Origin of the sequence: Octadecabacter temperatus (assembly GCF_001187845.1) — a bacterium.
GTDB classification, from domain to species: Bacteria; Pseudomonadota; Alphaproteobacteria; order Rhodobacterales; family Rhodobacteraceae; genus Octadecabacter; species Octadecabacter temperatus.
This window is the reverse complement of sequence record NZ_CP012160.1, coordinates 2792409-2846422: the sequence shown is the minus strand read 5'-3', so window position 1 is coordinate 2846422 and position 54014 is coordinate 2792409. Positions and strand designations below refer to the sequence as shown.

Genomic DNA, 54014 nt, shown 5'->3' with positions numbered 1-54014 from the left:
GGTATTGTCGACATCGGCGTGAAGGTCTCTGAACCTGGTGAGCGTCATAAAGAAAGCTTTGCCTCTGCTGGCCGCGCCGCCGTCGCAGGTGGCATCACAACAATCGTTACCCGTCCCGATACCAGCCCTGCGATTGATACGCCCGAAACACTGGAATTCGTAGAACGTCGCGCCAGCATCGATGCAGCGGTGAACGTCCTGCCAATGGCCGCCCTGACCAAAGGGCGCGATGGCAAGGAAATGACCGAGATCGGATTCTTGATGGACGCAGGTGCTGCGGCTTTCACCGATTGCGACCGTGTCGTCACGAATACCAAAGTTTTCAGCCGCGTGTTGACCTATGCCCATTCCCTCGGCGCGCTCGTTATCGGCCACGTCCAAGAACCGGGCCTGTCCGCCGGTGGCTCTGTTACCTCCGGAAAATTCGCCACACTGCGTGGATTGTCGGGCGTTTCGCCAATGGCAGAACGTATGGGGCTAGACCGCGATATTGCCCTGCTTGAGATGACGGGCGCCGCCTATCACGTTGATCAAATCACGACTGCCCGCGCACTTCCTGCATTGGAACGTGCCAAGGCGAACGGGCTGAACATCACCGCAGGTGTGGGCATCCACCACCTGACGCTGAACGAAATGGACGTCGCCGATTACCGCACGTTCTTCAAACTTAAACCGCCGTTGCGTTCCGAGGATGACCGTCTGGCTGTGGTCGAGGCCGTCGCTACTGGTTTAATCGACATCATCAGTTCGATGCACACGCCACAGGACGAAGAATCCAAACGCCTGCCGTTTGAAGAAGCCGCATCCGGTGCGGTTGCCCTCGAAACCTTGCTGCCCGCCGCATTGCGATTGGTTCATGCAGGTCACATCGATTTGCCGCACCTGTTCCGCGCCCTTGCGTTGAACCCCGCTAACCGTTTGGGGCTGGCATGTGGGCGTCTATCCGTCGGCGCACCTGCCGATCTGGTTCTGTTTGACCCCGACGTGAGCTGGAAGCTCGACCGTTCCAAGTTGCTCTCAAAATCAAAGAACACCCCTTTCGACGAGGCGATTTTGCAAGGCAAAGTAATCGCGACTTATGTTGGTGGTGTGAACAAAACAGAAAGCTTGGCCAATGCCTAATCTCGAAAGCGCAGGGTCAGTTTTGCTGCTGTGGGCCGCAATCGCCTACTTCATCGGTTCGATCCCGTTTGGATTGATCCTTGCGCGGGTCATGGGGTTGGGCAATTTGCGCGACATCGGGTCCGGCAACATCGGCGCGACCAATGTGTTGCGCACAGGGTCTAAGAAGGCCGCGATCCTGACGTTGCTGTTGGACGCAGGCAAAGGCGCTGTCGTTGTTTTGCTCGCCCGAAAATTCGCGGCATTTGACGCGGCACAAGTCGCGGCGTTCTTCGTGATGCTTGGACACTGTTTTCCGGTTTGGCTGAAATTTCGCGGTGGCAAAGGCGTCGCCACATTCCTCGGCCTGCTCTACGCGCTTGCTTGGCCTGTCGGCATTGCAGCCTGCCTTACATGGTTGGTGACAGCAGCTGCATTCCGATTTTCCTCACTCGCGGCACTGGTTGCAGCGGTTTCAACGATGGTTTGGGCAATCGTTCTCGGGACCCCGAGCATATTCATCTTATGCTCGTTCCTGACCGCGCTGATATTTTGGCGTCATGCCGGAAACATCCGCAGGCTCTTTGCAGGCGAAGAAAGCAAAATCGGCCAGAAGTCCGCTTAAGCTAAACAGACCCTTAGTACGAATAATCACTGTAAATTTTGCTTAGATCACCATTCCACGCGCCATTGTAGTCATCCAACAATTCATCCGCAGGTGTCTTTCCTGTCTCGATGGATTCCTTCAGCGCATTCAGGAAATGGGTCTCATCGGGCACCATTCCACCGGCACCGGGCATCGCGCGGTTTTTCAGGCCAACTTCAGCGATCTTCACGCATTCACGTGCGATGTCATGCATGGATTGGCCGTTCACCTTGGCCTGCAACCCGTGGATCGACGCCTCAACGCGCCATGCGTTGCGGGTTTCCTCATCCCAGTCTTTGCAAAGGTCCCAAGCGGCATCCAAAGCGGTCTGATCATAGGTCAAGCCGACCCAGAACGCCGGCAACGCACAAAGGCGACGCCACGGGCCGCCATCTGCGCCGCGCATTTCGATGAACTGCTTCAGGCGTGCTTCGGGGAAGGCGGTTGTCAGGTGGTCAGCCCAGTCCGATAACGTCGGTGTTTCACCGGGCAATGCGGGCAACTGTCCCTTCAGGAAATCGCGGAACGACTGGCCAAGCGCATCAACATATTTGCCGTCGCGGTAGACAAAATACATCGGCACATCGAGCATATATTCAACGTAGCGCTCAAATCCGAAACCTTCTTCGAATACGAACGGCAACATCCCTGTGCGTGCATCATCAAGATGACGCCAAATCCGTGCGCGCCAGCTTTTGTGATCGTTTACTTTACCATCAAAGAAAGGAGAATTCGCAAACAACGCCGTTGCAACAGGCTGCAACGCAAGGGCCACACGCATCTTTTGCACCATGTCCGGCTCAGAAGAAAAGTCGAGGTTCACTTGAACCGTGCAAGTCCGGCGCATCATCATTTTGCCCGACGTGCCTACCTTATCCATATAGGCGTCCATCAGCTTGTATCGGCCTTTGGGCATCAGTGGCATTTCATCGTGCGACCATTCCGGCGCGGCTCCTAGGCCGATAAACCCAACGCCAATTTCATCCGCAATGGATTTAACTTCTGCCAAGTGGCTGTTCACCTCGTCACAGGTCTGGTGGATCGTCTCAACAGGCGCACCTGACAGTTCCAATGCACCGCCCGGTTCCAGCGAAACATTCGCGCCGTCCTTTTCTAAACCAATCAAGAACCCGCCCTCGGTTACAGGGGCCCAGTTGTAACGGTCACGCAAGCCAGACAAGACAGCTTCAATTGAGCGTTCGCCATGAAACGGAAGCGGCTTATGGGTGTCTTTGCAATATCCGAACTTCTCATGCTCGGTTCCAATGCGCCAATCGGCCTTTGGGCGACACCCTTTGGCTAGAAATTCAGCGAGTTGTTCATGGCGTTCAATTGGACCGCCGCCGGACTGAGGAATGGACATGAAAGGCGCTCCGTTTACATGTTGGGAATTTAGACGTGGCTGTTCAGTCAGCCCGTGTCAATGCACGAGCTTGTAAGGTTTGTGATCTGGGGCCATCCAAATCGTCATTTGTGCGGTACGTGGGTTGTTCAATAGCGACAGCATGTATTCGGTTTTCATGCCGGGGAGGGCTGCGAATACATCAAACAGTGCCTCAACGCCGAGTGCATCTGTTGGTATGTCCAGATGCGTCTCATCACGATTAATAATTCGCCATGCAGGGGCAGGGGTGAGATCGAGTTGCACTATTTGATCTAGGTCCGCGACCCCGCCATCAAGTGGGCCAAGGTAGGTCACGCGGCGTTCATCCAGCGTCACCACACCCGCGCCGTCACTTTGTGGGCGAAACCGCACCTTTTGACCTGCCGCAATCGCAAGCCCGACACCCAACGCCGCGAGCCCCCAGCCGAGCCATTGCACGATTCCAAATGATGCAAAGCCCCACCACAAACCCAATCCGGCAAGACACAGTGCCGCAATGACCTCGCGCCAGCGCCAAAACCCATCGCGGACCTCAGGGCGGATCATATCCAGTCACCTAATGTCTGTTGCCAAAGGGTCAACGCCGCGACGGCAGCGGTATCTGCACGTAAAATACGTGGACCAAGGCTGATGGCATGGGCATGCGCCATGCCGCGCAAGCGGTCACGCTCTTTGTCAGAAAATCCACCTTCAGGGCCAATGAAAATCGCCCACGGTCCTGCGTCTTTTGGCAGATCCAAGGCTTGCCCGACCATCGCCTCATCGCAAAACAAGATTCGGCGGGTATCATCCCAACCATCCAAAAGCTTGGCGAACTTTTGTAGCTCCGCCACTTCAGGGACGTATGTTCCACCACATTGCTCCGCGGCCTCTAGGGCGTGGGCCTGCAGTTTGTCTTGGCGAATGCGATTGGCGGATTGCGTGTACTCGGTCTGCATCGGAATGATCTTTGCCGCCCCAAGTTCTGCAGCCTTTTCGACGATAAAGGATGTGCGGTCCTTTTTGATTGGCGCAAACACCAGCCAAACATCGGGGGGCATCTGCAAAGGTTTGGTTTGCTCAGCGCATTCCAACACACCGCCCTTTTTTGTGGCTGCGATGACCTGCGCACGCCACTCGCCATCTTGCCCGTTAAACAGCAACACCTCGGCGCCAACGTCCAAACGCATGACCCCGAAAAGGTAGTGCGCCTGTTCCCGCGACAGTGGGACCCTTTCGGAAGGGTTCAAAGGATGGTCTATGTGGAGTCGAATACGTGCCATAGGGGTGAACATATGACCGAGAAAGATCGGACGCCAGAGGTTGAAATTGCCGATGCTGTGACAGGCAACTGGGTGGACAGCTATGCGCCCGCTCGGGCGCGTCCGTTTTTACGGCTTTCTAGGGCAGATCGCCCCGTTGGTACGTGGCTATTATTGTTGCCCTGTTGGTGGGGATTGCTGTTGGCAATGCTGCACACAGGCCGCGCAAGCTGGTTTGATCTGTGGATCGCGATCGGCTGCGCAATAGGTGCATTTTTAATGCGCGGCGCGGGCTGTACGTGGAATGACATCACGGACCGCGATATTGATGGAAAAGTTGAACGGACCGCGAACCGGCCAATCCCGTCTGGTCAGGTGGGTGTGCGAAAGGCGCTTGTTTGGATGGCACTGCAATCTTTCATCTCGCTTTTGATTCTGCTGACCTTCAATACCAACGCCATCCTGTTGGGAATTGCCGCATTGCTTCCTGTTGCGATCTACCCGTTTGCCAAACGCTTTACGTGGTGGCCGCAGGTGTTTCTTGGTTTGGCCTTCAACTGGGGCGCGCTCTTGGCGTGGACGGCGCATACCGGCTCTCTTGGGTGGCCAGCCGTGGCGCTATACGCTGCAGGCATTGCTTGGACGTTGTTCTATGACACCATCTATGCGCACCAAGACGCCGAAGATGATGCACTGATTGGCGTTAAATCAACGGCGCGCCTGTTTGGGGACGCAACGCCGATCTGGTTGCGCTATTTCATGGTCGCAACCGTGTGTTTGCTCGGATTGGCCGTAATCCTCGCAGGAATTTCAAATGTCTTGGTGCTTGTTGTTGCCTTGGGTGGGCCGTGGGCGATGGGTTGGCACCTTGCTTGGCAACAACGCAGCTTTGATGCTGATGATGGCGACATGCTTCTCAAACTTTTTCGGTCGAACCGCGATGCAGGCCTCATTCCCTTGCCATTTTTCGCCGTTGCGCTGCTCCTTTGATTGAACCTTGGGTCACAACCGCCTAAGCACGGGTAAATAACCTCTAAAGGACGCCGAAATGCGCCTGTCTGCCCTTTTTGTTCGCCTCGGCGCGTTTATCCTCGCGGCCATCGTCTGTGGTTTCGCAGCACGTGTTGCTGTCGCCACCGTTGAAACGCGCTCCGTGCAGGCCGTTGATGCTGCACTGGATGAACATGGCCATGATTTCGCGTCCGTTCTGGGGGATGGCCTGCAGGTCATTCTTGAGGGCGAAGCACCGTCCGAGGCAATGCGTTTTCGTGCGATTTCAACTGCGGGAAGCATGGTCGACGCCAGCCGCGTTATCGACAACATGACGATCACCGACAGCGATGCCATTCAGGCGCCAGAGTTCTCGATGGAGATTTTGCGCAATGACAGCGGCATTTCCATCATTGGCCTGATCCCCGCATCGTCGGACCGCGAAGATCTGACGGAAACTCTGACTGATATGGCCGGTGAAAACAGCAGTTTCGCGGACCTTTTGGAAACTGCGGACTACGAAGTGCCGTTGGGCTGGGAACCTGCGGTTGATTTTAGTCTTCGTGCGCTGCGCCAATTGCCACGTTCCAAAATCTCGGTGCGCGCTGGGCGGGTTTCTGTCGAAGCGATTTCAGATTCACCGGAACAAAAGGCCCAACTGGAAACGAGCTTGCGCCGCTCGAGCCCTGAAGGCTTGATCGTCACGCTCGATATTTCGGCACCGCGCCCTGTGGTTTCGCCTTTCGTAACGCGCTTCATCATTGACGAAAATGGTGCACGATTTGACAGTTGCGTGGCTGATACGCCTGCCGCGGAACGCCAAATCGTTGCGACCGCGCAGACGGTTGGAATCGAAGGTCGGATTGGATGCACAGTTGCTTTGGGTGCGCCAACGACGCGTTGGGCGGATGCTGTCACGATGTCTATGTCTGCGCTCAGCGAACTTGGCGGAGGTACGATCACGATCTCGGATGTGGACGTGACGTTGGTCGGCAAAGCCGGCGCTGTTCAGGGGAACTTTGATCGGATCGCTGGCGAACTTGAAAATTCCTTGCCTGATGTTTTCGCACTAGAGGCGATTTTGCCTGCCGCGCCAACAGCGGGTGAAGATGGCCCGCCGCAATTCATTGCAACGCTCAGCCCAGAAGGGCTCGTGCAATTGCGCGGCCGTGTTTCGACCGAACTGCTGAACTCAACTGCGGAAAACTTCGCGAGCGCGAAGTTCGGCTCTGCTGAGATTTCCATGGCGACCCGTGTTGTGGATGGATTGCCTAGTAGCTGGTCCATTCGCGTTTTGGCTGGCATCGAAGCCCTCTCAAAGCTGTCCAACGGCTCCGTAACGGTTGAACCAGGAAATATCGTTGTGCGCGGCAACACAGGATTGCCGGATGCAGGTGGTGAAATTACCCGTTTGCTCATCGAAAAGCTGGGAGAGACTGAAGAGTTCGAAGTCGCTGTCACTTACGTTGAATCGCTCGACCCGATAGCCGCATTGCCGACAAAGGAAGAATGTTTGGCAAGCATTATGTCCGTAACCGAAGCCCGCAAAATCACGTTTGAACCTAGCTCAGCCACGATTGCTGGTGAAGGTGCTGGCATTCTTAATGACATCGCCGAAATCCTACAGCGTTGCGCGGACCTGCGCATCGAAATCGCCGGATACACAGACAGCCAAGGGTCTGAAGACGGCAATCAGCGCCTAAGCCAGCAGCGCGCTGATGCCGTTCTGGATGGCCTGCGCGTGCGCCGCGTTCCTGTCGCCAGCTTCCGCGCTGTCGGTTACGGCGAGGCTGACCCGATTGCAGACAACGAAACCGCTGAAGGCCGCGAGGCCAACCGCCGGATCGAATTTTCTTTGATCGTGCCTGAAAGCACCGAAGAACCGACTGCGCTTGATCAAATTGAAGAAGAAGCTGCGCAAGCGGCAGAAGAGACTACCCAAGAGGACCCCGCAGAATGAACAGAACCGAATTCATCGTCGCCACCGCGATTATCCTCTTTGTCGCTTTCTGTTTGGGGTGGTTCGCCAGCTGGTTGATCAACCGATTTACCCGTGTGTCCAAGTCCGAAGTCGGTGAATTGGACCGCATGGCGCAGTCGTTGCACGAAGCTGAAGAGACCCGCGATCAGGCCATCACTTACTTGCAGCAACGCGAGGCCGAGATCACCAATCAACTGTCCCAGACCGAGGCCGAACTTCGCGCCGCGATGGACGGCTTGCGCGACGCACGCCAAGAAGCCGAAGAAATGCGCACCTACATTGAGCGCCAGAACGCGGGTTAGGGCATTACTGGCTTGGTCTGACGGGCCCAGACAAGTCCAACAACGATCACGAGCAAAACAGCTAGGGTTGTGAGCGCGGATTTAACAATTGTCGCGACACTCGTAGCATTAATGAGCGTTGCGGAAACGTCAGGTCCGACCCATAGCATAACGGCGATCCCGAGGTTCTCGATATAATCGAACAGCGCGCTACCAACCGAAACGGCGATCGCCGCACGGGCAAGTATCGAGTGCGAAAACCTTTGTGCAAACCAACAAATTGTTGCGACCAAGGTCAGCGCGAGTGTGGCCGGATACAGTGTATCCAGTGCAAGCTGACGTGTGAGGTAATAGTGCCGCCCCTCGACACCTAACGCATCAAGTAGGGTGACGGCATCTGCTGGGCCATACCCAATTGGGCGCATATCGAATGGAACGTGCCCAGATACCGCATGAACATGGGCAAGGGTCACATTGATCATTACCAAATAGATTGATGCAGCTATCGCACCAGAACCGATTGCGATTGTACCGAATGTCTTTGACTGAATTCCGTTCATCATTTTGTATACTCCTTGAACATGGGCCGAATATGCCCCCTGCCAAAAACCGCAGCATTATCATTTGATAAGGTACGCCAAAATGGATTTACGGACCTTCCTGTCTCAATCACCCGACCTTTCGGATTGTGCCAGCGCTGTCGCGTTTGCATCCGATTGGACGCGAAAGAGCATGACTAAAGGGGCGAGCCTAACGCGACAGGGGCAGAGCGAGACTGAAGAATTCATCCTGTTGGAAGGCTGTTTGGTAAGCAGTATTTGCGACCAAGATGGCAAAGAGGTTTGCGTCGGCTTTTACGTTGGCCCGTGTGTCGTGACGCCAAACATCGCCAGAACGCGCGACGGGATTTCCCTCGTGTCTATCGTCGCAACGACTGATGTTTCGATCGCAAGAATAAAAAGCGATCTGCTGACAGAGCGGATGATATCATCTGAAGCCGTTAGGAATTGGGCCAATGATATTTTACGCAGTTCATTAAGCCAGAAAGCAGATCGTGAATGGTGCCTTGCCGCCCTTGGTGGGGCTGAGCGATTAAATTGGTTTCGCGAAACATTCCCAGACTATGAAGACATCTTTACGCATTCGATGATTGCATCGTTTTTGGGGATCACGCCCGTCACGATGAGTAGGCTGCGCAAACGGGAGACCTAGGTGGGGCGTATTATTGCCCGTCCATCAACGCTGTCAAAATAGCCTTCGCACTATCGCTCGCCCAATCCGCATCCCCGATCAGACGCGCAACTTCTTGGCCCTGTGGGTCCATGATCAACGTCACGGGCAGCCCAACAACGCCCATATCCCGCGCCAATGCGCTGGACCCATCGGTGTGTAGTGGCAGGTTGTCGACACCGATCTCGTCTAGAAACCGCTGCATAGCTGGGCGTTGGTTTAGCCCTGTGGCGACCGTCACCACCTGAAAGTCGTCGCCGCCAAACTCACTCTGTAGTTCCGATAGATGCGGCATTTCCTTGCGACATGGGGCGCACCATGTCGCCCAGAAGTTCAGCAAAACATACTGCCCCTCATAAGCCGCCAGCGTCAGGTCGGACCCGTCTTCACTGGTGAACACCACATCCGACCCACGATCAGCGCCGAACTGCAGTTTCATCATGTCGCCCGTGCGCAGATCCTCAAGTGCAGTGAAATCTTGTTGGACAACGGCAGGGCTTTCCCCTCGGTCGGATGCAAAGTATAGCCCTCCACCAATACCGATGACGGCGGCTACTGCGAATATCAGTGGTTTTTTCATTGGGCTAACCTCTGCTTAGGGACGTTTTTTATGTCGGATAAATCATCTTCGAATGCAATGTGGGGCGGTCGCTTTGCCGCAGGACCAGACGCAATCATGGAAGCAATTAATGCGTCTATCGGATTTGATCGTCGTTTGGCGAAGCAAGACATTGATGGCTCCCGTGCGCATGCGGCGATGTTGGCCGCTCAAGGTATTATTACCGATAGCGATGCAAACGCCATTCGGGAAGGCCTCCTCACGGTCTTGTCAGAGATTGAAAGCGATACGTTCCCTTGGCGTGTTGAGCTTGAAGACATCCACATGAACGTTGAGGCGCGCCTGAAAGAGATCGTAGGCGAGCCCGCGGGCCGTTTGCACACAGGTCGGTCGCGCAATGACCAAGTAGCCGTCGATTTCCGCCTTTGGGTGCGTGACCAGTGCGATGCCGCTGACGGTGCGTTGAAAGCACTGATCGAGGCCCTGATCGGCCAAGCCGAAGAAGGTGCCGATTGGGTTATGCCGGGGTTCACCCACCTTCAGGTCGCGCAGCCGGTGACTTGGGGCCACCACATGATGGCCTACGTTGAAATGTTCGCCCGTGACCGCGCCCGTTTCGCAGATGCCCGTGCGCGGATGAATGAATCGCCCTTGGGCGCGGCTGCATTGGCGGGAACGTCCTTCCCGCTGGATCGTCAGATGACAGCAGAAGCACTGGGCTTTGATCGTCCCACGGCCAATTCGCTCGATGCGGTTGCCGCGCGTGATTTCGCCCTCGAATATCTTGGCGCTGCGTCCATTTGCGCGATGCACCTGAGCCGTCTGGCCGAGGAATTGGTGATTTGGTCGTCTGCTCAGTTCCGCTTTGTGGCGATGTCTGATCGTTGGTCTACGGGTTCATCCATCATGCCGCAGAAGCGTAATCCTGATGCGGCAGAATTGCTGCGTGCAAAAATCGGTCGGATTTTCGGGGCGAACGTTGCTTTGATGACGATCATGAAGGGTCTCCCGCTGACCTATTCCAAGGACATGCAGGAAGACAAAGAACAGACGTTTGATGCGGCTGACAGCCTGATGCTTGGCCTTGCGGCGATGACAGGCATGGTGGCTGATATGAAGGGCCGCCCCGATGATCTGCGCGTTGCAGCAGCGATGGGCTTTTCCACGGCAACCGACCTTGCCGATTGGCTCGTGCGCGAACTGGGTCTGCCGTTTCGAGATGCACATCACATCACCGGTGCCTTGGTTTCAATGGCCGAAGAAAACGGCTGCGATTTGCCTGAACTAAGCCTTGATCAAATGCAGTCTGTTCATGCAGGCATAACTACGGCTATCTTTGACGTGTTGGGCGTGGATAATTCCGTTGCCAGCCGTACATCCTACGGCGGCACCGCGCCAGTTAATGTACGCGCGCAAATTGCGCGCTGGAAAAAGGACCTCTCATGATGCGCCCTATTTTTGCACTTCTTACACTGGCTTTTGTTGCGGCTTGTGGCGCAAATGATCCGCCGTTTCGCCCATCGGGCAACGTGGGCGTATCCGTTGGGCCCAATGGTGTGTCTCCAAACGTTGGCGTTGGTGCAACAAACGGCATTTTCAACGTCGGGCTTAGCCTCTAGGCCGATCAGTTTGCTGATCAGGGTTGGGCTTGCCGTGTAATCTGCTAGGTCAGATGAAACGCGATTCCACCGGAGTGCAAAATGGACCATTTTCTATACCGTGACGGCCAATTGATGGCTGAAGACGTGAGCATTGCTGAAATTGCCGCGCAGGTCGGCACGCCGTTCTACGTCTACTCAACCGCAACTTTGCTGCGCCATTTCAAGCTGTTTGATGATGCATTGGATGGCATTGATCACCTCGTGTGTTTCGCGATGAAATCGCTGTCTAACCAAGCCGTGTTGAAATTGCTTGGCGATGCGGGCGCTGGCATGGACGTTGTGTCGGGTGGTGAATACCTGCGTGCGAAAGCGGCGGGCGTTTCCGGCGACAAGATTGTATTTTCCGGCATTGGCAAAACCCGTGAAGAAATGCGCATCGCGTTGGAAGGCGGCATTCGCCAGTTTAACGTTGAATCCGAGCCAGAGATGGAAGCGCTATCTGAGGTTGCCGTTTCACTTGGCAAGGTAGCGCCGATTACCGTCCGCGTGAACCCCGATGTGGACGCCAAAACCCACGCCAAGATTTCGACGGGCAAAAAAGAGGACAAATTCGGCATTCCAATCAGCCGCGCCCGTGAAGTTTATGCGATGGCCGCTGAGCTGCCGGGCCTGAAGGTTATCGGCATCGATGTGCATATCGGCAGCCAGCTGACCGAGCTGGAACCCTTCCGCCTTGCTTATCGTAAGGTCGCGGAATTGACCGAACAGTTGCGTAGCGACGGACACGAGATTACCCGCCTCGATCTTGGGGGTGGCCTTGGTATTCCTTACGCGCGTGACAACAACGCGCCACCGCTGCCAATTGAATACGGCGCGATGATCAAAGAAGAAGTCGGTCATCTTGGTTGCGAGATTGAGATCGAACCGGGGCGCCTTATCTCTGGCAACTCCGGCATCCTTGTCACCAAGGTGATCTATGTAAAGTCTGGCGAAGGGCGTAAATTCCTCATAGTTGACGCCGCGATGAACGATCTGATCCGCCCTGCGATGTACGAAGCCCACCACGATATTATTCCGGTGATTGAACCCGAAGCTGGCGCTGAACAAACGCCCTACGACATCGTCGGGCCGATCTGCGAAAGTGGTGATACCTTCGCCAAAGGCAGAATGATGCCGACTTTGCAGTCCGATGCACTGGTCGCGTTCCGATCTGCGGGTGCTTACGGCGCTGTAATGGCCAGTGAATATAACTCGCGCCCCCTTATTCCTGAGGTTTTGGTCAATGGGGATCAATTTGCGGTTATCCGCCGACGTCCGACCTTTGAAGAGATGATTAATCGCGATAGCATACCTGAGTGGCTGTAACCGTTTCGCAGCGCCCAAGCCGGTAGGAGAACCCCGCTGATACCAACAGGCCCAATGCTTGCGCATTTGAAAATGCCAGTTTTGTTGACCCGCGCCGGTTTAATCGCCGAGCGTGTGACGCAAGCCTTTTGGCCATTCTGGACGGTTCTGTTCTTCGCGCTCGCGCCGCTTGTTATGGGCTGGCAGGATTTTCTGCCGCTTGAAGCAGTTTGGGTTTACGCGGTTGTCGCGGTTCTTGCGCTATTGTGGACACTGTTTCGCGGATTTCGTCGCCTAAATTGGCCGAGCGAGGCCGAAGCCGTAGCCCGTGTTGATGCCCGCCTTCCTGGTCGCCCGATTGCCGCTCTGAATGATATTCAAACGATTGGCGCAGGCGATGCCGCGTCAGAGGCCGTTTGGGACGCCCACCTGAAACGAATGCAGGACAAAACGCGCGAGGCGAGGGCAGTCGAACCCGATTTGCGCGTTTCTGCGAAAGACCCTTACGGTCTGCGCTACATGGCGGTCCTATTCATGGTTGTCGCGCTGTTGTTCGGGTCGATCTGGCGTGTTGGCACCGTCACCAATGCGGCGCAGGGCGGTGAAGTTCTTGCGATTGGCCCCGTTTGGGAAGGCTGGATCGAACCGCCTGCCTATACCGGCAAGCCGACGCTGTATCTTGCCGATATCATCGCCAACCGCATTCAAGTCCCGCAAGGGTCGTTCATCACTTTGCGTCTTTATGGCGATGTAGGTGCGTTAAGCGTGTCTGAAACTGTTTCCGGACGTACCGAAGATCTCGGCGCGGCAACGGACCAACAACAGGGCTTTGAAGTCACCCAAGAAGGCGAAATTTCCATTGTTGGCGAGGGTGGCCAAACATGGAAAATCTTGTTGCTCGAAGACAATGCGCCCACGGTTGAATTCACTGGCCCGATTGAGGCGGACGCGCAGGGCGAGATGTCCCAGCCGTTTTCCGCGATGGACGACTATAGCGTTATTGCAGGGACCGCGACGATTGCGCTGGATTTAACCTCTGTGAACCGCCGCCACGGCCTGACGATTGATCCAGACACGCGTGACGCAGTTGTGATCGATTTGCCGATGCCGTTTTCTGGTGACCGCGCAGATTTCGAAGAACTTTTGATCGATGATTTCAGCCAGCACCCATGGGCGAACTTCCCCGTGACGATGACGCTGCAAGTCGAAGACGCGCTCGGGCAAATCGGCGCAAGCGATCCTGAAAACATGATTTTGCCGGGCAAACGGTTCTTCCAACCCACCGCACGCGCAATCATCGAGCAACGCCGCGATATTCTTTGGTCCAAAGCCAATGCACCGCGCGTGGCGCAGGTTTTGCGGGCTGTGTCCAACCGCCCTGATGAGCTGTTTCCCGATGAGACAACCTACCTTCGGCTCCGCTTTATCATAAGTCGGCTTGAGGAAACGGAATCGGACGGCCTGAGTGATGACGTGCAAACCGAAGTGGTCGAAGCACTCTGGGAACTGGCCGTGCAACTCGAAGAAGGCTCTCTTGCGGATGCACGTGCACGGCTTGAGCGCGCGCAAGAACGCCTTGAAGAGGCGATGCGCAACGGTGCCTCGGATGAGGAAATCGCTGAACTGATGCAAGAGCTGCGCGAAGCGACAAACGACTATATGCAGATGCTCGCTGACCAGATGGAACCGTCACCGAACGGCACAGACCAGCCCGATCAGAACCAAGATAACCAGACCATCAGCCAAGACGAAATTCAGGCCATGATGGACCGCATCCAAGAGTTGATGGAAGAAGGCCGTATGGCCGAGGCGATGGAGCTGATGGAAGAGCTCAATCAGCTGATGGAAAACCTCCAGATGACTGAGGGCGGCGAAGGTGGCGAAGGCGGCCCACAAACACCCGGTCAGCAATCTATGGAAGATTTGGCCGAAACCCTGCGCGACCAGCAAGACCTGACGGACGAGGCCTTCCGCGACTTGCAAGAACAGTTCAATGAGGGCCAACAGCAACAGGGTCAGCAAGGTCAACAAGACGGCCAGCAGGACGGTCAGCAACCGGGTGAACAACCGGGCCAAGAAGGCCAGCAACCAGGTCAGCAAGGCCAAGACGGTCAAGAGGGCACCGGACAACAGGGCCAGCAACAGGGCCAAGGCCAAGGGCAAGGCGACAACACCCAAGGCGGTTTAACGGATGACAGCGGGCAGGGCGGCGAAGGTGGCGGAAGCCCACAAAGCCTTGCGGAACGTCAGCAAGCGCTGCGTGACGGGTTGAACCAATTGCGCAATGGACTGCCGGGCCTGTCAGGTGATGCCGCAGAAAGTGCTGAACAATCCTTAGAAAGCGCCGAAGGTGCGATGGACGGCGCAGAAGACGCGCTGCGCGAGGGTGACTTGGCCGAAGCCATTGACCGCCAAGCCGAAGCAATGGACGCCCTGCGCGAAGGCATGCGCAATTTGGGCCAAGCTTTGGCCGAAAACCAGATGGACGAACTTGAGGAAGGCCAAGGCACGCAAACCGGCAATGCCGAAGGCCGCCCCGAACCGGAACGTCGTGACCCGCTTGGCCGTCAGATGGGGAATACTGGGCAATTCGGGTCAGAAGAATCCATGTTGCAAGACGACATCAACCGACGCGCAGAAGAGCTATTGGAAGAGTTGCGCAATCGCTCGGCTGACCAAGAACGCCCGCAGCTAGAACTCGACTATCTGCGCCGCCTGTTGGATCGCTTTTAGGGATTAGCCTTCTGGTGCTGGCTCGACGACGGGCTCAGCTGCTGGTTCCGGTGTTACCTCAGGCGCATCGCTTGCCCCATCGATAAAGCCCTGCATCTTTCCGTCTAGCCAAATGCGCAGCCCGTCTACCCACTCGACGTAGGACGTCAAAATGGGTTCGGCTTGCGGAACAGCGGCGCTGATTTGCGGCGCAAAGATGTAAACCGCCAGCGCGATCAGCGCGAGGATCACGATCAGCATGAAACCACGGCGGAAACCGCTGCGTGGGCGGGCTTCCTCATACTCATCACCCACAGCCTCGGGGCCGGCTTCTGGACGCAATGAGGAATTAATTTCTTCGATATCTGGCAAAAGCTCGCGGCGCGGGGCCTCGGCATCTTGTTGCATCATCGCGCCGACGGCTGCCGCTGCTTCTGGTTCACCACGTAGGCGCGCCAACCGATCACGCGCTTCGCGGCTGCGGCGGTCCTCATCAGGGTCTTGCGACAAATCAAGATCGGGCTGCGTTTCTATTGGGTCGGCTTCGGCCTGACGCGCTGCTTGCTCAAATTCCGCTTCTTCGCGCAGAATGTCGGCCACTTCCGGATCCATCTCACGTTGTTGGGGTGCGGGGTGTTCGGGCTCAGGCTCGGTTGTTGGTTCCGGCTCCGGCTCAGGTTCGCTTTCGGCCTCAGGTTCAGGCGCGGCTTCAACTTCAGGCTCTGGGGCAGGGGGCGGCGTTGGGTCTGCTGGCGCTTCTATAGGCGCCCCGCGCTCGGCGGCCTCAGAAGCACCTGGTTGTTCAAACCACGTGTGCCCGCAATTGGAACATTGGACATCACGTCCACTCGCCGGAATCACATCATCCGCGACTTCGTACTGCGCGCCGCAATTCGGGCAAATCATCCGCATTTTCGTCTTCCCCAGCGTCAAACGGGCATTCTGCCCGCGTTCTTTGCAGAATCTTACCGATCCTGAGGGGTAAGCGCAAAGGTTTTGCCGTATCTGTGTTTTTCGCGCAGATTGCATGTGGCGCTGGTTTGCGCCAAAACCAAACAAACAATAGGGCCAAGGGGTTAGAACCACCGTGATCGAGCTGGACAATGTGGCCTATAATTATGGCGGAGCAGAGCTATTCTCCGACTTGAATTTGCAGCTGGCAGCTGGGTCGTTCCATTTTTTGACCGGCCCGTCGGGTGCTGGAAAAACCACACTTCTTAAACTTTGTTATGGTGAATTGATCGCAACAAGCGGGCAGGTTCGCCTGTTTGGGCAAGATGCGCGCGCTCTAAGTCGCGATGATGTCGCCCATACACGCCGCCGTATCGGGGTCGTACATCAGGACTGTCAGTTCCTTGATCACCTGACCCTTGCTGAAAACATTGCGCTGCCGTTGTCGGTGGCGGGCCATAACACAACCTCCTCAGATCTAACGGATTTGCTTGGTTGGGTCGGTCTGTCCCAACAAGCCCAGCAATTGCCGCCGCAGCTTTCTGGTGGTGAACGTCAGCGTGCGGCCCTTGCCCGCGCTGTCATTATGTCGCCTGAAATTATTTTGGCGGACGAGCCGACCGGAAACGTCGATTGGGAAATGTCACAACGTCTTTTGTCGTTGTTGGTTGAGCTGAACAAAATGGGCAAGACAGTGCTTATCGCGACACATGACATCAGCCTGATCCGCGCGGCCAAAGCACAGGTTTCTGCGCGGGTCTTGCGCCTGAAAGATCGCCGTTTGCAGCTGGCGGGGGCGGACATCTAATGGAAACCCTGAATCGTCTTTTCGAACTCCTCGCTGGTGACCCGCAAGCAGACCGCGCCGTTCCGCCTACGGGGTTCACGGCACGGCTGACATTGCTGACCGCTGGTGCAATGGCGTTTTTGGCCGTGTTTGCCTTGGCGCTTTCCCTTGCGACGGGTCGTCTATCTGATCGCTGGGCAGCTGAGCTTGCAAAAACGTCGACGTTGCGTATTTCCGCGCCGCAAGACCAGATGGACGCGCAAACACGCGCGGCGTTGACGGTTCTGCAATCAACCCCGGGCATCGCCCAAGCGCGCCCTCTTACGGACGATGAACAACGTGAACTACTGGCGCCGTGGTTCGGACCAGACCTGCCAATTGAAACCCTGCCTGTTCCACAACTTATCGAAATCATTGAAGACAGCGATGGCTTCGATTCAACGGGCCTGCGTGCCCGCCTACAAGCCGAGGTCCCCGGTGCTGTGCTCGATGATCATACCCGTTGGCGTGAACCATTGGTCGAGGCCGCCTCTCGGTTGCGCCTGTTGGGTTTTGTGTCGATGCTTTTGATTGCGGGGGCGACGGCTGCGATGATTACACTGGCTGCGAACGCAGCCCTTGCGGCCAATTCCCAAGTCATCCGCGTCATGCGCCTTGTCGGGGCACAAGATATCTACATTGCCCGCGCCTTTGTACGCCGCTTTACCCTTCGCGCGTTGATCGGTGCCGCGGTGGGCACGTTTCTCGGCACGCTTGCGGTCATGTTGCTGCCCAGTGCTGATGCGGCTGGCGGTTTCCTAACGGGCCTTGGTTTTCAGGGCTGGCATTGGCTTTGGCCGCTGGTCATTCCCATTCTTGCGGCGCTCGTGGCCTTTGTCGCGACCCGCCAAGCTGCCCTGCGCACATTAAAGGAACAATCATGAGCTACGCCATCCAATGGGTCCGGTCCCTGATTTTCATCGTCATAATGTACTTCGCGCTGCTCCCTTGGGGCATTGTGTTTGCAATTCCGGCGATCATTTCGCGCAAATACGCGTACCTTTGCTGCCGGTCTTATTGTTGGTTCATCACATGGCTCGCAGGGTGGCTCATTGGTCTGAAATGCGAAGTGCGCGGCACGCCCCCACAGGATGAAGTCTTGATCGCGGCCAAGCACCAGTCGTTCCTTGATGTGTTGATGATCTATGGGGGCATCCCTGCTGGCCGCTTCATCATGAAGGACATCCTGAAATATGCCCCCGTTGTCGGGCAATTCGGCCTGCGTGTCGGGTGTATCCCAGTCAAACGCGGCAAGCGTGGCGCGGCGATCAAAAAGATGATCGCGGATGTTTCGGCAGGGCGTTTGTTCCCCGGTCAATTGATTATCTACAGCCAAGGCACCCGCATCGCGCCAGGCGTTAAAGCCCCATACAAAATTGGCACAGGGGTTCTGTATAAGGAACTCGGCCAAGATTGCGTTCCAGTTGCCGCCAACGTTGGGGTGTTCTGGCCCAAGCGTGGCATCTACCGCAAACCAGGTGTGGCTGTGGTCGAATTCCTACCGCGTATCCCAGCGGGCTTGGACACAGCTGAGTTCATGAAAATCCTCGAACAAACTGTTGAGGGTCGTTCTAACGAGTTAATGCGAGAGGCCGGTTTTACCGCGATCGAAGAATGAAAACAGTAGATACCATCGACGCACTTGAAACGCTTTATGACGCGGCCGTTCCGGCATCACTGACCAAAGTCGTCAAGCGCATAACCCCGCATTACGCCACATGGATCAACACGGCGCGGTTCTGTGTCCTGACGACTGTTGGCCCTGAAGGGTCTGACGGCAGCCCGCGTGGGGACGTTGGCCCCGTGGTACGTTTGGTGGACGACAAAACCCTCTGGCTTCCCGATTGGCGCGGCAACAACCGCATCGATAGCCTACGCAATATCGTGCGCGACGGGCGTGTCAGCCTGATGTTCATGGTGCCCGGTTCTGCCAATGTGATCCGCGTGAACGGCACAGCGGTTTTGTCTGATGATCCAGACGTCACGCACAGCTTTGAGCAAAACAAAAAGCACCCAAAATCTGTCATCGTCATAACCGTTGGTGAGGCGTATTTTCAATGCGCCAAAGCAATCATGCGATCAGAACTGTGGACAGGCGATCCCGTAACTGACCTGCCAACAGCGGGTCAATTGCTCAAAGAACAACAGGCCGAGTTCGACGCACAGGGTTATGACGACGGCTATGCCGAATACGCAAAAGGGCGGATGTGGTAATGAAACTCGCAGGATTTTTAGTGGGCGCAGGCGTTGCGGGGCTTGGGGTCTATGCATTTAACGTGCTGACCACCGTCACAGGTGATGATCTGCTTAGCACCTACCTGTCCGACCACTGCTTGCCTTACGTACAAACGGGCGAGACCCCTTTCACAGACATCGGCCGCACCCCTGGGGTTTATGACGAAGTGGAGGTGTCAGAAAATCTGGAAAATGCTGGTGCTGCCATTCTCGAAAACAACCGTTTTGTCGCGGAATGGGGCGAAGCCGAAAACCCTAATGACCCGACCAGCCAGCTGCGGGTCTGTATCGTCGAAGTCAGCTATACTGAAAACTCGGTTGAAGGTTTTGTTGTGGAACCGGATGGCTTCATCGCGCGCTACACAGACGTGATTGCAACCGCCGAACCCTTGGTCCCCGAGGTTGATGTTCTCACGGATGGTCCCCGAACGATTGGCTGGTACAGCGCGGACCGCGACCCATTCGAGGGGCTACGTGTGGTTATGGTAGCCCGACCCGCGCGCGTGTCATCGGTCATGGTCGTCGGCGACGCGAACTAGCTCAGCGGACAATCCGCAACGTCCACATCAACCACGATAAACGTTTGCGGCCCAAACTCTTGGCCCGCCATATCGACGTACAGTTTTGAGCCTTCAACAAAAATCGCGTCATCGGCCAGCTCAACGGTCGAATTCTCAAGGTCCTGACCCGCACCGTTGAACAACACGCAATCGGTCAGGAAATCCAAAACATAGCCATTGAATTCTGGTTCTGGGAAAATGCCACCAACCGTGTCCGGATAGGTCACGATGATCTTTTGGTCGCGGATGTCGATGATGGCTGGCACGATGTCCCAACCGTTCTGGCTTCCCTCAGGCCCCAGCCCATATTCGACGCTGTTGGTCACGACAGCAGGGTGGCGCTCACCGACATAGATCGGAACCTCGTTTTCGTCGTACGCCAACACACCAAACGTCACCGTGCGGTCCATCAATCCACCCGCCGACGCCGCTTGCGCTGACAAGATCAAAGCTGCGAGGCTGCGGATCAAGCGGCAAGCCCTTTTTGACCAAGGTCGAGGTACTTTTGACGACGCGACTGGCGCAGTGCCTCTGGGCTTTTACCTTCAAGCTCGTTCAGCATTGAATTGAGCGCGGCACCAACACCGTCAATCGCTGCGGTCTTATGGCGATGCGCGCCACCTGTTGGCTCGTCAATGATGCGGTCACACACGCCAAGCTCTTTCAGATTCTGCGCGGTCAAACGCAACGCTTCCGCCGCTTCGCGCATCTTCTCGGCGTCTTTCCACAAGATGCTCGCACAGCCTTCAGGTGAGATCACGGAATACACGGAATGCTGCAGCATCGCGACGCGGTTCGCTGTGGCAAAGGCCACGGCGCCACCAGACCCACCTTCACCGATGATTACGCTCACCAGTGGGACAGTCAGTTGCAGACATTTCTGGGTAGATCGCGCAATTGCCTCGGACTGGCCGCGTTCTTCGGCACCCTTACCCGGATATGCACCGGGCGTGTCGACCAGCGTAATAACAGGCAGGCCAAAACGTTCTGCCATATCCATCAGGCGGATCGCCTTGCGATACCCTTCAGGCCGCGCCATGCCGAAATTGCGCTCAATGCGGGATTTGGTGTCGTTGCCCTTTTCATGGCCGATCACCATGACAGGGCGGCCATCAAGGCGCGCCAAACCACCCATAACCGCGTGGTCATCAGCAAAATTCCGGTCACCCGCCAGTGGCGTGTATTCTGTAAACAACGCCTCGATGTAGTCTTTGCAGTGCGGGCGATCGGCATGACGCGCGATCTGGCATTTGCGCCATGGCGTGAGGTCTTTGTAGAGGCTGACCAGCAAATCCGCCGCCTTCTTATCAAGCGCCTGCGCCTCGGCCTCGACGTCCATATCTTCGTTCATACGGGCCATTGCCCGCAGTTCGGCAGCTTTGCCTTCAATCTCAGCAAGCGGCTTTTCGAAGTCGAGGTAGTTTGTCATGCGGAACACTCCATAAATTCTTAACTCTGATATAAGGTCGCGAGGTGGTGTAATGCAACTGAGCATCCGCAGGACCAGAACAACCCACACACTCCGAGAAACAGGTTGGGCGGGGCATCACCAAATAGGTCGCCGCAACACCGTAAGTAATGGCGGCTTGGCGCCCAAATTTACAATTCCGTCGACAGTGCTTATCCAATGTGGGCTTTGTTCGCTGAACGGACTTCGGTGGGGTTTGCGTCACGGTTCGTTGTCGGGGAGGGAGCCTCGAAAATCGTCTAATCAGGCGTCCTAAAACATCCCCATCTCAAACATTTCAGGGGAGAGTAGAAAGAAGGAAATTCAAAGTGAATTTCCCGCAAGCATCCCGCAAGCATCCCGCAAGCATCCCGCAAGCATCCCGCAAGCATCCCGCAAGCATCCCGCAAGCATACTGAACAAGATGATACCGCCATCCTTGATGCATCCGGTTTTTGATCAGGATCGCGTTGCGTCTGTTCATGTGTTGGCTTTGCCTTAACAAAACTGTTTGGGTGGGCACCCTGCTTGTGCAGCAGGGTGCCATCTTGAATTAGTGGCAGGCTGGGCGCGTGCCCGGCAGAAGGACTTTGTCGATAACGTGGATAACACCATTGTCAGCCATAATGTCGGCGATGACGACATTTGCCATTTCGCCCGTTCCATCAGCGATCGTCACGCCGCCACTGCCAGCCGTGATGCAAAGGCGTTCGCTGTCTAGGATTGGGCGGAAGTAGTTAGATCCAGCGGGGATCATGTTTGCGGACAATTTCCGGTCATCAACATGATACAGCAACACATTGGTTAGTTGATCCTTATTCTCGGGAAGCAGAAGTGTCTCAACGGTACCCTCCGGCAGCGCTGCGAATGCATCATTTACCGGCGCGTAAACAGTGAATGGACCTGGGCCCGATAGCGTGTCGACGAGGCCGGCGGCAGTGACTGCGGCTACAAGGGTTGAAAAGCGTTCATCGCCTGCAGCGATTTCAACGATAGTCTCGGCATTCACTGCAGCGGCAGATAGGCTGAGTGTTAGGGCGGCAGCGGTGGCTTTCAGGTTCATTTTCATCTTCATTCTCCGTGTTGCTGGACGATCATGTCCGTTCTGATTTGCGTTTCGTACAAAGGTTACGCAGGGCGATCAGGCTTGGTTCACTTAGTCACAAAAACGTGAGGGTTTTGGGTTAAGTTATTGTAAAAAAACAAAAAGCCACCGAAAATTCGGTGGCTTCTCTAGTCGATCACGTGTCACTTAGTGTGTGCTAAATCCGAAACAGCGGCTGCAGCAATCGCGGGACAAACGAATTGAACCGCAAAGGCGCATCCGTGGCCGCCAAGCAAATGCATGGCGCGCCAGCATCGGCAATCGGTGTGTGTTCTAAAGTTTGATCTGCAACTTCAAGATCACCAACACCGAACCGTCCGGTTTCATCGCTGAAACTGCCTTGCAGAACCAGCGTCAATTCCAAACCGTTGTGGCTGTGATCCGGAACCGCGCGACCTGGCGGGATATAAAGAAGGCGAACAGAACCATCGCGCCCGTCCGACAGAATACTCTGACGGACCCCCATCCCGAGCGATTTCCAACGCGGCGGCTTGCCTTTCAGCGCTTCCATCACTGGACCTGGGAAAGCCCCTGAACGCTGGTAAACTGGTTTCTCGGTAACTGGTGCGTCCAATAGATCAAGCACATTGGACTTCAGTCCTTCCGACACAGCTTCGCTGCTGGTCGACTCTAGGACCGCGCCTCCAGTGGCGAGATGGGCTTCGTAAGCCGCACGACAGTCCAAGCACAGCGATATATGTGCGGCCACGGCCAAGGCAAAGGGCTTCGGCAGGCTTCCTCCAGCATAGGCCGCCAGCAGGGCATCGGGGGCATGGTGGGTAATAGTCGTCATCTTATCGTAATTCCTTTAACTCGTGACGTAGCTTTTCAAGGCCCAGACGAATGCGGGACTTGATGGTTCCAAGCGGCAGTCCGGTTTGGGTGCTGATCTCTTGATGTGTGAGCTCACCCAAATAAGCCTTTTCAATCATTTCGCGCTGATCCGGCTTCAATCGCTCTAGTGCGCCTTTCAACTGACCAGCCTCTTGCTCGACGGCCAATATTTGGCTGGCGTCGGGTTCTGCGCTTGGGTCTTCGCCCAGTTCTTCCGGTAGCGGCTTATTTTCCTTACGGATCACATCGATTTGGCGGTTTCGCGTGATTTGGTAGACCCATGCTGACACCTGTGCGCGCTCAGGATCGAATTGGTCGGCCTTGCGCCAAACGGTCAGCATGACATCTTGCACGATCTCTTCTGCTTGTCCTGATCCCGTGCCAGTGCGCATGATGAACCCCTTCAGCCGAGGTGCAAAATGATCAAACAAAAGTGCAAAGGCATCGCGGTCCCGATCATTGCGAACGGCAATCATTGCGGCCGTCAGATCGGATATCTGTGGAGACGACTGCTTCACTAAAGATCGGTCCTTTCGCGCTGCCACCAAAGGGCGCCGCTCAGCTTGTTCGATATCTATGCATTCTGTCAACATAGCCCAATTACGGAAGGGATCAGTTTTTGGATCATTTTTTTGATCCGAAATGCTTGAACGCGCGTAAACTAATCAAACAACCAACCGGAGTTTCAATGTCTTTAGATGCAGTTCCGATCCGCCCGCAGCGGATAGCGATTATCGGCGGCGGTATATCGGGCCTTTCAGCCGCCCATCTTCTGTCCCCCCACCACGCGGTGACCTTGTTTGAGGCCGCACCAAGGCTGGGCGGGCACGCGCGTACCGTTATCGCGGGCCTCAACGGCGATCAGCCAGTAGATACGGGTTTCATTGTCTTCAATTACGCGAACTACCCGCACCTGACACGGATGTTTCAAGAGCTAGACGTGCCCGTTGTCAAAAGCGACATGAGCTTCGGTGCCACGATCAACGGCGGTGAAATCGAATATGGTTTACGCGACTTCGGCGCGCTTACGGCTCAAAAACGCAATCTGCTGCGACCCGGATTTGTCCGCATGGTCCGAGATATCCTGCGATTTAATGACAAAGCCGAAGCGCTCGCGACGGACGATACCGCGACGATCGGCGACCTGATGAATGATCTGCAACTAGGGGACTGGTTCCAACGTTACTATTTGATGCCACTTTGTGGCGCGATCTGGTCGACGCCACCGGATGAAATTCGCGGCTTTCCTGCTCGCGCTCTGATACAATTTTTCCGTAACCACGCATTGTTAAGCTCATCGGGCCAGCATCAGTGGTGGACCGTGGACGGTGGTAGCATCGAATACGTGCGTCGGTTGGAACATAGCCTGCGCGGGCGTGGCGCTGCGATCCGAACCGCAACCGCCGTGCAAAGCGTCAGTCGTGACGGTCAAAAAAGCACCGTAAACAGCAGCGCGGGCCCGCTTGAACCGTTCGACCAAGTGATCTTCGCCTGCCATTCGGATCAGGCTTTGCGCCTATTGGAGCAGCCGACTCCACAGGAACGTGCTGCCTTGTCCGCGATCCGGTTTCAGGACAATCAGATGATCCTGCACAGAGACGAAAATCAGATGCCCAAGCGCCGTTCCGTGTGGTCAAGCTGGGTTTACAAGGCGGATACAACCCAACCGGAACCCGCCATAGGGGTGACGTATTGGATGAACCGCCTTCAGAACATCCCGTCAGATGACCCGCTGTTTGTATCTTTGAACCCATCCGAACCCGTCCCCGATGAATTGATCTACGATCAAAAGACCTTTCGACATCCGGTGTTTGACGCACCGGCGTTGATTGCTCAGCGGCAGCTGACCGAAATGCAAGGCCATAACAACACATGGTATGCTGGTGCCTACACACGGCACGGATTTCATGAAGACGGGTTTGCAAGCGCGGCCCGCATCGCTCGAATGATGGATCGGCAGCTCGCATGACGCATCAGCCAGAACTTGTCGTTGGTGTGACGACCCATGCGCGCCGTGGGGCGATCAAGCATGGCTTTCGCTATGGTGTCGACTTTGTTCTGATAGACCCAGAAACAGATGCCAGTGGTCCACGCTTGTTTTCGCGCAATCGTTTCAATCTCGCCGCGGTCCATGATCGCGATCACGGCGGGCCACTTAAGAACGGACGAGGCGCCAAATGGGCCCGTGACGTGTTGACGGCAAACGGACTCACCGCGGCGGACCATCAGCTACAATTGCTCACTCAGCCGCGCCTGTTCGGAAATTGCTTTAATCCAGTCAGCTTCTGGTTGGCAAAACGCGGCGAAGATCTGGTTGCGGTCATCGCCGAGGTTTCAACGCCGTTTGGCGACCGTCACTCGTATCTGTGCCACTTGCCAAATTTTGCCCCCATCACGTCTGACAGTCGCATCACCACGCCAAAATCGTTGCATGTGTCACCGTTCCAAGAGGTGAAGGGTAATTATGAATTCAGCTTTGACATTCAGCCCGATCGCATCGCCATCCGCATCTTTTACCGCCACGGCGATGAAGGCGTGGTTGCCACTCTCGCGGGGGCCCGTGCGCCCCTGACAAATGCGAATTTGGTCAAAGCCGTTCTGCGCCGTCCATTTGGTGCATTTCGAACAATCGCGCTGATCCACTGGCAGGCCGTTCGATTGAAATTGAAGGGTGCCCGATACCGCACTCGCCCGACACCCCCCAAGACCGAGGTCACATAATGCTCTTCCTAACAAAACGCGTAAAACACGACTTTTTGGAAACCTGCGCGCAAATTCATTCCGGAAGCCTGCAACTCAGAACGCCAGAAGGCGAAGTGTTCAACTTTGGTCAAGGCAGCCCAATTGTCGAAATGCAGATTCACGACTGGTCCGTGGTAACCGCGATCGCTTCACGCGGCGACATCGGACTGGGGGAAGCATATGTCGCTGGCTTGTGGGACACATCCTCAATCGAAGACCTGACAGCCGTTGCTTTGAAAAACCTCGAGCAGTTTCGGGGCTATGCCTATGCAGGGTTCTGGAGCAGCCTGAAGTTTCGCGTCGTGAACCGACTGATGCGCGCCAATTCCTTAAAAGGGGCCGCGCGCAACATCAGGGCGCATTATGACGTTGGCAACGAATTCTACCAGCTCTGGCTGGATGAAAGCATGACCTACTCGTCTGCTATGTTTGCGGCGGGGGACGATGACCTCGAACGCGCGCAAAACCGCAAATATGACCGTGTTCTGAACCAAATCGGGTCCGCAGAACGCGTCCTCGAGATCGGTTGCGGTTGGGGGGGATTTGCTGAACGTGCGGCGGACAATGGGCGTCAGGTTACCGGCCTGACAATTTCCCCCAGCCAAAAGGGATATGCCGACGCACGGTTAGACGGGCGCGCTGAAATCCGTCTGCAGGACTATCGCCAATGCACGGGCCAGTATGACAGCATTGTCTCCATCGAAATGATCGAAGCGGTCGGGCAGACGTATTGGCCGACCTATTTCGCCACCCTTAAGGCCCGACTTTCGGAAGGCGGGCGGGCCGTTATCCAAGCGATCACTGTCCCCGACGACTATTTCGAAACGTACAGGCGCAGTGCCGACTACATCCGGCAATATACCTTCCCCGGCGGCATGTTACTGTCCGACGCCGTGATCGGTGATCACGCGAAACGTGCAGGTCTTGTGGTTCAGGGAAATCATGCATTCGGCCAAGATTACGCGCGCACCTGCTCTCATTGGAGTGATCGATTAACTCAGCAGTCGGCCAAGGTGAACAAGTTAGGGTATGGCGCCGAATTCCTGCGCAATTGGCAATTTTACCTCGGGATTTGTGCGGGATCTTTCGCTGTCGGACAGACCGACGTTGTTCAAGTGGAGTTGGCCCATGCCTAAGTCCGAAACAATCTGGATTATCGGCGCCAGCGAAGGCATCGGTGCCGCCTTGGCGCGCGAATGGGCACAACGAGGTGCGCGCGTGATCATATCTGCACGTTCACAAGATCGGCTGGACGTTTTGGCCGCAGAGCTCGGGGCAGGGCACATACCGCTTGCTCTGGATGTCTCAGACCGGAACAGCATCGATAAAGCCGCCGCCGAGATTTCTAAGATCGGCGCGCTGGATCGCATTGTGCATCTGGCCGCGATCTATGACCCGGGCAAGATCGCCGATCTTGACCCCGATAAGGCTGCGAAAATCGTCTCAACCAATCTGACCGGTAGCTTTCACATTGCGCAAGTCGGCCCAACACTGCTGAAGGACGGCGGCCAGCTCGCGCTGTGCGGATCGGTGGCAGGTTATATTGGCTTGCCTCAAGGCCAAATCTATTCGGCAACCAAAGCTGGTGTGATCAATCTAGCAGAATCCCTGCGAGCAGAACTTGCAGGGCGCATCGACGTCCGCCTGATCAACCCTGGTTTTGTCGACACACGCCTAACACAGCGCAACGACTTCCGTATGCCTGCTATGGTGACACCCCAACGTGCGGCCGCTGCGATCATAACGGGTCTCACCTCAAGACGTTTTGAGGTGCATTTCCCACGTCGCCTGACTTGGGGCCTGAAGGTGCTAAGCGCGCTTCCTTACTGGGCGGCGATGCCCCTAACCAAGAGGTTAACACAATGATGAGATACCTCCCCCACGTTGTTCTGATTGCAACGATAACATTCGTTTTATCACCGCTGGCATCCACTGGGTTCAATGGCTTCACGCCCGATCAGTTTCCTGTCGTCCAAGTTAACCCACCAGTACAGCCCGCAGGCTACGCGTTCTCGATTTGGGGCGTCATTTACCTTTGGCTGCTTATCGGGGCGGCATATGGCCTCTGGCGTAAAGCAGATGATCCCGACTGGCAGGCCATGCGCTTGCCGCTCGCGATTAGCTTGATCATCGGAACGTTCTGGATCGCAGCAGCGAACGCCGCGCCAATTTTGGCCACGGTCATGATCGTTGCAATGGCAGCTTCGGCAATACTCGCCCTGTTTCGTGCTGGACATGAACAGCCTTGGCTACAAGCCCGCCCTGTCGCGCTTTATGCCGGTTGGTTAACTGCAGCCAGTGGTGTGGGCATTGGCGTCCTCCTCGGGGGCTACGCAATAGTGTCGGCCCAAGCCGCGGCGATCATTTGTCTGTCAGGCGTTTTGGTCGTCGCCCTAATCGTGCAATCAGTAAGACCCCGAGAATGGGGCTACCCCGTTGCCGTCATTTGGGCGCTAATTGGCGTGATTGTCCAAAACGCGTCCAGCGCGAACTGGTCGGCGATTGCATTGGCGGCCATTGGCATTGCCGCGTTAACGTTTCGCGCCTTCTTCTCATTCATGAAAGGTCCAAGCTCATGAACATTCTGGTACTCTATCTCTCAACTGCCGTGATCTTTTTCGTCGCCGACGCTGTCGGCCTGCGTCTGCTCATAAAACCGGTGTTTGACCGCCATGTCGCGCATCTTTTCGCTGATCCGTTTCGCGTAGGACCCGCTGCCGTGTTTTATCTTGGTTATATCGCTGGGGTGCTTTGGTTCGTTTCGGCGCCTGCCCTCAAAGACAATGATCCAACGGCAGCCTTCTTCGGCGGCATTGCATTGGGGCTTCTGGCCTATGGAACCTATGAATTCACAAACTACGCGACACTTCGTGATTGGTCGCTCCAGCAGGTTGCTATCGACACGATCTGGGGCGGATTATTGACTGGGTTTGCCGCTTGGGCAGGTGTGATGATTACGCGCTCGATAGGGTAATGCTGGGCGATGTCACCCAGCATAGCTGCCCTTGCTCAGGTCTGATCTCAGACACCAACGTCTAATCCGCAGATATTGACGTATCTGCAAAAGGTTAACGCCGAACGTATGCGTTCAGAGCTATACAGGTTCTATACGGAATATATACGGAATCTGTACGCAGGCCTGACGGGAAAATCTTGCAAATGTTAAGATCAGGTGGAGGTGGCGTTAACCTGCAATCATTTCAGATTGTTTTACAATGACTTCAGCCTGTTTGATGCTCGCAATGTCCACTAAGCGCCCCTTGTAAACAGTGGCACCTTCGCCGCGGGCAGTGGCCTCTGCCATCGCCGCGAGGATTTCGCGGGCTTCTGCCACGGCTTCTTCAGATGGTGTGAATACTTCGTTGGCCAATGCGATTTGTTTCGGGTGGATCGCCCATTTACCAACCATGCCTAGCGTCGCGCTGCGCCGTGCCTGTGCGCGGTAACCTTCGTCGTCCGAGAAGTCCCCGAACGGTCCGTCGACTGGCAAAACACCGTGCGTACGGCAGGCGGCAACAATCGCGGTTTGCGCCCAGTGCCATGGGTCCGAATAGTGACGGTTCTCGCCGTGCAGCATGTAATAGTTTTCCTGCGTGCCACCGATACCCGTCGTTTGCATACCCATTGAGGCCGCGAAATCCGCGGCACCAAGGCTCATCGCTTGCATCCGTGGGGACGCGGCGGCGATCTCTTCGACATGGGCGATGCCCGCAGCGGATTCGATGATAACCTCAAAACCAATAGGTTTAGTACGACCCTTGGCGGTTTCAATCGCAGTGACCAGTGCGTCCACGGCATAAATGTCAGCCGCGCAGCCAACCTTTGGGATCATGATGATGTCCAGACGGTCGCCTGCTTGTTCCAGAACATCAACGACATCGCGATACCAATAGGGCGTGTCCAACCCGTTGATGCGCACGGACAGTGTTTTGTTGCCCCAATCGATTGTGTTGATGGCCTCAATCACATTCGCGCGCGCTGTGTCTTTGTCGGATGGGCTAACTGAATCCTCAAGGTCGAGGTTGATAACGTCAGCCGCGCTTGCCGCCATTTTTGGATGCAGTTTGGTGTTCGAGCCTGGTCCAAACAACTGACAACGGTTCGGGCGGGCGACGGGTGTGGGCTGCAGGCGAAAAGACATGGGCAATCCTTGAAGTAATGAAATTACGTATTCGTTGGCCTGAGAGGTAGATTATTGCGCGGGATGCTGCAAGTGCGAATTTGCGCCTGCAGAAAGCGGTGAAGTGGGAGATTTTTGCGCAAATTGACCCTAGGTTGCAATAATTAACCTAATTTTCCACAAAATGCTGTTGATTGAGAACGACTTCCCGCCAAACCTGCCCCACATTGTGCAAAATTCCAGGAGACTGCCATGATTCCCACACCATATCTATTGTTCCTCGGCGATGCGCCGGACCAACTTGCTGCAAAAGTCGCGCAAGGCATCCAAGATTGGCGTCCCGAAAATGCGGTCGGCCAATTTCGTCTTGCAGGCTGCGGGGCAAGTGTCGGGATCGATGATCTGACGTTGCAAGAAGCATGGGATGCCGGGGCGCGAACATTGGTTATTGGAGTCGCGAACCGTGGCGGTGTGATTGCTCAGACGTGGAAAGATGTTTTGATTGAAGCGCTGGAAATGGGCTTTGATTTGGCGTCCGGCCTGCACAATCTTTTGAAAGACGAAGATGACTTAGTTGCTGCTGCGGATGCCGCTGGTCGTTCACTTCATGATGTGCGGATTCCGTCGGTGGCCTATCCGATTGCTTCCGGTGGAAAGCGCACCGGTAAGCGCTGCTTGGCAGTAGGGACAGATTGCTCTGTAGGCAAGATGTACACTGGCCTCGCGATGGATGCAGAAATGCGTAAACGCGGCATGAAATCCACGTTCCGCCCAACGGGACAGACAGGGATTTTGATTACCGGCGGCGGCGTGCCGTTGGATGCAGTTGTTGCGGATTTCATGGCGGGTGCTGTTGAATACCTGACACCGGACAATGACGCCGACCACTGGGACCAGATTGAGGGACAAGGAAGCCTATTTCATGCGTCTTATTCAGGTGTGACGATGGCGTTGGTGCACGGTGGTCAGCCGGATGCTCTGGTATTGGCGCATGAGCCAACACGCACGCATATGCGTGGCTTGCCGGATTACAACTTGCCGTCGCTTGAGGCGCTGCGCGACACGGCGTTGCTTCTGGCGCGTGTTGTAAACCCCGACTGCCAAGTTGTCGGGGTATCTGTGAACACCCAGCACCTGACCGAGACCGAGGCGAATGAATGTCTCGCGGAAATCGAAGATCGTATCGGCTTGCCGACAGTTGACCCGTTCCGTCACGGAGCAGGACGTCTGGTGGATGCGCTTAAAGCGCTTTAGTCTGATCAAGATCGATCACCTGATTGAGTATTTTTGAGCCAAAGAAGCGAAAGAGTTGCGCATGAGTATCACCGTTACGCAGGACGTTTTTAAGCTCGCGGAGGTTTTCACAATCTCGCGTGGGTCCCGCACAGAAGCGAAAGTTTTGACGGTGAAGGTGTCTCGTGGGGGCGTTACTGGCTGGGGCGAATGTGTCCCCTATGCGCGGTATGGCGAAACTTTGGAGAGCGTGACCGAGCAGATTGCAGCGCTTCCTGAGGACGTGAGCCGTGCAGGCCTTTACGATTTGCTTGATGCAGGGGCGGCGCGAAACGCTATTGATTGTGCCTTGTGGGATCTGGAAGCAAAAACAGCAGGCAAGCGTATTTGGGAATTGGCTGGCGTTGCCGCACCAAAGCCCTGCGTAACTGCGTTTACCTTGTCGCTTGATGCGCCTGAAAACATGCGAGCGTCCGCGGCGAAGCACGCGCATCGCCCGTTGCTAAAAATCAAACTGGGCACGCCAGATGATATGGCGCGACTTGAGGCAGTAAGGGCAGGGGCGCCAAAAAGTACGATCATTGTGGATGCCAATGAGGGATGGTCCGCGGAGGTTTATTCGGACCTTGCGCCGCATCTTATTCGTCTTGGTGTCAGTATGGTCGAACAGCCAATGCCCGTAGGGCAAGATGGCATGCTTGCAGAGATCGCTCGCCCGTTGCCGGTATGCGCGGATGAAAGCTGCCATGACCGCGCGTCGTTGCCGGACCTGAAGGGCAAATATGACATGGTGAACATCAAGCTCGATAAAACGGGCGGGTTAACAGAGGCGCTGGCGTTGAACACGGCAGCGCGTGCTGAGGGCTACCAAGTTATGGTCGGCTGCATGGTCGGATCGTCCCTTGCGATGGCACCTGCGACGATTGTCGCGCAAGGGGCCGAGGTCGTAGACCTTGACGGGCCGCTGCTATTGGCCGAAGACCGCACCCACGCATTGCAATTTGATGAAGACGGCGTGCATCCACCCGTCGCAGCACTCTGGGGATAACGACATGAGCCGCACTGTTTACCTAAATGGGGACTACCTGTCTGAAGAAGACGCAAAGATTTCAATCTTTGATCGTTCGTTTTTGATGGCAGATGGCGTTTATGAAGTTACATCCGTGCTGGGTGGAAAGTTGATTGATTTTGCTGGCCACGCGACGCGGCTTGAACGTTCGCTAAGCGAGCTTGGGATGCAAAAGCCTGAGGCCTTTGACGATCTGTTGGAAATACACCGCGAGTTGGTGCGTTTGAACGAGATTGATGAAGGTATGATCTATCTGCAGGTCAGCCGTGGCAGCGCAGGGGATCGTGATTTCGCTTACCCAAGCGACGACGTGAAGCCGACATTGGTTTTGTTCACACAGTCCAAACCGGGCCTAGCTGACAATCCAGCGGCTAAAGTCGGGATCAAGATCATTTCTATCGAAGATCAACGCTGGGGTCGCCGTGATATCAAGACAACCCAATTGTTGTACCCGTCTATGGGCAAGATGATGGCGAAAGCTGCTGGGTGTGACGATGCATGGATGGTCGAAGACGGAAACGTCACCGAAGGCACGTCCAACAACGCCTATATCGTCAAAGGTAATACGATTATCACGCGTCATTTGGGAAACGAGATCCTTCATGGGATCACGCGCGCAGCGGTTCTTCGGTTTGCAAAAGAAGCGCAGATGAAGGTCGAAGAGCGCAGCTTTAGCATTGAAGAAGCGCAAGGCGCGGATGAGGCGTTTATTACGTCTGCTTCCACGTTCGTGATGCCTGTTGTCGAAGTTGATGGCGCAGCGATTGGCACTGGTAAGCCAGGAAATATTGCGGCGCGTTTGCGTGAAATCTACCTCGATGAAAGCCGCAAAGCTGCAATCTAATTCGGTAATGAGTTAGGAATGATGTTTCTCCCCGTTGCTTTTATCTGAAAACTTGCCACTGTGTCTTTAATTGGACGGAGGCGAATGTGCGCAAGCTAGTTGGATGGACTGTATTGGTCGCGGGTGTTGGTGGTTTGGGCTACGTGGCCACGACGAACCATGCCGTAAGTATGGAAGACGTTATCACTGAACGTGCCGGTGGAATTTCCGGAGCGGCAGAGTTGCCGGTGGATGTTCAGGTGTCCGGTCGGGATGTCACTGCATCAGGCCTGGCGGTGGATCAAGCGGCGCTTGATCAATTGCGGGACGAGTACTCCGAAATTGAAGGTGTGCGTGTGGTGAATGTCGACGCTGTCGAACTTTTGCCTGTTGCAGACCCATTTGAAATTCAAATTTCAAAGACAGACGATGGTGCGATGACCGCAGAGGGCGTTGTTCCATCGTATACGGCGCAGGCTCAGTTGGGTGATGTCGCTGCTGATCTGCCGCTTGCCGCTGGTGCACCAGATGGATGGGCGCAGCTTGCGGCCTCGGGTCGGGCGGCGCTTGGCCCTCTCAATTCAGGTCAGATGACACTTTCGGGTACCGATCTTTCGCTTTCTGGTGTGGCGAACAGCCCAGCAGAATTTGCAGCCGCGAATGCCGCATTGGGCTCCGTGCCGGATGGTTACACATCCGATGTTCAAATTGATGTTTTGGATGACGGGACACCGTTGCGTTTGAATCTAATCGTTGCAGCTAGTGCAGTAACAGGCAGTGCGAAGCTGCCTACAGAACTAGATGGCGACGCTGGGTTTGCGGGATTTGACGCAATGCAATCGCCGCTGGCTTCTGCGGACGCTGATTGGCCGGATGCCGCCCGTACTGTTGTGCAAGCGACAGGATCGTTGATTGATGGTGAGGTGTCCCTAGAGGAGACATCCTTGATGGTGCGTGGCCAAGCCAGCCCTGAGGGAAAAGCTGCTGCTGAAGCCGCCCTAGCGGGTCTTCCTGCGACTTATTCCCAAGACGTAGATATCGAACTTTGGGATGATGGCGAGCCATTGCAGGTTTCTGTTGCATGGGATGGCTCAACCGCCACTGCAGACGGAAAACTTCCTGCAGACTTTACGCTATCTGGCCCAACTGATGTTGCTGTTGATCCAACTGGGGCGACAAGTTTCCGCCCTGACGCGGATGGCGCATTTACAGCGAACGCAAACGCCGGTGTTGCTGCTTTGGGGTCTTTGAATGAAGGCACTTTGGTTGCGACAGCTGATGCAATCACGCTGACAGGAACTGCGACATCACCGAAAGTGAATGCAGCGCTTGATGCGGCGTTGGAAAATGCAGCACCTGATACACAGATCACCCGCGAGTTTACATACCTTGATGACGGTTCGCCGGCTGCTTGGGTGCTTGATTATGACGCTGCAACTGGCGCGACAATCGAAGGTCGTCTGCCAACAACGCTTGAGGTTAGTGATCTGTCCGATGCGCTGGGCGTTCCAAATCTAGAAGGCACTACAGGTGTCGCCCTAGAGGACGACACTGCAGGCCCAGCCGTTGAAATGTTGACGGTCACATCCGAATATTTGCCTGAAATCGAAACACTGAAGCTGTCACGTGACGGGGACGGTACCGAGCTTGATGTGGTTATGGCACCTGGCATCGACGTTGATCTTGTCGCAGCAGATTTGGCCGAACGCCTGCCATCTGACGTTGCCCTTACAATCAGCGCCACTGAAAACCTCCCACAACAGGGCGCTTATCGCGTCAACAATGCAACTGGACTGGGTGAAGTTTACCTCAACGGATATTGGATCCCTGATTTGAACTTTGAAACCTCTGTTGCGGGCTGCACCGAGCAGACAGCGCTACAGATGGCAGACGGTGGGATCAACTTCTTGTCTGGCTCTGCCCGACTGGATGCCGCATCGGCCCGCGTGATCAATGCTTTGGCTGCAATCGCTGTGCCATGTGTGGAAGCCGATCTCGAACTCGAAGTCGCCGGTCACACGGATGCACAAGGCGATGCAGATCAGAACCAAATCCTTAGCCAAGACCGTGCGGCCACTGTGCGCTCAGCCTTGATTGCTCGGGGCGTGCCAGAACGTGCGATCACATCGATCGGGTTCGGTGAAACGCAACCAATCGCAGATAATGAAACGCCAGAAGGGCGCGCTGAAAACCGTCGGACCGAAATCGAATGGTTCGAACGTGGCGCCCTGCGCAACCCATAAGTTAGAGACGGAAGGAACCAGAGATGTTTAAGGAATGGGGCTTCTTGCTCACTGAGATTTGGGTGCTTTTGGCACTCGCCGCTTTGATTGGTCTGTTTGCAGGCTGGCTGATTTGGGGCCGCGGCGCGGACTGTAGCGAATGCGAACAAGCATCCGCAGCGAAAGATGCAGAATTGCGTCGTCTACGCGCCGAACTCGAAGCAGAGAAGGCACGCAAGGCCGAGCCAGCACCTGCACCAACGCCAATTCCGACACCAACTCCGGTTGCCGCGCCTGTTGCAGCACCAGTGGTAGAAGAAGCTGTATCAGACGTGGGCGTTAAGCCCCAAGGTCTCGACGCGGCGCGTAACGGAATCCCTGATGATCTGAAGCTGATCAAAGGCGTCGGGCCGAAAATGGAAAGACTGTGCAATTCGCTCGGTTATTACCATTTCGATCAAATCGCAGCTTGGTCCCCAAGCGAAGTCGCATGGGTCGATGATAACCTCGAAGGGTTCAAGGGCCGCGTAACGCGAGACAACTGGGTCACCCAAGCGAAGACGCTCGCGAAGTAGTCGCCCTAGTCTTCGAATTCGAACGTCAGGCAGTCTTCGGGAATGTCATCTGCACTGCAGCCTAGCAGTGTAACAATGACACGCCCGTCGACTTCTACTTGAACGTCGCTGCCATTCAGAAAGTTGTGCAAGAACAAGTCTGCGTCAGCGTCTTTCGTTGAAAGTTTGAACGTCAGGCGTTCAACGCGAGGGTCGAAATCTTTCACAACGGGTGCCAGTACAGGCGCAGTCAATGTCATCGGACCAACGCAAACTGGTGCCGTAATTACATCCATATCAAACGGTAGCATCTCACAAACCTCACACTGTGCAGTCTTTCCTGCACGCGCCCCCTGCATGGTTCAACCAGAACGGGGCTGGTGGGTCAAAAAATATCCGCGGCCATCAATGACTGGTGAACAATAAGCCCGATCAGTGGTGAATTGTCGGACTCTAGCGATCCGTCTTCGCCACATTCTCGTCAAAGGCGACACGAAACTCGGCGTCCTTCTGGGGCGTCGATTCGGTTTGGAACTCGGCCTTCCACTGGGCCATCGTCATTCCGTAAAACGCCTCGCGCCCTTCGTCCTTAGACATCTCAATCCCACGCTCGGCTGCGGCCTCTTGGTACCAACGGCTCAGGCAGTTGCGGCAAAAACCAGCGAGGTTCATCATGTCGATGTTTTGCACATCTGTGCGGTCTTCCATCAGGTGTTTTTGCAGTCGGCGAAACGCGGCCGCTTCGAGCTCGAGCTGAGTTTGTGCATCAATCTGTGGCATCCGGTGCCTCCATTTGGGTTAGGGCTTTGGTCAAGATCGGGGCCAGTCGGTTTGCCCACGCTATCTGTTGTTCTGCTGTTTCGATAAGGTCATTGCGCAATTCAATCAATGTATGCGCGCGACCGGTTTGCAAGGCATGGCGATCAATCGCATCACCTGGGAAATGGCTGGCATAAGGTTCGTTGTCGCCGACGCAAAGGTCATCCTCGTCGTTGAGAAGCGAAAGCAATGGGCTGGACAGACAATCATCTGTCGCGTGCAAAACTCCAACATGCCAAGGGCGCACCGGGCGGCTACTTAGCTGTGATGTAAAGCTGTGAATGGCAACAATCACTGTATCGTCTTGCTGCGATGCTAGTTCGGCGTAGGCGTCGTGGTAGGGCGCATGGAACGCTTTCGTGCGACGCGCTTTTTCAACGCTATCTGCATGCCGGTTGGCAGGAATAACTGACCCATCATAAAGTTTCATCAAAAGGGTCGGGTCATTCGGGCCGCGGTTCGGGTCAATCACCATACGCGAGAAATTTGACAAGATGGCTGGGGCATCTAGGGCATCCGCCAAGGCCCGCGTAACTCCAGCCGCACCGATGTCATAGGCAATGTGGCGCTGCATATCTGCGTCGGGCAATCCCAATGTACCACCGCCAATACAGGGCGGAACGGCGTTAGATGCATGGTCGCAAGCAATCAGCCAGCGGGACCGCCGTTCGGCGCCGTGTAGGCAAAATGGTTCAAATGATGCCGTTGTCATAATTTGGTAATCCGTTGAGGGCAGTTGTAGGCACGGACAGATGCGGTATAAGGCCGCAAACCGTTAGCGGTAACTGCTATTGGACAATGCCGCTTAAACTGAGGAATACCACCATGAAACGTGATCGCAACGTTAAGATTGTCGCAACTTTAGGCCCAGCATCCGACGATTACAAAATGATCCGTGCATTGCATGAGGCCGGCGCAGATGTCTTTCGCCTCAATATGAGCCACGGCGACCACGCTGAAATCAAGGTCCGCCATGAGATTATCCGCAAGGTTGAAAAAGACCTGAACAGCACGATTTCCATTCTTGCCGATCTTCAGGGTCCAAAGCTGCGCGTTGGCGTATTTGCGAAAGATGACGGAGAAAACTTGGAAGTTGGTCAATCGTTCCGTCTTGATCTGGATGACACACCGGGCACGTCCGAGCGCGTGCAGTTGCCGCACAAAGAAATTTTCGACGCACTTGAGCCCGGCGCGCACCTGTTGGTGAACGACGGTAAGATCAAATTGCGCGTCAAAGAATGTGGTCGTGACTTTGCGGATTGCGAAGTGACCGTTGCGGGCCAAATTTCCAACCGTAAGGGCGTTAACGTTCCTGATGTTGTGCTGCCGCTCGCGGCGTTGTCCGAAAAAGACCTGAAAGATCTGGAATTCGTTTGTGAGTTGGGTGTGGACTGGCTTGCGCTGTCTTTCGTTCAGCGCGCTGCAGACGTTGAACAAGCCCGCAAATTGGCCAATGGCCGCGCTGCGATCCTCTCAAAAATTGAAAAGCCGTCTGCGGTTACAGCGTTTGATGAAATTCTCGCGGTGTCCGATGGCATCATGGTTGCCCGTGGTGATCTGGGTGTTGAACTGCCGGTTCAAAACGTGCCGCCAATTCAAAAACAGCTGATCCGCAAAAGCCGTGCGGCTGCTAAGCCTGTGATCGTTGCGACGCAAATGCTTGAGTCGATGATCGAATCTCCGATGCCGACACGTGCTGAAGTCTCAGACGTTGCGACTGCGATCTATGAAGGTGCAGACGCGATCATGTTGTCCGCTGAATCTGCGGCAGGTGATTTCCCGATCGAAGCCGTGACGACAATGAACAATGTTGCCGTCGAAGTCGAAGCCGACCCGACGTACACGCAAATCATCGAGGCGAGCCGTAAAACATCTGGTCGTAGCGTCGCTGACGGTATCGTTGCTGCGGCACGTGAGATTGCGGAAACCGCCGACATTAAGGCGATCTGTTGTTATTCCCAGTCCGGTACAACTGCGCTGTTGACCGTTCGCGAACGCCCGCGTGTGCCAATCATTGTTATGTCCAGCGACATTAAGACTGTTCGCCGCCTTGCGCTCAGCTGGGGCACGAATTGCGTTATGACCGACAAGGTTGTGAACCGCTTTAAGACGGCAGTGCTCGAAGCGGTGCGCTCTGCTTTGTCGACAGGGGTTGCCGAAAAGAGCGACCTGGTTGTCGTGACAGCGGGTGTTCCATTCAACACGCCGGGCAGCACTAATATCCTGCGTGTCGCACCCTGTGATGAAAATTTGATTTTGGCGGCTACTTCGGAGTAACATTTCCTTAACTTTTGGAGTTGGGGTGAAGTTATGGATCCGGATCTTATGTTAGTGATCGGGCTTGTGGTGGGTGGTTTTTCGATTCCGTCCATTATGGGTGCATTTGCAGATGGGCGCGTGCCGCGAGCGGCAGCGATCGCGATTATGATCGCTGGGGGGCTGATCGCGCTGGCCGTGAATGAAAAACCCAGTGGTTATGCCATAAATGACATCCCTGATGTTTTTGTCGGCGTCGTTGGTCGCTACATCAACTAATTGCCGCGAATCTACTTGCCATAAATCACTACCTCGGCTAATCACCGATTTCCAACCGCGCGTCCGGCTTAAGTGGCATGCCGAGTCGCGTTTTCGCACCTACCCTAAGAGGAGATGGAAATGCCCAAGATGAAGACCAAATCGAGCTGCAAAAAGCGGTTCAAGATGACTGCCTCCGGCAAAGTCAAAGCTGCCCAAGCTGGTAAACAGCACGGCATGATCAAACGCTCTAATAAGTTCCTGCGTAACGCACGCGGCACAACAACCCTTTCAGCCCCTGATGCGAAGATCATCAAGGGCATGATGCCATACGCGCGCTAAGGAGGATCTGATATGCGAGTTAAAGGTGGTACAGTCACTCATCGTCGTCACAAGAAGGTAACGGATCAGGCAAAAGGCTACTACGGCCGTCGTTCCACGACCTTCAAAGTTGCGCGTCAGGCCGTCGATAAGGCGAACCAATACGCAACACGCGACCGTCACAACCGTAAGCGCAACTTCCGCGCTTTGTGGATCCAGCGTATCAACGCTGCTGTTCGCGGTATCGACGAAACACTGACATATTCCCGTTTCATCAACGGCCTGAACTTGGCTGGCATCGAAGTGGACCGTAAGGTTCTCGCCGATCTTGCCGTCAACGAGCCTGATGCATTCGGTGCGATTGTTAAAAAAGCACAAGCTGCAATGGCGTAAGCCAAAACAACGCTAGAAGTTAGAAAGGCCGCCTTGTGATGGGGCGGCCTTTTTTGTTTGGTGGTGTCGCGCTGGCGTGTGAAGCTGATTTACCGACACCGTTTCTCGGCCCGAAACCTTGCAAGCCACCCACCATTTCGCTACCTGAAACCCAAGTGATAAAGGGCACGCGACATGGACGATCTGAAATCAAAATACCTCGACCTGATTGGCAATGCTGCCGATGAAGCTACGCTGGAAGACCTTCGGGTTCAGGCCGTTGGTAAAAAGGGCGAGATCAGCTTGCAGATGCGCTCGCTTGGGAAGATGACGCCGGAAGAACGCCAAGTGGCGGGTCCGGCGCTGAATGCCCTCAAGGATGAGATCAACTCCGCACTGGTTGCCAAGAAAATGGCGCTGGGCGATGCGGCGTTGGATGAGCGTCTGAAAGCCGAGTGGCTGGACGTGACCTTGCCTGCACGCAACGCCCGCGTTGGTTCAATCCATCCTGTGTCGCAAGTCTGGGAAGAGTGCACGGCCATCTTCGCGGATATGGGGTTCGCCACGGCTGAAGGCCCGCAGATTGATACCGATTGGTATAACTTTGACGCGCTGAACATTCCGGGCCATCACCCAGCACGGGCTGAGATGGACACGTTCTATATGCACCGCGACGATGGCGACGATCGCCCGCCGCACGTGTTGCGCACACACACGTCCCCTGTGCAAATCCGGTCTATGGAGGCACAAGGCGCTCCGATCCGTATTATCTGTCCGGGTCGCGTGTACCGCGCGGACTATGACCAGACGCACACACCGATGTTCCATCAGGTCGAAGGGCTGGCGATTGATAAGAACCTGTCCATGGCGAACCTGAAATGGGTGCTTGAGGAATTCTTCACCGCCTATTTCGGCACCGAGGTCAAAACCCGCTTCCGCGCGTCCCACTTCCCGTTCACGGAGCCAAGCGCCGAAGTCGACATCCAGTGTTCGTTCTCTGGCGGCACCGTTAAAGTGGGCGAGGGCGACGATTGGCTCGAAGTCCTCGGCTCTGGCATGGTGCACCCCAAGGTCTTGCAGGCTGGCGGCATCGACCCCAACGAATACCAAGGCTTCGCCTTCGGCATGGGTATCGACCGCATCGCCATGCTGAAATACGGCATCCCCGACCTGCGCGCGTTCTTCGAGTCCGACCTGCGCTGGCTGCGCCACTACGGGTTTAGTGCGTTGTCTGTGCCGACGGTGCATGGGGGGTAGGGGTGCGAGAACCTCGCAAAGTCGTCTACAAGATCACTTACCCGAACGGTAAGGTTTACATTGGGCAGGATGTAACGGATTCGCCAAATTACTTTGGATCGGCGAAGCCCGATGCTTTCTACAAGGATTTTTCCCAAGCTGAGCTCGATGATTTTATGGTCAGAAAACAGGTGATTTGGTCGTCTACAACGGCGACTAAGCAGCAGCTCAATGAAAAAGAAATAGAGCTGATACTATCTTGTCAGTCAAATAACCCCCTAAAGGGGTACAATTTACGGCCCAAATTTACTGATCGAGAAGATACCTCTCGATAGGATTGCCCCGCCGCGCCGTTCCGCGCACAAAGGCGGGATAAATCCCGCCCTACGGAGTTACCCATGCCAGAATACGAAGATCTCCAAGAAACCTACCCCGGTGCGGGCACCTTCAAGTTGGGCCATGACGCGGAAAGCTGCACGGCGCAGATTAACCTTGTGCGTCGTGGGACCAAGCGCGCGCTTTGTGCGCCGTTGGCGGATTTCGAGGACGACCCGCAGTCGATGCCTGTTGAAGGCCGCACCGACATCATCGCCCATTGGAACAACACGCCTGCGCTGGTCATCAAAACCGTGAAGGTTCAGCAAATCCGCTACTGCGATGTAAACACCAACATGGCCCATTCCGATCTGGGACGTGACGAATTCGTTGCGTGGCGCAAAGCCACCAAAGCGGCGATCAAGCTGGATCATAAGTTTGATCCGGAAATGATGCTGGTCTTTGAATTCTTCCAGTTGGTCGAAGACCTCGACGGGCGGCAAATCGAACCGCGGTCTTAATCGTTCAGCCTTTCCCATTGGGCCAAGGTCCGTTAAACCCGCGCCAACACCTTTTTCGCAGGAACCAAACGCATGAAGTTCACACTCTCTTGGCTCAAATCGCACCTCGACACGGATGCCTCCGTTGACGAGATCGCAGACACGCTGACGGACCTTGGTCTTGAGGTTGAGGGCATTGAAAACCCTGCCGCGAAACTGTCTGATTTTGTGATCGGTAAGGTGACGGCTGCGGAAAAGCATCCTGATGCAGATAAGCTGCGCGTTTGTACGGTTGATGCGGGTGAGGGCCCGACCCAGATCATCTGTGGTGCGCCGAATGCACGCGAGGGGATCACTGTCGTAGTCGCCAAGCCTGGCACATACATTCCTGGCCTCGACATCACGATTTCCGTCGGCAAAATCCGTGGGATTGAAAGCTTCGGCATGATGGCGTCTGAGAAAGAGCTTGAGCTGTCTGAGGAACACAACGGTATTATCGAGCTTCCCGCTGGTGAGATCGGCCAGAGCTTTGCTGACTATTTGGCGGAGCATGATCCGTCTAAAGTTGATCCTGTTATTGAGATTGCGATTACGCCGAACCGCCCAGATGCGTTGGGTGTGCGCGGCGTTGCGCGTGATTTGGCAGCGCGTGGTCTTGGCGTGATGAAACCGCGTGACGTTGATGTCGTTGAGGCGAGTTTCCCTAGCCCTGTAACCGTCACCATCGATGAAGATGCGAAATCTGATGTGCCGGTTTTCTTTGGTCGTCTGATCAAGGGTGTAAAAAACGGCCCATCCCCCGATTGGCTGCAGCAACAATTGCGCGCCATCGGTTTGCGTCCGATTAGCTTCCTCGTGGATGTCACAAATTGGTTCACTTACGATTTGAACCGCCCTTTGCACGTGTTTGATGCCGATAAGATCACGGGCAACGCGCTGCGTTTGCACCGCGCCAAGGGTGACGAGACCCTCGTTGGTTTGGACGAAAAAGAATACATATTCCCTGAGGGCGCGATTGTGATTTCCGATGCCGAAGGGCCGGAAAGCATTGGCGGCGTGATGGGTGGTTTGCGGACTGGCTGCACCGAAGACACTGTGAATGTTTTCGTTGAAGCAGCGTATTTTGACCCGATCCGTACAGCCTACACGGGTCGGGCACTAAAGCTTAATTCTGATGCGCGGTACCGTTTTGAACGCGGCATTGACCCAGCATTCACGCCGATCGGTTTGGAACATGCGGTGCGGATGATCGTGGATAACGCAGGTGGTGAGGCGTCTGAAGTTGTGCAGGCAGGCGAAGTTCCAGACACGTCGCGCGCTTACAAGTTGGACACGGACCGTTGTTCTTCCCTTGTTGGGATGGACATTCCGGCCGACACGCAGCGCGAAACGCTGACGGCTTTGGGCTTTGTGATGGATGGCGATATGGCCAAGGTTCCAAGCTGGCGTCCGGACGTGCAGGGCGAAGCTGACCTTGTTGAAGAAGTGGCGCGCATTGCGTCCTTGTCTAACCTTAAGCCAGTCCCAATGCCACGTGTGCGTGCGGGTGTTCCGGCCCCTGTTTTAACCCCGATGCAAAAACGGTTGCAGATGGCACGGCGGACAACTGCGGCGCTTGGTTACAATGAATGCGTGACATATTCCTTCATCGACCAAGCGTCTGCGACGTTGTTTGGTGGCGGTACGGATGCCACGATGCTGGCCAACCCGATTTCTTCGGAAATGTCCCACATGCGCCCTGCATTGTTGCCGGGCCTGTTGCAAGCTGCGGCACGCAACCAAGCTCGCGGTCAAGCAAACCTCGCGCTGTTTGAAGCGGGTGATGCGTTCCATGGTGGTGAGCCAACGGAACAGCACAGCCTTGTGACGGGTATTCTTGTCGGGAAAACTGGCCCGAAAAATGTGCATGGTGCATCGCGTGACGTTGATATTTTCGATGCTAAGGCGGACGCTGAAGCAATTCTGTCTGCGATGGGTGCGCCGAGCAAAGTTCAAATCCTACGCGGTGCGGGCGATGCGTGGCACCCTGGTCGTCACGGAATGATCTGCCTTGGCCCGAAAAAGGTTCTTGGCATCTTTGGTGAAATCCACCCGAAAATCTTGACGGCGCTGAACGTCAAAGGACCTGTTGTTGGCTTCGTTCTGTTCCCAGAACAAATTCCGATGCCAAAGAACGCGACCGTCAATCGTGGCGCGGCCTCTGTGCCAGACTTGCAGGCCGTTGAACGTGATTTTGCATTCGTTATGGATGCGAGCGTGGATGCACTCACCGCTACGAATGCAGCGGCAGGTGCAGACAAAGCGCTGATCGACGACGTTCGTATCTTTGATGAATTCATCGGCGGAAACTTGGGGGAAGGTAAGAAATCCCTCGCGATGACCGTACGCCTTCAGCCGAACGATGCGACCCTCAAAGAGGCCGACATCGAAGCTGTGAGCGCGAAGATCATCGAGAAAGTTACCAAAGCTACCGGCGGCACGTTGCGCGGCTAAACTTCAGTTTTACAGCCGACCACAATTGCGTTGTGCGCGTGCCAAACGCCACTCGTAGGATCGAGCATCCGTTGATTGGTCGCGTAGCAACTGGTTGCCAACGATCCGTGAGCATCTTGCGATTTTGTCAGACGCAGTTTCTGCGCCCGTCGCGACTTGCGACAATATTGCGATGCTAAGTCCAACGAGAGCGGCTGTTAGAACGACCCAGTCGACAGTTACGGCCCCGTCTTCTGAGCGACGAAATTTGGAAATGAATGCTGAAATAGAGCTGAACATAATGCTTAATCCTACAAAGTTTCAAAATGATTGCCGTAGGGGTAACTTTCAAAAAGTGCGGAAGTTGGGCCTAAATATGGTTAATTTATACCGATCCTTTGTCTGACAATGCTTCAGCTAGAATATCAAACACGAGCCGAATACGTGGGCTGGTGTGGACTTCCCGATGGGTCACGAGCCAGACGGGATACATGATTTCGAGGTCGCCGGGTAAAAGCCGTTCCATGCTTCGATCTGCATCTCCGACGATACTGTCCATCGGACTGATCCCCATGCCTGCCCTCGCCAATTCCCAAGAAACGACCCCGCTTTCAGACCCGACCTTAAAAGCATCAAGGGTTATGGGTACATCAATTGAGTTGAGATAGGCGACCATTTGGGCCTCGCTCCCGAAACTGATCCAGTCATGGGTCGCGAGTTCTGCACGTGTCTTGGGTGTCCCGCGCCGAGCGAGGTACTCGTTAGACGCATAGAAACACCCTTTAGCTTCGCGTGCCAAACGGGCCACGAGATCGGGCTGTTCAGGGCGTACGTTGCGGATGGCGATGTCAGCTTCGCGGCGCATCAGATCCGAAATATCATTGGTCGCGACGATCTCAATGCTCAGGCCCGGCGCACGTTTGCGGATTTCGACGACTATTTTTGGCAAGAAGATCGTCGCGAAGATATCGCTCGCAGTTATGCGAACTTTCCCTCCGATATCAGACCTTTGCGCGGTTGCCGTCATGGCGAGTCGTTGTGCCGCTGCGCCCATATCTTTCGTATGCACCAGCAATTCACGGCCGGCATCGGTCAGTTCTAGGCCGCGCCCGACCCGTTCAAACAACAGCACCGAAAGGTTCTCTTCTAGAGCGGCAACTTGGCGGCTAAGCGTTGGCTGTGTAAGGCCGAGCTTGCGGGCTGCACCCGACAATGACGCGGTTTCCGCAGTGGCGAGAAAGCTGCGTAGATGCGCCCAGTCGAGTCTATCAGGGTCTATATCCATACGTAAACGTATAGATATCTTGCGATATTCGTCAATTCCGCTGCGACCAATGCAAATGTAGGGTGGGTTCAAAGGAGATCATCATGAAAGACGCAGCAACCTTTTGGGATAAAATCGCACCCAAGTACGCACAAGATCCGATCAAGGACATGGCATCGTACGAATATACGTTGGAACGGACCAAATCATATCTAGGGTCGGATGACCGCGTCCTTGAATTGGGATGTGGCACAGGTTCCACTTCATTACTCATCGCACCGGATGTTCGTCAGATTATTGGGACGGATATTTCGCCCGCGATGGTGGATATTGCGATCACCAAGGCAAAAGCGGCCGACATCACGAACACAGAATTTCGTGTCGCTACGGCGCGGCAGTCAACTGAAGTGCTCGAGACATTCGATGCCGTGCTAGGGTTTAACCTGTTTCACTTGGTTCCTGACGCCGAAGACGTCTTTGCTGGCATCAATAAGGTTCTTCCAAGGGGTGGCTACTTTATCTCTAAAACGCCGTGCTTGGGTGATAAATCCGTTGGCTTTAAACGGTTTCTCTTCAAGGCGATGATTCCTCCAATGCAGTGGCTTGGCAAAGCACCCTTCGTCCGCTTCTTAACTAACAAAGAGTATGAAGATGCATTGATTTTCGCGGGTTTCGAGATCGTTGAATCAGGGAATTTTCCAGCCATTTCGCGCTATGTGGTGGCGCGTAAAACTTGAGTGGGTAGATTGGCTTCAAACAATGGAGGCCAAAATGCTGAACGTATATCTATCAGGTGAAATCCACACGGATTGGCGCGAACAAATAATTGATGGGGCAAGCGAACTAGACGTTTCGTTCAACAGCCCCGTCACCAATCACGAAGCCTCAGACGATTGTGGTGTTAACATTTTAGGGGCCGAGCCAAACAAGTTTTGGCATGATCACAAGGGCGCGATGGTTAACGCGATCCGTACCCGCAAAGGGATAGAGGACGCTGATGTTGTTGTCGTTCGCTTCGGTGAGAAGTACCGCCAGTGGAATGCGGCGTTTGATGCTGGTTATGCAGCGGCCAAAGGTAAGTCTTTGATTGTATTGCAACAACCTGACCATGATCACGCGCTTAAGGAAGTTGATGCAGCTGCGTTGGCTGTCGCACGTGAGCCTAATGAAGTTGTTGAGATTTTGCGCTATGTGCTGACGGGTGAACTGCCTGCGTAAGGGCAATCTTCTTACCGACTGACCCGCCCCGCACTGTCCATAGCAACTGGGGGGGAAGTTAGTATGAACTTGCCCCTTTGGGAAAAAGTGAAATTAGGGTAAAGAGGACCACGTGAGCGCTAACGGCATAGACCGGTGCGTGGTTTGAAAAAAGTGGGACTAAAAATGATCAAAGAATTCAAAGACTTCATCGCTAAGGGCAATGTCATGGACATGGCTGTTGGTATCATCATCGGTGCAGCATTCACCGCAATCGTAGGCAGCCTTGTTGCTGATATCATCAACCCATTGATCGGTATCTTCATGGGCGGCGTTGATTTTGGTGGTCTTTCTGCCTCTGTTGGCGATGCAGTATTCACATACGGTAACTTCATCATGGCGATCATCAACTTCCTGATCATCGCATTTGTGATCTTCATGCTGGTTCGCTCTGTGAACAAAATGAAGAAAGCTGAAGAAGAAGCACCTGCTGAGCCAGCTGGCCCAACACAGGAAGAGCTTCTGGCTGACATCTTGACAGCACTGAAGAAGTAATCCGATCCAATCGGTGACGAGAGGCCCGCCCGTTTGTGGCGGGCCTTTTTTCGTCTAGGCCTTAAGGGCCAATTGTGGGGACAGAACATCCATACCCAGCGCTTTGCCAACGGCGAAGTAGGTCAATTGTCCGGCATGCACGTTCAACCCGTTCAGCAAATGCGCATCATCCTCGCATGCTTGCCGCCAACCTTTATCGGCTAAGGCCAGCATGAACGGCATCGTCGCGTTGCCAAGGGCAATTGTTGACGTGCGGGCGACTGCCCCCGGCATGTTCGCCACGCAGTAGTGCATGATCCCGTCCACATCATAGATCGGATCTTGGTGCGTCGTTGCCTTGGACGTTTCAAAGCACCCGCCTTGGTCAATCGCCACATCTACAATCACCGCACCTTGTTTCATCTCGCTCAATTGTGCGCGGCTGATGAGTTTGGGCGCTGCGGCACCGGGGATCAACACGGCACCGATTACCATGTCTGCTTCGCGTACCATCTCAATTGTATTGCCAGCGCTTGCGTACATCGTTTTGAAGTCGCGTGAGAACACATCGTCAAGGTAGCGCATACGCGAAAGGGAGCGGTCAAACACCGTCACATCCGCACCCATTCCGGCGGCAACCCGTGCTGCATGCGTACCGACAACACCGCCACCGATTACAACGACCTTTGCAGGGCCAACGCCCGGTACGCCACCCATTAGTACGCCGCGCCCACCATTTGCTTTTTGCAGTGTCCAGCTGCCGACTTGTGGTGCTAATCGACCCGCAACTTCGGACATAGGTGCGAGGAGAGGCAAGCCACCCTGTGCATCCGTCACCGTTTCATAGGCAATCGCGGTGCAACCAGACGCGAGGAGGTCTTTGGTTTGCTCTGGATCAGGGGCGAGATGAAGGTAGGTAAACAAAAGCTGCCCTTCGCGCAGCATCTTGCGTTCAACGGCTTGGGGTTCTTTTACTTTCACGATCATGTCGGCGGCTGCGAAAATCTCGGCAGCGGTGCCTGCGATTGCCGCGCCAGCCTCAATGTAGTCTTCGTCACTGAACCCAGCACCAACGCCGCCTTGCGTTTCGACGGTGACTTTGTGGCCGTGCGCAATCGCTTCGCGGGCGGCATTTGGCGTAAGGCCAACGCGGAATTCTTGTGGTTTGATTTCTTTTGGGCAACCGATGTGCATGTGATTTCTCCTATTCCCTAATGTGACAGTCGCGCTGTTCGGTTGGAAAAGGGTGGCAATCTTTGGCGTGTTAGCGCTATGTATAGCAAGAATATCCGCAATAAATGGATAAATACGAAAGGATTTTGCGTTGAGTGAGTTAGACGAAACAGACCGACGCCTTTTGAATGCTCTGCAACGCGAAGGCCGCCTTTCTAACGCGGACTTGTCGGACAAGGTGAACTTGTCACCATCAGCGTGCCACCGTCGTGTTCAGCGGTTGGAAAAGGATGGGTTTATCTCAGGCTACGTGGCGCTGGTGAATCCGCGCAAAGTGGATCGTAAGACGACAGTGTTCGTGGAAATCACATTGCGGGCGCAGGCTGACGATGTGCTTGACGCGTTTGAGAAGTCCGTCGCGCGAATTCCTGACGTTTTGGAATGCCACTTGATGGCGGGGCAGGCGGACTATTTGCTTAAGGTCGTGGCCGAAGACGCCGAAGATTTTGCCCGTATTCATCGTAGGTACTTGGCAAGTTTGCCGGGTGTGCAGGGGATGCAGAGCTCGTTCGCGCTTCGGACTGTCCGGCAGACGACTGCGTTACCGGTTTAGCGTTCCGCAAACCAAATGCCCGCTATCATTAGTTGTTGATCACGTTTCATTAAGATGCGGACTAGATTGGAAACTGCGCGATTGGATGCCTCGTCTTGCGTGCTCAGTAGTTTTTCTACGGCGTTTTCGTCGTCTAGCAGTACCTTTTGAAAGCTCTCATCGGTTAAAAGCGAAGCCGTCATTTGTTTCGACTGATACTGGCTGTGTAACAGTGCATAAAGAAAGTATCGCCGCTCCTCATCAGCTTTGAGAACTTCGAATTCGGCTGGATCTAGTCGAAAGCTGAATGACTTGTCGAAGTGCCCGCAAGCGACAGGCATTCGGTAAATCAAAGTTTCCCCCTCAATCTCGACAATGGGTTCCCATGATTTTTCTTTGAAAACGTAAGTCTTCTTAGTGCTGCTCGACATTCGTTCGTTCCTTTATCAAAGGAACCTTAAACATAAGTCATCTAACGAAAAACCCCGCGCCATAAAGCACGGGGTTTTCCTAATTCTTAAACGTGTCGAATAAGGTCCTTAGACCATACCCTCGCGTTGAAGCTTTTTCCGAGCCAGCTTGCGCTGACGGCGGATAGCTTCGGCTTTCTCACGTGCCTTCTTCTCAGAAGGTTTTTCAAAAGCTTGCTTAAGCTTCATCTCACGAAAAACGCCTTCACGCTGGAGCTTTTTCTTCAGAGCGCGGAGCGCCTGATCGACGTTGTTGTCACGAACACTAACCTGCATGTGGTTTTCACCACCTCTCTAAGTTGGATTTGCAATAAGTTGCAGGAGGCCGCCATATAGCAAGTACCCTGTTACTTGTCTAGTATGGGGCAAATGCCTGATATCGGAGCCTGATATGACCACTGCACTGACATTACTCGACGCGATTCTACCGCATGTCGCCTTTGACGGTTGGTCGAATGAGGCGTTTGCAGCGGCGGCTGAGGATTGCGGAGCAACGCTTGAAGAGGCGCGTGCATTGTGTCCGCGTGGTGCCTCAGACCTTGCGGTGTTGTTCCACACTGAAGGAGACGCGGCGATGGTGACGGCCCTGAAAGCCGCTGACCTGTCCGAGATGCGATTTCGCGACAAAGTCGCCCATGCGGTGCGCCTTCGCTTGGATGCCGTAACTGACAAGGAAGCCGTGCGCCGTGGGTCAGCGTTGTTCGCGCTGCCGCATATGGCGCCCATTGGTTCCAAGTTGATTTGGGGAACGGCTGACGCGATTTGGACGGCTTTGGGGGACACGTCTGAGGATGTGAATTACTACACCAAACGCGCCACGCTTTCGGCAGTCTATGGCGCCGTTGTTTTGTTCTGGTTGGGTGATGATACGGACGACGGGCAAGCGACGACCGATTTCATCGATCGGCGCATTGAAAACGTGATGCAGTTTGAAAGTTTTAAAGCGGCGTTGAACAAGAACCCGCTCACCAAGCCCTTCGCAGGTGCGCTGGAACGTTTCACCTCTCACATAAAAGCACCGTCCGCACCGGCGGATGATTTACCCGGTTCATGGAGCACACGACGATGAAAGCAGTTGAGATTTCGCAAGCGGGCGGACCCGAAGTACTAACACATGTTGATGTGCCAACGCCAGAACCCGCCTTTGGTCAGGTCCGTATTAAGGTGGCATACGCCGGTGTTAACCGCCCAGACGCCTTGCAACGTGCCGGCATGTATAACCCACCCAAAGGTGCGAGCCCCTTGCCAGGACTTGAGGCCGCGGGTGAGATTTCTGCGATCGGTGATGGGGTAACTGACTGGAACGTTGGCGATCAAGTTAGCGCATTGTTGCCCGGTGGCGGTTATGCCGAAGAAGTGGTCACACCTGCCGCGCATTGCCTTCCGGTTCCTGTTGGATTGTCGTTGAAACAGGCAGCGTGTTTGCCCGAAACGTTCTTCACCGTCTGGTCCAACGTGTTCATGCGCGGAGGGTTGAAAGCGGGGGAGCGGTTCTTGGTGCATGGTGGCTCGTCTGGTATCGGCACGACAGCAATTCAACTGGCAAATGCCTTTGGAGCACGCGTGTTCACGACCGCTGGGTCTGACGAGAAGTGCGCGGCCTGCCTCGACCTTGGGGCTGAGGTGGCGATGAACTATCGGGAAGCGGATTTTGTTGAGGTAATGAAGGCCGAGGGTGGCGCGAACCTGATCCTCGATATGGTTGGTGGGGACTACCTGCCACGTAATGTGCGTGCTTTGGCCGATGATGGGCGTCTTGTGCAAATCGCATTCCTTCAAGGTCCCAAAATCGAATTGAACTTCGCCCATCTAATGATGCGCCGCCTGACAATCACAGGCAGCACCCTGCGCCCACAATCGGACTTGGCGAAGGCTGAGATCGCCATGCAGTTGCGAGAACAGGTCTGGCCGTTGCTTACATCTGGGCGCGTCGTGCCTGTGATGGATCATGAATTCGCGTTGGCCGACGCGGCCGCCGCGCACACGCGGATGGAAAGCAGCGCACACATTGGAAAGATCGTGCTGAAGGTCTGAGCAAACATGCCGATGGCAGGAACCTTGCCTTTGGGACCTTTCAGGCTGCCACCGCCTTGGCGGCGCTCTGTGGGTGATAGAAGGTTCGGGGTAGCCAACGGATGCGTTATACTATGGGAAACCCACTGATCATTTAGCTCAAATGAATGCGCCCGCGTCAATTGACTGAACCAAACTTGGGTTCTACCGTTCTCCTGTGAATTCATGCGCAACCAGCGTCTTTGATGGAGAATTTCCAATGGCCCTCGATAAATCAACTGATGCTTTCAGTCTGCAACGCCGCAACCCAAATGGTGGAACAGCCCCTCTCACACATTGGACGCTGCCGAATGAAACTGATCCGCTGACGGATGTTTTGCTCGGCTCGCCCGCGCACCTGTTTCACCGCGCAACGTCTAGTTTGTCGCGAAAGCATTTGCGTGAAGCGCCGTGCAACATCCAAGTCGCGCAGGCCCAACATGCCGAGCTGGTCGACGCCTATCGTCATTTCAACGTGAATGTTCACATGCTTGATGCAGAGCCTGAACTGACCATGCAGGTATACTCCCGTGATTCCAGTGTGATGACCCCATATGGGGCTTTCATCACCGCGATGTCCCAATGGTGGCGCCGCGGCGAGAACTACGCTGCAATCCGCGCCTATGAAAAACTGGGCATCCCGATCTATGACATGGTCACCGCTGGCACGTTCGAAGGTGGCGACTTCAATGTCATCGAAGAAGGCTGTGTCTTGATCGGTTGTGGCGAAGCACGCACCAATGAGGCGGGCGCGAAGCAGGTTGCAGGCTGGTTTGAAACTGAAGGCTGGGAAGTACGCATCGCCTATATCGACGAATTTTACGTTCACATTGACCTTATGGTCGTTCCAATCGCTGAGAAACTGACGGCTGTTTGTCTGGCCTGTACGGAACCAGCAATTGTTGATTGGCTTAAGGCAAAGGGGCACGAGATAATTGATGTACCATTCGCTGATACGATGGCGCTGGGGTGCAATCTTATGTCGCTCGGGAATGACAAAATCATCGCGCCGAGGTCGTCGGAAACATTGATCGACAAGTTGCGCGCCCGTGGGTTTGAAGTGGCTGCCGTTGAGACAGCCGAAATTTCAAAAACTGGTGGCGGCATTCATTGTATGGCTCAAGCCCTCAAGCGAGATGCGAACGCGTAGTTAGGTTACCTAACCGGATCAAACAGCGCATCATCAAGCGTGCAGTCACGGATGACGTCTGATCCACAGCGGCGCAGTTCTAGATCACGTGTAAGACAGATACGTGCTTCTTGAATGCGCTGGCTGCGGCATGTGATGGTGATTTCGTCAGCATCTAAGCCTTCGTTTTCGCGCATGAACGCCTCTTCAATTAGCGATGCAGGAAGCGTGATAGGGTCTTCTAAGCGCCGGAAAACCGCGGGGCGGGTGACCTGTTCATAAGCCAGCCGCGCCAACGCGTAGTAGTCGTCGGGTGACAGGCCCGAACAAGACCCGTGTTTATTCCACTGGTGCCACGCCAACCCGCTTGTGCCCATAATATCGGCCATTGCGGACGTGTCTGCGCGGGAAGGGTTGCGGAACGTGTGGCGGCAATCAGCGGGCCAGCCGTTTTCATATTGCGGCCACAACCCGTGTAGAACCCAGCCGAAATCCTTGTCGTCTTCACACTGGGGCGAATTGCGGGAATCGCCGTCAAGCGCGCACCAATTTGGCGACCATGATAGGGAAAGAACGTAGTAATCGAACTCCCCCGCGACGTCTTGGGCCTTAGCAGGCAGGGCAACAACGCAAAGAAGGGCTAATATTCGCAGCATTTGGGGTCTTTCCATAATCCAGTCGCGCGACTATATAGCAATCAAGTTCCCCGACAATGTGAACCCGGCCAAATCGGTCTGCCCCTTCAAGGGCGTGGGAGAGGCATGTCGACTGTTAAGGAGAAACGCGATGAGCGGTACACCAATTATGGCCAAAGCCACAGCAGTTTGGCTGTGCGACAACACAACAATGACGTTTCGTCAGATCGCCGTTTTCTGCGGCCTGCATGAGCTAGAAGTTCAGGGCATCGCTGACGGTGACGTTGCGACTGGCGTTAAGGGGTTTGACCCGATTGCTAACAAGCAGCTGACGCAAGAAGAAATCACCAAAGGCGAAGCTGATCCAAAGTATAACTTGGAGCTGCTTTTCAACCCTGCATCTGCTGGCGAAGAAAAGCGCCGCGGTCCGCGTTACACACCGCTGTCCAAGCGTCAGGATCGTCCTGCATCCATTTACTGGTTGGTGAAGTTCCACCCTGAGCTTTCAGACGGTCAGATTTCCAAAATGGTTGGCACGACGAAGCCAACAATTCAGGCAATCCGCGAGCGCACGCACTGGAACATCAATAACATCGAACCGATTGATCCGGTTGCTTTGGGCCTGTGT

At 55.1% G+C, this 54014-nt stretch carries 62 protein-coding genes (2 of these 62 cut by a window edge); 41 read left to right on the top strand and 21 right to left on the bottom strand.

What is annotated here, in order from left to right; all coding sequences use genetic code 11:
- A protein-coding gene (gene pyrC, locus OSB_RS14280; protein WP_049835625.1) for a dihydroorotase crosses the window boundary here: on the top strand, positions 1 to 1122 show its 3' portion. The gene continues 147 nt to the left of window position 1, outside the view; only the last 1122 of its 1269 coding nucleotides appear in the window; the start codon falls outside the window, past its left edge; its stop codon occupies positions 1120 to 1122.
- Positions 1115 to 1726, top strand: coding sequence for a glycerol-3-phosphate 1-O-acyltransferase PlsY (plsY, locus tag OSB_RS14275; RefSeq protein ID WP_049835624.1), 612 nt, complete (start codon positions 1115 to 1117; stop codon positions 1724 to 1726). Before pyrC ends, plsY begins: the two co-directional genes overlap by 8 nt.
- A gap of 13 nt (positions 1727 to 1739) precedes the next feature.
- Here plsY and OSB_RS14270 read toward each other — a convergent pair whose 3' ends face one another.
- The 3 genes from OSB_RS14270 to OSB_RS14260 are packed head-to-tail and all read right to left on the bottom strand — an operon-like array spanning position 1740 to position 4405.
- The gene (locus OSB_RS14270; RefSeq protein ID WP_049835623.1) at positions 1740 to 3110 is read right to left on the bottom strand and encodes a glutamate--cysteine ligase; all 1371 of its coding nucleotides are present in this window, start codon (positions 3108 to 3110) and stop codon (positions 1740 to 1742) included.
- A gap of 57 nt (positions 3111 to 3167) precedes the next feature.
- Complete coding sequence (locus OSB_RS14265) at positions 3168 to 3677, bottom strand: hypothetical protein (protein WP_049835622.1); 510 nt, start codon at positions 3675 to 3677, stop codon at positions 3168 to 3170.
- Entirely contained in the window at positions 3674 to 4405 is a 732-nt protein-coding gene (locus tag OSB_RS14260) for a 16S rRNA (uracil(1498)-N(3))-methyltransferase (protein WP_074202291.1), read from the bottom strand. The genes OSB_RS14265 and OSB_RS14260 overlap by 4 nt, the downstream gene beginning before the upstream one ends.
- Here OSB_RS14260 and ubiA point away from each other — a divergent pair, their 5' ends adjacent.
- From ubiA to OSB_RS14245, 3 genes are read left to right on the top strand one after another with little or no spacing between them, the layout of a single operon-like run.
- A complete protein-coding gene (ubiA, locus tag OSB_RS14255) occupies positions 4406 to 5362 on the top strand; it encodes a 4-hydroxybenzoate octaprenyltransferase (protein ID WP_049835621.1) in 957 nt (318 codons plus the stop codon).
- A gap of 58 nt (positions 5363 to 5420) precedes the next feature.
- The gene (locus tag OSB_RS14250) at positions 5421 to 7322 is read left to right on the top strand and encodes an OmpA family protein (RefSeq protein ID WP_049835620.1); all 1902 of its coding nucleotides are present in this window, start codon (positions 5421 to 5423) and stop codon (positions 7320 to 7322) included.
- On the top strand, positions 7319 to 7645 hold the full coding sequence (locus OSB_RS14245) for a hypothetical protein (protein WP_049835619.1): 327 nt from the start codon (positions 7319 to 7321) through the stop codon (positions 7643 to 7645). The genes OSB_RS14250 and OSB_RS14245 overlap by 4 nt, the downstream gene beginning before the upstream one ends.
- Here OSB_RS14245 and OSB_RS14240 read toward each other — a convergent pair.
- On the bottom strand, positions 7642 to 8187 hold the full coding sequence (locus OSB_RS14240) for a hypothetical protein (protein ID WP_049835618.1): 546 nt from the start codon (positions 8185 to 8187) through the stop codon (positions 7642 to 7644). The two genes, OSB_RS14245 and OSB_RS14240, sit on opposite strands and share 4 nt — an antisense overlap.
- Positions 8188 to 8266: 79 nt before the next feature.
- Between OSB_RS14240 and OSB_RS14235 the strand changes: the two genes are divergently transcribed.
- Complete coding sequence (locus tag OSB_RS14235) at positions 8267 to 8836, top strand: Crp/Fnr family transcriptional regulator (RefSeq protein ID WP_049835617.1); 570 nt, start codon at positions 8267 to 8269, stop codon at positions 8834 to 8836.
- A gap of 10 nt (positions 8837 to 8846) precedes the next feature.
- On the opposite strand, the gene OSB_RS14230 is transcribed toward OSB_RS14235, so the two are convergent.
- Complete coding sequence (locus OSB_RS14230) at positions 8847 to 9434, bottom strand: TlpA disulfide reductase family protein (RefSeq protein ID WP_049835616.1); 588 nt, start codon at positions 9432 to 9434, stop codon at positions 8847 to 8849.
- Positions 9435 to 9464: 30 nt separating this feature from the next.
- Between OSB_RS14230 and argH the strand changes: the two genes are divergently transcribed.
- The 4 genes from argH to OSB_RS14215 all read left to right on the top strand — a co-directional run bounded on the left by argH (position 9465) and on the right by OSB_RS14215 (position 15091).
- Positions 9465 to 10859 (top strand): argininosuccinate lyase, encoded by a 1395-nt coding sequence (gene argH, locus OSB_RS14225; protein WP_049835615.1) that lies wholly within the window; start codon positions 9465 to 9467, stop codon positions 10857 to 10859.
- Entirely contained in the window at positions 10856 to 11032 is a 177-nt protein-coding gene (locus OSB_RS16725; RefSeq protein ID WP_158454123.1) for a hypothetical protein, read from the top strand. The genes argH and OSB_RS16725 overlap by 4 nt, the downstream gene beginning before the upstream one ends.
- A gap of 81 nt (positions 11033 to 11113) precedes the next feature.
- The gene (lysA, locus tag OSB_RS14220; protein WP_049835614.1) at positions 11114 to 12379 is read left to right on the top strand and encodes a diaminopimelate decarboxylase; all 1266 of its coding nucleotides are present in this window, start codon (positions 11114 to 11116) and stop codon (positions 12377 to 12379) included.
- Between the two features lie 72 nt (positions 12380 to 12451).
- Entirely contained in the window at positions 12452 to 15091 is a 2640-nt protein-coding gene (locus tag OSB_RS14215) for a DUF4175 domain-containing protein (RefSeq protein WP_049836191.1), read from the top strand.
- 3 nt (positions 15092 to 15094) lie between these two features.
- On the opposite strand, the gene OSB_RS14210 is transcribed toward OSB_RS14215, so the two are convergent.
- Positions 15095 to 15982 (bottom strand): zinc-ribbon domain-containing protein, encoded by an 888-nt coding sequence (locus tag OSB_RS14210; protein WP_049836190.1) that lies wholly within the window; start codon positions 15980 to 15982, stop codon positions 15095 to 15097.
- Between the two features lie 175 nt (positions 15983 to 16157).
- Here OSB_RS14210 and OSB_RS14205 point away from each other — a divergent pair, with 175 nt between their 5' ends.
- The 5 genes from OSB_RS14205 to OSB_RS14185 are packed head-to-tail and all read left to right on the top strand — an operon-like array spanning position 16158 to position 19621.
- Positions 16158 to 16829 (top strand): cell division ATP-binding protein FtsE, encoded by a 672-nt coding sequence (locus tag OSB_RS14205; RefSeq protein ID WP_049835613.1) that lies wholly within the window; start codon positions 16158 to 16160, stop codon positions 16827 to 16829.
- Positions 16829 to 17731: a cell division protein FtsX gene (locus tag OSB_RS14200; protein WP_049835612.1), complete on the top strand. Its 903-nt coding sequence runs from the start codon at positions 16829 to 16831 to the stop codon at positions 17729 to 17731. Before OSB_RS14205 ends, OSB_RS14200 begins: the two co-directional genes overlap by 1 nt.
- Positions 17728 to 18465, top strand: a complete 738-nt coding sequence (locus OSB_RS14195) for a lysophospholipid acyltransferase family protein (RefSeq protein ID WP_049835611.1) — start codon at positions 17728 to 17730, stop codon at positions 18463 to 18465. The genes OSB_RS14200 and OSB_RS14195 overlap by 4 nt, the downstream gene beginning before the upstream one ends.
- Positions 18462 to 19061 carry a pyridoxamine 5'-phosphate oxidase family protein gene (locus OSB_RS14190; RefSeq protein WP_049835610.1) on the top strand — a complete coding sequence of 200 codons (600 nt, stop codon included), beginning with the start codon at positions 18462 to 18464 and terminating at the stop codon, positions 19059 to 19061. Before OSB_RS14195 ends, OSB_RS14190 begins: the two co-directional genes overlap by 4 nt.
- Positions 19061 to 19621, top strand: coding sequence for a hypothetical protein (locus OSB_RS14185; RefSeq protein ID WP_049835609.1), 561 nt, complete (start codon positions 19061 to 19063; stop codon positions 19619 to 19621). The genes OSB_RS14190 and OSB_RS14185 overlap by 1 nt, the downstream gene beginning before the upstream one ends.
- Here the strand turns inward: OSB_RS14185 and OSB_RS14180 are convergent.
- The 5 genes from OSB_RS14180 to OSB_RS14160 all read right to left on the bottom strand — a co-directional run bounded on the left by OSB_RS14180 (position 19618) and on the right by OSB_RS14160 (position 23621).
- Positions 19618 to 20112: a hypothetical protein gene (locus OSB_RS14180; protein ID WP_049835608.1), complete on the bottom strand. Its 495-nt coding sequence runs from the start codon at positions 20110 to 20112 to the stop codon at positions 19618 to 19620. The two genes, OSB_RS14185 and OSB_RS14180, sit on opposite strands and share 4 nt — an antisense overlap.
- Positions 20109 to 21071 (bottom strand): acetyl-CoA carboxylase carboxyltransferase subunit alpha, encoded by a 963-nt coding sequence (locus tag OSB_RS14175; RefSeq protein ID WP_049835607.1) that lies wholly within the window; start codon positions 21069 to 21071, stop codon positions 20109 to 20111. Before OSB_RS14175 ends, OSB_RS14180 begins: the two co-directional genes overlap by 4 nt.
- Positions 21072 to 21642: 571 nt before the next feature.
- Positions 21643 to 22158: a fasciclin domain-containing protein gene (locus tag OSB_RS14170; protein WP_049836189.1), complete on the bottom strand. Its 516-nt coding sequence runs from the start codon at positions 22156 to 22158 to the stop codon at positions 21643 to 21645.
- Between the two features lie 193 nt (positions 22159 to 22351).
- The gene (locus OSB_RS14165; protein WP_049835606.1) at positions 22352 to 22987 is read right to left on the bottom strand and encodes a ChrR family anti-sigma-E factor; all 636 of its coding nucleotides are present in this window, start codon (positions 22985 to 22987) and stop codon (positions 22352 to 22354) included.
- Between the two features lies 1 nt (position 22988).
- On the bottom strand, positions 22989 to 23621 hold the full coding sequence (locus OSB_RS14160; RefSeq protein ID WP_082166480.1) for a sigma-70 family RNA polymerase sigma factor: 633 nt from the start codon (positions 23619 to 23621) through the stop codon (positions 22989 to 22991).
- Between the two features lie 95 nt (positions 23622 to 23716).
- On the opposite strand from OSB_RS14160, the gene OSB_RS14155 reads away from it, so the two are divergent.
- The 6 genes from OSB_RS14155 to OSB_RS14130 are packed head-to-tail and all read left to right on the top strand — an operon-like array spanning position 23717 to position 28744.
- A complete protein-coding gene (locus tag OSB_RS14155) occupies positions 23717 to 24997 on the top strand; it encodes an NAD(P)/FAD-dependent oxidoreductase (RefSeq protein ID WP_049836187.1) in 1281 nt (426 codons plus the stop codon).
- Entirely contained in the window at positions 24994 to 25749 is a 756-nt protein-coding gene (locus tag OSB_RS14150) for a DUF1365 domain-containing protein (protein ID WP_049835605.1), read from the top strand. The genes OSB_RS14155 and OSB_RS14150 overlap by 4 nt, the downstream gene beginning before the upstream one ends.
- Positions 25749 to 26906 carry an SAM-dependent methyltransferase gene (locus OSB_RS14145; protein WP_049835604.1) on the top strand — a complete coding sequence of 386 codons (1158 nt, stop codon included), beginning with the start codon at positions 25749 to 25751 and terminating at the stop codon, positions 26904 to 26906. Before OSB_RS14150 ends, OSB_RS14145 begins: the two co-directional genes overlap by 1 nt.
- Positions 26899 to 27636: an SDR family NAD(P)-dependent oxidoreductase gene (locus OSB_RS14140; RefSeq protein WP_049835603.1), complete on the top strand. Its 738-nt coding sequence runs from the start codon at positions 26899 to 26901 to the stop codon at positions 27634 to 27636. The genes OSB_RS14145 and OSB_RS14140 overlap by 8 nt, the downstream gene beginning before the upstream one ends.
- Positions 27633 to 28349, top strand: coding sequence for a tryptophan-rich sensory protein (locus OSB_RS14135; RefSeq protein WP_049835602.1), 717 nt, complete (start codon positions 27633 to 27635; stop codon positions 28347 to 28349). Before OSB_RS14140 ends, OSB_RS14135 begins: the two co-directional genes overlap by 4 nt.
- The gene (locus OSB_RS14130; RefSeq protein WP_049835601.1) at positions 28346 to 28744 is read left to right on the top strand and encodes a DUF2177 family protein; all 399 of its coding nucleotides are present in this window, start codon (positions 28346 to 28348) and stop codon (positions 28742 to 28744) included. The genes OSB_RS14135 and OSB_RS14130 overlap by 4 nt, the downstream gene beginning before the upstream one ends.
- Positions 28745 to 28954: 210 nt before the next feature.
- On the opposite strand, the gene OSB_RS14125 is transcribed toward OSB_RS14130, so the two are convergent.
- The gene (locus OSB_RS14125; protein WP_049835600.1) at positions 28955 to 29911 is read right to left on the bottom strand and encodes an L-malyl-CoA/beta-methylmalyl-CoA lyase; all 957 of its coding nucleotides are present in this window, start codon (positions 29909 to 29911) and stop codon (positions 28955 to 28957) included.
- A 231-nt stretch (positions 29912 to 30142) separates the two neighbouring features.
- On the opposite strand from OSB_RS14125, the gene dgcN reads away from it, so the two are divergent.
- The 5 genes from dgcN to OSB_RS14100 all read left to right on the top strand — a co-directional run bounded on the left by dgcN (position 30143) and on the right by OSB_RS14100 (position 35812).
- Positions 30143 to 31144, top strand: coding sequence for an N-acetyltransferase DgcN (gene dgcN, locus OSB_RS14120; RefSeq protein WP_049835599.1), 1002 nt, complete (start codon positions 30143 to 30145; stop codon positions 31142 to 31144).
- Between the two features lie 61 nt (positions 31145 to 31205).
- The gene (dgcA, locus tag OSB_RS14115; RefSeq protein ID WP_049835598.1) at positions 31206 to 32171 is read left to right on the top strand and encodes an N-acetyl-D-Glu racemase DgcA; all 966 of its coding nucleotides are present in this window, start codon (positions 31206 to 31208) and stop codon (positions 32169 to 32171) included.
- A gap of 4 nt (positions 32172 to 32175) precedes the next feature.
- The gene (locus OSB_RS14110; protein WP_049835597.1) at positions 32176 to 33036 is read left to right on the top strand and encodes a D-amino-acid transaminase; all 861 of its coding nucleotides are present in this window, start codon (positions 32176 to 32178) and stop codon (positions 33034 to 33036) included.
- An 86-nt stretch (positions 33037 to 33122) separates the two neighbouring features.
- Complete coding sequence (locus OSB_RS14105) at positions 33123 to 35258, top strand: OmpA family protein (RefSeq protein ID WP_049835596.1); 2136 nt, start codon at positions 33123 to 33125, stop codon at positions 35256 to 35258.
- A 23-nt stretch (positions 35259 to 35281) separates the two neighbouring features.
- A complete protein-coding gene (locus OSB_RS14100; RefSeq protein ID WP_049835595.1) occupies positions 35282 to 35812 on the top strand; it encodes a hypothetical protein in 531 nt (176 codons plus the stop codon).
- A gap of 5 nt (positions 35813 to 35817) precedes the next feature.
- Here OSB_RS14100 and OSB_RS14095 read toward each other — a convergent pair whose 3' ends face one another.
- From OSB_RS14095 to OSB_RS14085, 3 genes are all read right to left on the bottom strand, one after another.
- On the bottom strand, positions 35818 to 36102 hold the full coding sequence (locus OSB_RS14095) for a hypothetical protein (protein WP_049835594.1): 285 nt from the start codon (positions 36100 to 36102) through the stop codon (positions 35818 to 35820).
- A 142-nt stretch (positions 36103 to 36244) separates the two neighbouring features.
- Complete coding sequence (locus OSB_RS14090) at positions 36245 to 36562, bottom strand: DUF1244 domain-containing protein (RefSeq protein WP_049836186.1); 318 nt, start codon at positions 36560 to 36562, stop codon at positions 36245 to 36247.
- Positions 36558 to 37322, bottom strand: coding sequence for an N-formylglutamate amidohydrolase (locus OSB_RS14085; RefSeq protein ID WP_049835593.1), 765 nt, complete (start codon positions 37320 to 37322; stop codon positions 36558 to 36560). Before OSB_RS14085 ends, OSB_RS14090 begins: the two co-directional genes overlap by 5 nt.
- Before the next feature lie 113 nt (positions 37323 to 37435).
- Here OSB_RS14085 and pyk point away from each other — a divergent pair, with 113 nt between their 5' ends.
- From pyk to pheT, 7 genes are all read left to right on the top strand, one after another.
- Entirely contained in the window at positions 37436 to 38887 is a 1452-nt protein-coding gene (pyk, locus tag OSB_RS14080) for a pyruvate kinase (protein ID WP_049835592.1), read from the top strand.
- Between the two features lie 33 nt (positions 38888 to 38920).
- Positions 38921 to 39145 (top strand): hypothetical protein, encoded by a 225-nt coding sequence (locus OSB_RS14075; RefSeq protein ID WP_049835591.1) that lies wholly within the window; start codon positions 38921 to 38923, stop codon positions 39143 to 39145.
- Positions 39146 to 39265: 120 nt separating this feature from the next.
- Positions 39266 to 39466, top strand: coding sequence for a 50S ribosomal protein L35 (gene rpmI / locus OSB_RS14070; protein WP_049835590.1), 201 nt, complete (start codon positions 39266 to 39268; stop codon positions 39464 to 39466).
- A gap of 12 nt (positions 39467 to 39478) precedes the next feature.
- Positions 39479 to 39838, top strand: a complete 360-nt coding sequence (rplT, locus tag OSB_RS14065) for a 50S ribosomal protein L20 (protein ID WP_049835589.1) — start codon at positions 39479 to 39481, stop codon at positions 39836 to 39838.
- A 174-nt stretch (positions 39839 to 40012) separates the two neighbouring features.
- The gene (pheS, locus tag OSB_RS14060) at positions 40013 to 41074 is read left to right on the top strand and encodes a phenylalanine--tRNA ligase subunit alpha (RefSeq protein ID WP_049835588.1); all 1062 of its coding nucleotides are present in this window, start codon (positions 40013 to 40015) and stop codon (positions 41072 to 41074) included.
- Positions 41075 to 41451: 377 nt separating this feature from the next.
- Positions 41452 to 41889 (top strand): ASCH domain-containing protein, encoded by a 438-nt coding sequence (locus OSB_RS14050; RefSeq protein WP_049835586.1) that lies wholly within the window; start codon positions 41452 to 41454, stop codon positions 41887 to 41889.
- A gap of 72 nt (positions 41890 to 41961) precedes the next feature.
- A complete protein-coding gene (gene pheT, locus OSB_RS14045; RefSeq protein ID WP_049835585.1) occupies positions 41962 to 44361 on the top strand; it encodes a phenylalanine--tRNA ligase subunit beta in 2400 nt (799 codons plus the stop codon).
- A gap of 9 nt (positions 44362 to 44370) precedes the next feature.
- Here pheT and OSB_RS14040 read toward each other — a convergent pair whose 3' ends face one another.
- On the bottom strand, positions 44371 to 44640 hold the full coding sequence (locus OSB_RS14040) for a hypothetical protein (protein ID WP_049835584.1): 270 nt from the start codon (positions 44638 to 44640) through the stop codon (positions 44371 to 44373).
- An 85-nt stretch (positions 44641 to 44725) separates the two neighbouring features.
- Complete coding sequence (locus OSB_RS14035) at positions 44726 to 45625, bottom strand: LysR family transcriptional regulator (RefSeq protein ID WP_049835583.1); 900 nt, start codon at positions 45623 to 45625, stop codon at positions 44726 to 44728.
- An 83-nt stretch (positions 45626 to 45708) separates the two neighbouring features.
- Here OSB_RS14035 and OSB_RS14030 point away from each other — a divergent pair, with 83 nt between their 5' ends.
- The 3 genes from OSB_RS14030 to mscL all read left to right on the top strand — a co-directional run bounded on the left by OSB_RS14030 (position 45709) and on the right by mscL (position 47356).
- Positions 45709 to 46341 (top strand): class I SAM-dependent methyltransferase, encoded by a 633-nt coding sequence (locus tag OSB_RS14030; RefSeq protein WP_049835582.1) that lies wholly within the window; start codon positions 45709 to 45711, stop codon positions 46339 to 46341.
- Positions 46342 to 46375: 34 nt separating this feature from the next.
- Entirely contained in the window at positions 46376 to 46822 is a 447-nt protein-coding gene (locus tag OSB_RS14025) for a YtoQ family protein (protein WP_049836185.1), read from the top strand.
- 165 nt (positions 46823 to 46987) lie between these two features.
- The gene (mscL, locus tag OSB_RS14020) at positions 46988 to 47356 is read left to right on the top strand and encodes a large conductance mechanosensitive channel protein MscL (protein ID WP_049835581.1); all 369 of its coding nucleotides are present in this window, start codon (positions 46988 to 46990) and stop codon (positions 47354 to 47356) included.
- 54 nt (positions 47357 to 47410) lie between these two features.
- On the opposite strand, the gene ald is transcribed toward mscL, so the two are convergent.
- Positions 47411 to 48529, bottom strand: coding sequence for an alanine dehydrogenase (ald, locus tag OSB_RS14015; RefSeq protein WP_049835580.1), 1119 nt, complete (start codon positions 48527 to 48529; stop codon positions 47411 to 47413).
- Positions 48530 to 48659: 130 nt separating this feature from the next.
- Between ald and OSB_RS14010 the strand changes: the two genes are divergently transcribed.
- A complete protein-coding gene (locus OSB_RS14010) occupies positions 48660 to 49121 on the top strand; it encodes an Lrp/AsnC family transcriptional regulator (protein ID WP_049835579.1) in 462 nt (153 codons plus the stop codon).
- On the opposite strand, the gene OSB_RS14005 is transcribed toward OSB_RS14010, so the two are convergent.
- On the bottom strand, positions 49118 to 49531 hold the full coding sequence (locus OSB_RS14005) for a hypothetical protein (protein WP_049835578.1): 414 nt from the start codon (positions 49529 to 49531) through the stop codon (positions 49118 to 49120). The genes OSB_RS14010 and OSB_RS14005 overlap by 4 nt on opposite strands.
- Positions 49532 to 49639: 108 nt before the next feature.
- Positions 49640 to 49846 carry a 30S ribosomal protein S21 gene (gene rpsU / locus OSB_RS14000; protein WP_049835577.1) on the bottom strand — a complete coding sequence of 69 codons (207 nt, stop codon included), beginning with the start codon at positions 49844 to 49846 and terminating at the stop codon, positions 49640 to 49642.
- A 115-nt stretch (positions 49847 to 49961) separates the two neighbouring features.
- Between rpsU and OSB_RS13995 the strand changes: the two genes are divergently transcribed.
- The 3 genes from OSB_RS13995 (at position 49962) to OSB_RS13985 (ending at position 52772) form a co-directional block, all read left to right on the top strand.
- On the top strand, positions 49962 to 50639 hold the full coding sequence (locus OSB_RS13995) for a COQ9 family protein (protein ID WP_049835576.1): 678 nt from the start codon (positions 49962 to 49964) through the stop codon (positions 50637 to 50639).
- Entirely contained in the window at positions 50636 to 51604 is a 969-nt protein-coding gene (locus tag OSB_RS13990; protein WP_082166479.1) for an NAD(P)H-quinone oxidoreductase, read from the top strand. Before OSB_RS13995 ends, OSB_RS13990 begins: the two co-directional genes overlap by 4 nt.
- 238 nt (positions 51605 to 51842) lie before the next feature.
- The gene (locus OSB_RS13985; protein WP_049835574.1) at positions 51843 to 52772 is read left to right on the top strand and encodes a dimethylarginine dimethylaminohydrolase family protein; all 930 of its coding nucleotides are present in this window, start codon (positions 51843 to 51845) and stop codon (positions 52770 to 52772) included.
- A gap of 5 nt (positions 52773 to 52777) precedes the next feature.
- Here OSB_RS13985 and OSB_RS13980 read toward each other — a convergent pair whose 3' ends face one another.
- Positions 52778 to 53407, bottom strand: coding sequence for a ribonuclease T2 family protein (locus tag OSB_RS13980; protein WP_412457893.1), 630 nt, complete (start codon positions 53405 to 53407; stop codon positions 52778 to 52780).
- A 130-nt stretch (positions 53408 to 53537) separates the two neighbouring features.
- Between OSB_RS13980 and OSB_RS13975 the strand changes: the two genes are divergently transcribed.
- A protein-coding gene (locus tag OSB_RS13975) for a DUF1013 domain-containing protein (RefSeq protein ID WP_049835572.1) crosses the window boundary here: on the top strand, positions 53538 to 54014 show its 5' portion. Its footprint extends 267 nt past the window's final position; only the first 477 of its 744 coding nucleotides appear in the window; it begins with the start codon at positions 53538 to 53540; the stop codon falls past the right edge of the window.

Excerpts from the sequence above, each read along its gene's own strand:
- plsY (WP_049835624.1), top strand. The coding sequence starts at position 1,115 with ATGCCTAATCTCGAAAGCGCAGGGTCAGTTTTGCTGCTGTGGGCCGCA.
- OSB_RS14270 (WP_049835623.1), bottom strand. The coding sequence starts at position 3,110 with ATGTCCATTCCTCAGTCCGGCGGCGGTCCAATTGAACGCCATGAACAA.
- OSB_RS14265 (WP_049835622.1), bottom strand. The coding sequence starts at position 3,677 with ATGATCCGCCCTGAGGTCCGCGATGGGTTTTGGCGCTGGCGCGAGGTC.
- OSB_RS14260 (WP_074202291.1), bottom strand. The coding sequence starts at position 4,405 with ATGTTCACCCCTATGGCACGTATTCGACTCCACATAGACCATCCTTTG.
- ubiA (WP_049835621.1), top strand. The coding sequence starts at position 4,406 with ATGACCGAGAAAGATCGGACGCCAGAGGTTGAAATTGCCGATGCTGTG.
- OSB_RS14250 (WP_049835620.1), top strand. The coding sequence starts at position 5,421 with ATGCGCCTGTCTGCCCTTTTTGTTCGCCTCGGCGCGTTTATCCTCGCG.
- OSB_RS14245 (WP_049835619.1), top strand. The coding sequence starts at position 7,319 with ATGAACAGAACCGAATTCATCGTCGCCACCGCGATTATCCTCTTTGTC.
- OSB_RS14240 (WP_049835618.1), bottom strand. The coding sequence starts at position 8,187 with ATGATGAACGGAATTCAGTCAAAGACATTCGGTACAATCGCAATCGGT.
- OSB_RS14235 (WP_049835617.1), top strand. The coding sequence starts at position 8,267 with ATGGATTTACGGACCTTCCTGTCTCAATCACCCGACCTTTCGGATTGT.
- OSB_RS14230 (WP_049835616.1), bottom strand. The coding sequence starts at position 9,434 with ATGAAAAAACCACTGATATTCGCAGTAGCCGCCGTCATCGGTATTGGT.
- argH (WP_049835615.1), top strand. The coding sequence starts at position 9,465 with ATGTCGGATAAATCATCTTCGAATGCAATGTGGGGCGGTCGCTTTGCC.
- OSB_RS16725 (WP_158454123.1), top strand. The coding sequence starts at position 10,856 with ATGATGCGCCCTATTTTTGCACTTCTTACACTGGCTTTTGTTGCGGCT.
- lysA (WP_049835614.1), top strand. The coding sequence starts at position 11,114 with ATGGACCATTTTCTATACCGTGACGGCCAATTGATGGCTGAAGACGTG.
- OSB_RS14215 (WP_049836191.1), top strand. The coding sequence starts at position 12,452 with ATGCCAGTTTTGTTGACCCGCGCCGGTTTAATCGCCGAGCGTGTGACG.
- OSB_RS14210 (WP_049836190.1), bottom strand. The coding sequence starts at position 15,982 with ATGCGGATGATTTGCCCGAATTGCGGCGCGCAGTACGAAGTCGCGGAT.
- OSB_RS14200 (WP_049835612.1), top strand. The coding sequence starts at position 16,829 with ATGGAAACCCTGAATCGTCTTTTCGAACTCCTCGCTGGTGACCCGCAA.
- OSB_RS14195 (WP_049835611.1), top strand. The coding sequence starts at position 17,728 with ATGAGCTACGCCATCCAATGGGTCCGGTCCCTGATTTTCATCGTCATA.
- OSB_RS14190 (WP_049835610.1), top strand. The coding sequence starts at position 18,462 with ATGAAAACAGTAGATACCATCGACGCACTTGAAACGCTTTATGACGCG.
- OSB_RS14185 (WP_049835609.1), top strand. The coding sequence starts at position 19,061 with ATGAAACTCGCAGGATTTTTAGTGGGCGCAGGCGTTGCGGGGCTTGGG.
- OSB_RS14175 (WP_049835607.1), bottom strand. The coding sequence starts at position 21,071 with ATGACAAACTACCTCGACTTCGAAAAGCCGCTTGCTGAGATTGAAGGC.
- OSB_RS14170 (WP_049836189.1), bottom strand. The coding sequence starts at position 22,158 with ATGAAAATGAACCTGAAAGCCACCGCTGCCGCCCTAACACTCAGCCTA.
- OSB_RS14165 (WP_049835606.1), bottom strand. The coding sequence starts at position 22,987 with ATGACGACTATTACCCACCATGCCCCCGATGCCCTGCTGGCGGCCTAT.
- OSB_RS14160 (WP_082166480.1), bottom strand. The coding sequence starts at position 23,621 with ATGTTGACAGAATGCATAGATATCGAACAAGCTGAGCGGCGCCCTTTG.
- OSB_RS14155 (WP_049836187.1), top strand. The coding sequence starts at position 23,717 with ATGTCTTTAGATGCAGTTCCGATCCGCCCGCAGCGGATAGCGATTATC.
- OSB_RS14150 (WP_049835605.1), top strand. The coding sequence starts at position 24,994 with ATGACGCATCAGCCAGAACTTGTCGTTGGTGTGACGACCCATGCGCGC.
- OSB_RS14145 (WP_049835604.1), top strand. The coding sequence starts at position 25,749 with ATGCTCTTCCTAACAAAACGCGTAAAACACGACTTTTTGGAAACCTGC.
- OSB_RS14140 (WP_049835603.1), top strand. The coding sequence starts at position 26,899 with ATGCCTAAGTCCGAAACAATCTGGATTATCGGCGCCAGCGAAGGCATC.
- OSB_RS14135 (WP_049835602.1), top strand. The coding sequence starts at position 27,633 with ATGATGAGATACCTCCCCCACGTTGTTCTGATTGCAACGATAACATTC.
- OSB_RS14130 (WP_049835601.1), top strand. The coding sequence starts at position 28,346 with ATGAACATTCTGGTACTCTATCTCTCAACTGCCGTGATCTTTTTCGTC.
- OSB_RS14125 (WP_049835600.1), bottom strand. The coding sequence starts at position 29,911 with ATGTCTTTTCGCCTGCAGCCCACACCCGTCGCCCGCCCGAACCGTTGT.
- dgcN (WP_049835599.1), top strand. The coding sequence starts at position 30,143 with ATGATTCCCACACCATATCTATTGTTCCTCGGCGATGCGCCGGACCAA.
- dgcA (WP_049835598.1), top strand. The coding sequence starts at position 31,206 with ATGAGTATCACCGTTACGCAGGACGTTTTTAAGCTCGCGGAGGTTTTC.
- OSB_RS14110 (WP_049835597.1), top strand. The coding sequence starts at position 32,176 with ATGAGCCGCACTGTTTACCTAAATGGGGACTACCTGTCTGAAGAAGAC.
- OSB_RS14100 (WP_049835595.1), top strand. The coding sequence starts at position 35,282 with ATGTTTAAGGAATGGGGCTTCTTGCTCACTGAGATTTGGGTGCTTTTG.
- OSB_RS14095 (WP_049835594.1), bottom strand. The coding sequence starts at position 36,102 with ATGCTACCGTTTGATATGGATGTAATTACGGCACCAGTTTGCGTTGGT.
- OSB_RS14085 (WP_049835593.1), bottom strand. The coding sequence starts at position 37,322 with ATGACAACGGCATCATTTGAACCATTTTGCCTACACGGCGCCGAACGG.
- pyk (WP_049835592.1), top strand. The coding sequence starts at position 37,436 with ATGAAACGTGATCGCAACGTTAAGATTGTCGCAACTTTAGGCCCAGCA.
- OSB_RS14075 (WP_049835591.1), top strand. The coding sequence starts at position 38,921 with ATGGATCCGGATCTTATGTTAGTGATCGGGCTTGTGGTGGGTGGTTTT.
- rpmI (WP_049835590.1), top strand. The coding sequence starts at position 39,266 with ATGCCCAAGATGAAGACCAAATCGAGCTGCAAAAAGCGGTTCAAGATG.
- rplT (WP_049835589.1), top strand. The coding sequence starts at position 39,479 with ATGCGAGTTAAAGGTGGTACAGTCACTCATCGTCGTCACAAGAAGGTA.
- pheS (WP_049835588.1), top strand. The coding sequence starts at position 40,013 with ATGGACGATCTGAAATCAAAATACCTCGACCTGATTGGCAATGCTGCC.
- OSB_RS14050 (WP_049835586.1), top strand. The coding sequence starts at position 41,452 with ATGCCAGAATACGAAGATCTCCAAGAAACCTACCCCGGTGCGGGCACC.
- pheT (WP_049835585.1), top strand. The coding sequence starts at position 41,962 with ATGAAGTTCACACTCTCTTGGCTCAAATCGCACCTCGACACGGATGCC.
- OSB_RS14040 (WP_049835584.1), bottom strand. The coding sequence starts at position 44,640 with ATGTTCAGCTCTATTTCAGCATTCATTTCCAAATTTCGTCGCTCAGAA.
- OSB_RS14035 (WP_049835583.1), bottom strand. The coding sequence starts at position 45,625 with ATGGATATAGACCCTGATAGACTCGACTGGGCGCATCTACGCAGCTTT.
- OSB_RS14030 (WP_049835582.1), top strand. The coding sequence starts at position 45,709 with ATGAAAGACGCAGCAACCTTTTGGGATAAAATCGCACCCAAGTACGCA.
- OSB_RS14025 (WP_049836185.1), top strand. The coding sequence starts at position 46,376 with ATGCTGAACGTATATCTATCAGGTGAAATCCACACGGATTGGCGCGAA.
- mscL (WP_049835581.1), top strand. The coding sequence starts at position 46,988 with ATGATCAAAGAATTCAAAGACTTCATCGCTAAGGGCAATGTCATGGAC.
- ald (WP_049835580.1), bottom strand. The coding sequence starts at position 48,529 with ATGCACATCGGTTGCCCAAAAGAAATCAAACCACAAGAATTCCGCGTT.
- OSB_RS14005 (WP_049835578.1), bottom strand. The coding sequence starts at position 49,531 with ATGTCGAGCAGCACTAAGAAGACTTACGTTTTCAAAGAAAAATCATGG.
- rpsU (WP_049835577.1), bottom strand. The coding sequence starts at position 49,846 with ATGCAGGTTAGTGTTCGTGACAACAACGTCGATCAGGCGCTCCGCGCT.
- OSB_RS13995 (WP_049835576.1), top strand. The coding sequence starts at position 49,962 with ATGACCACTGCACTGACATTACTCGACGCGATTCTACCGCATGTCGCC.
- OSB_RS13990 (WP_082166479.1), top strand. The coding sequence starts at position 50,636 with ATGAAAGCAGTTGAGATTTCGCAAGCGGGCGGACCCGAAGTACTAACA.
- OSB_RS13985 (WP_049835574.1), top strand. The coding sequence starts at position 51,843 with ATGGCCCTCGATAAATCAACTGATGCTTTCAGTCTGCAACGCCGCAAC.
- OSB_RS13980 (WP_412457893.1), bottom strand. The coding sequence starts at position 53,407 with ATGCTGCGAATATTAGCCCTTCTTTGCGTTGTTGCCCTGCCTGCTAAG.